The organism is Spirosoma endbachense (assembly GCF_010233585.1).
GTDB lineage: Bacteria > Bacteroidota > Bacteroidia > Cytophagales > Spirosomataceae > Spirosoma > Spirosoma endbachense.
In genome coordinates this window covers 3,971,715-4,029,385 of the sequence record NZ_CP045997.1, presented here as the reverse complement: position 1 = coordinate 4,029,385, position 57,671 = coordinate 3,971,715, and the positions used below count along the sequence as shown (strand labels likewise).

Annotated in this window: 42 protein-coding genes (1 of these 42 only partly in view); 29 read left to right on the top strand and 13 right to left on the bottom strand. The window is 46.7% G+C overall.

All coding sequences use genetic code 11. The features are described 5' to 3' along the window. The 5 genes from GJR95_RS16245 to GJR95_RS16225 form a co-directional block, all read right to left on the bottom strand. Positions 1 to 307: the 5' end (the start) of a heme ABC transporter ATP-binding protein gene (locus GJR95_RS16245; protein WP_162386874.1), read on the bottom strand. Its footprint begins 473 nt before the window's first position; only the first 307 of its 780 coding nucleotides appear in the window; it begins with the start codon at positions 305 to 307; its stop codon lies beyond the left edge, outside the window. Further along, positions 300 to 1,367: a FecCD family ABC transporter permease gene (locus tag GJR95_RS16240; RefSeq protein ID WP_162386873.1), complete on the bottom strand. Its 1,068-nt coding sequence runs from the start codon at positions 1,365 to 1,367 to the stop codon at positions 300 to 302. Before GJR95_RS16240 ends, GJR95_RS16245 begins: the two co-directional genes overlap by 8 nt. A 6-nt stretch (positions 1,368 to 1,373) precedes the next feature. Continuing rightward, on the bottom strand, positions 1,374 to 2,240 hold the full coding sequence (locus GJR95_RS16235; RefSeq protein WP_162386872.1) for a heme/hemin ABC transporter substrate-binding protein: 867 nt from the start codon (positions 2,238 to 2,240) through the stop codon (positions 1,374 to 1,376). A 74-nt stretch (positions 2,241 to 2,314) separates the two neighbouring features. Next, on the bottom strand, positions 2,315 to 4,657 hold the full coding sequence (locus tag GJR95_RS16230; RefSeq protein ID WP_162386871.1) for a TonB-dependent receptor: 2,343 nt from the start codon (positions 4,655 to 4,657) through the stop codon (positions 2,315 to 2,317). 97 nt (positions 4,658 to 4,754) lie between these two features. Beyond that, positions 4,755 to 5,300, bottom strand: coding sequence for a hypothetical protein (locus tag GJR95_RS16225; RefSeq protein WP_232541206.1), 546 nt, complete (start codon positions 5,298 to 5,300; stop codon positions 4,755 to 4,757). A gap of 768 nt (positions 5,301 to 6,068) precedes the next feature. Here GJR95_RS16225 and GJR95_RS16220 point away from each other — a divergent pair. The 3 genes from GJR95_RS16220 to GJR95_RS16210 all read left to right on the top strand — a co-directional run bounded on the left by GJR95_RS16220 (position 6,069) and on the right by GJR95_RS16210 (position 8,300). Next, a complete protein-coding gene (locus GJR95_RS16220) occupies positions 6,069 to 7,397 on the top strand; it encodes a vanadium-dependent haloperoxidase (protein ID WP_162386869.1) in 1,329 nt (442 codons plus the stop codon). A 94-nt stretch (positions 7,398 to 7,491) separates the two neighbouring features. Continuing rightward, on the top strand, positions 7,492 to 7,806 hold the full coding sequence (locus GJR95_RS16215; RefSeq protein WP_162386868.1) for a hypothetical protein: 315 nt from the start codon (positions 7,492 to 7,494) through the stop codon (positions 7,804 to 7,806). A 167-nt stretch (positions 7,807 to 7,973) separates the two neighbouring features. Beyond that, positions 7,974 to 8,300 (top strand): hypothetical protein, encoded by a 327-nt coding sequence (locus GJR95_RS16210; protein ID WP_162386867.1) that lies wholly within the window; start codon positions 7,974 to 7,976, stop codon positions 8,298 to 8,300. Between the two features lie 49 nt (positions 8,301 to 8,349). Here GJR95_RS16210 and GJR95_RS16205 read toward each other — a convergent pair whose 3' ends face one another. Together GJR95_RS16205 and GJR95_RS16200 are read right to left on the bottom strand one after the other, a co-directional pair. Further along, positions 8,350 to 9,093: a hypothetical protein gene (locus GJR95_RS16205; protein ID WP_162386866.1), complete on the bottom strand. Its 744-nt coding sequence runs from the start codon at positions 9,091 to 9,093 to the stop codon at positions 8,350 to 8,352. 7 nt (positions 9,094 to 9,100) lie between these two features. Beyond that, on the bottom strand, positions 9,101 to 9,574 hold the full coding sequence (locus tag GJR95_RS16200) for a hypothetical protein (protein WP_162386865.1): 474 nt from the start codon (positions 9,572 to 9,574) through the stop codon (positions 9,101 to 9,103). 386 nt (positions 9,575 to 9,960) lie between these two features. Between GJR95_RS16200 and GJR95_RS16190 the strand changes: the two genes are divergently transcribed. Continuing rightward, the gene (locus GJR95_RS16190; protein WP_162386863.1) at positions 9,961 to 10,161 is read left to right on the top strand and encodes a hypothetical protein; all 201 of its coding nucleotides are present in this window, start codon (positions 9,961 to 9,963) and stop codon (positions 10,159 to 10,161) included. Positions 10,162 to 11,239: 1,078 nt separating this feature from the next. Here the strand turns inward: GJR95_RS16190 and GJR95_RS16185 are convergent. Next, the gene (locus GJR95_RS16185) at positions 11,240 to 11,572 is read right to left on the bottom strand and encodes a hypothetical protein (RefSeq protein WP_162386862.1); all 333 of its coding nucleotides are present in this window, start codon (positions 11,570 to 11,572) and stop codon (positions 11,240 to 11,242) included. 366 nt (positions 11,573 to 11,938) lie between these two features. On the opposite strand from GJR95_RS16185, the gene GJR95_RS16180 reads away from it, so the two are divergent. The 12 genes from GJR95_RS16180 (at position 11,939) to GJR95_RS16125 (ending at position 32,763) form a co-directional block, all read left to right on the top strand. Further along, positions 11,939 to 12,415 (top strand): cupin domain-containing protein, encoded by a 477-nt coding sequence (locus tag GJR95_RS16180; RefSeq protein ID WP_162386861.1) that lies wholly within the window; start codon positions 11,939 to 11,941, stop codon positions 12,413 to 12,415. 222 nt (positions 12,416 to 12,637) lie between these two features. Beyond that, on the top strand, positions 12,638 to 12,835 hold the full coding sequence (locus tag GJR95_RS16175) for a hypothetical protein (protein WP_162386860.1): 198 nt from the start codon (positions 12,638 to 12,640) through the stop codon (positions 12,833 to 12,835). Positions 12,836 to 13,184: 349 nt separating this feature from the next. Then, positions 13,185 to 16,022: a PAS domain-containing sensor histidine kinase gene (locus GJR95_RS16170; RefSeq protein ID WP_162386859.1), complete on the top strand. Its 2,838-nt coding sequence runs from the start codon at positions 13,185 to 13,187 to the stop codon at positions 16,020 to 16,022. 383 nt (positions 16,023 to 16,405) lie between these two features. Further along, positions 16,406 to 16,744: a PadR family transcriptional regulator gene (locus GJR95_RS16165; protein ID WP_162386858.1), complete on the top strand. Its 339-nt coding sequence runs from the start codon at positions 16,406 to 16,408 to the stop codon at positions 16,742 to 16,744. Beyond that, positions 16,741 to 19,407, top strand: a complete 2,667-nt coding sequence (locus GJR95_RS16160) for an ABC transporter permease (protein ID WP_232541205.1) — start codon at positions 16,741 to 16,743, stop codon at positions 19,405 to 19,407. The genes GJR95_RS16165 and GJR95_RS16160 overlap by 4 nt, the downstream gene beginning before the upstream one ends. 23 nt (positions 19,408 to 19,430) lie before the next feature. After that, positions 19,431 to 22,103, top strand: a complete 2,673-nt coding sequence (locus tag GJR95_RS16155) for an ABC transporter permease (RefSeq protein ID WP_232541204.1) — start codon at positions 19,431 to 19,433, stop codon at positions 22,101 to 22,103. A 422-nt stretch (positions 22,104 to 22,525) separates the two neighbouring features. Continuing rightward, positions 22,526 to 23,455: a ketopantoate reductase family protein gene (locus GJR95_RS16150; protein WP_162386857.1), complete on the top strand. Its 930-nt coding sequence runs from the start codon at positions 22,526 to 22,528 to the stop codon at positions 23,453 to 23,455. Between the two features lie 28 nt (positions 23,456 to 23,483). Then, the gene (locus GJR95_RS16145) at positions 23,484 to 25,412 is read left to right on the top strand and encodes a CocE/NonD family hydrolase (RefSeq protein WP_162386856.1); all 1,929 of its coding nucleotides are present in this window, start codon (positions 23,484 to 23,486) and stop codon (positions 25,410 to 25,412) included. A 263-nt stretch (positions 25,413 to 25,675) separates the two neighbouring features. Then, positions 25,676 to 26,347, top strand: coding sequence for an RNA polymerase sigma factor (locus GJR95_RS16140; protein ID WP_232541203.1), 672 nt, complete (start codon positions 25,676 to 25,678; stop codon positions 26,345 to 26,347). Between the two features lie 50 nt (positions 26,348 to 26,397). After that, complete coding sequence (locus tag GJR95_RS16135; protein WP_162386855.1) at positions 26,398 to 27,498, top strand: FecR family protein; 1,101 nt, start codon at positions 26,398 to 26,400, stop codon at positions 27,496 to 27,498. 249 nt (positions 27,499 to 27,747) lie between these two features. Then, a complete protein-coding gene (locus GJR95_RS16130; protein ID WP_232541202.1) occupies positions 27,748 to 31,014 on the top strand; it encodes a SusC/RagA family TonB-linked outer membrane protein in 3,267 nt (1,088 codons plus the stop codon). Positions 31,015 to 31,035: 21 nt separating this feature from the next. Then, on the top strand, positions 31,036 to 32,763 hold the full coding sequence (locus tag GJR95_RS16125) for a RagB/SusD family nutrient uptake outer membrane protein (protein ID WP_162386853.1): 1,728 nt from the start codon (positions 31,036 to 31,038) through the stop codon (positions 32,761 to 32,763). A 178-nt stretch (positions 32,764 to 32,941) separates the two neighbouring features. Here the strand turns inward: GJR95_RS16125 and GJR95_RS16120 are convergent, their stop codons facing one another. After that, positions 32,942 to 33,208 carry a hypothetical protein gene (locus GJR95_RS16120; RefSeq protein ID WP_162386852.1) on the bottom strand — a complete coding sequence of 89 codons (267 nt, stop codon included), beginning with the start codon at positions 33,206 to 33,208 and terminating at the stop codon, positions 32,942 to 32,944. Between the two features lie 148 nt (positions 33,209 to 33,356). On the opposite strand from GJR95_RS16120, the gene GJR95_RS16115 reads away from it, so the two are divergent. Both GJR95_RS16115 and GJR95_RS16110 read left to right on the top strand, forming a co-directional pair. Further along, positions 33,357 to 33,695 (top strand): PadR family transcriptional regulator, encoded by a 339-nt coding sequence (locus GJR95_RS16115; RefSeq protein WP_162386851.1) that lies wholly within the window; start codon positions 33,357 to 33,359, stop codon positions 33,693 to 33,695. Between the two features lie 20 nt (positions 33,696 to 33,715). Next, positions 33,716 to 36,352, top strand: coding sequence for an ABC transporter permease (locus tag GJR95_RS16110; protein ID WP_162386850.1), 2,637 nt, complete (start codon positions 33,716 to 33,718; stop codon positions 36,350 to 36,352). Between the two features lie 308 nt (positions 36,353 to 36,660). Here GJR95_RS16110 and GJR95_RS16105 read toward each other — a convergent pair whose 3' ends face one another. Next, positions 36,661 to 39,465 (bottom strand): M14 family metallopeptidase, encoded by a 2,805-nt coding sequence (locus GJR95_RS16105; protein ID WP_162386849.1) that lies wholly within the window; start codon positions 39,463 to 39,465, stop codon positions 36,661 to 36,663. Between the two features lie 527 nt (positions 39,466 to 39,992). Here GJR95_RS16105 and GJR95_RS16100 point away from each other — a divergent pair. The 3 genes from GJR95_RS16100 to GJR95_RS16090 all read left to right on the top strand — a co-directional run bounded on the left by GJR95_RS16100 (position 39,993) and on the right by GJR95_RS16090 (position 46,488). Next, on the top strand, positions 39,993 to 40,331 hold the full coding sequence (locus tag GJR95_RS16100; protein ID WP_162386848.1) for a PadR family transcriptional regulator: 339 nt from the start codon (positions 39,993 to 39,995) through the stop codon (positions 40,329 to 40,331). 20 nt (positions 40,332 to 40,351) lie between these two features. Then, the gene (locus GJR95_RS16095; protein ID WP_162386847.1) at positions 40,352 to 43,033 is read left to right on the top strand and encodes an ABC transporter permease; all 2,682 of its coding nucleotides are present in this window, start codon (positions 40,352 to 40,354) and stop codon (positions 43,031 to 43,033) included. A 260-nt stretch (positions 43,034 to 43,293) separates the two neighbouring features. After that, complete coding sequence (locus GJR95_RS16090; RefSeq protein WP_162386846.1) at positions 43,294 to 46,488, top strand: ligand-binding sensor domain-containing protein; 3,195 nt, start codon at positions 43,294 to 43,296, stop codon at positions 46,486 to 46,488. Positions 46,489 to 46,646: 158 nt separating this feature from the next. Here GJR95_RS16090 and GJR95_RS16085 read toward each other — a convergent pair whose 3' ends face one another. The 3 genes from GJR95_RS16085 to GJR95_RS16075 form a co-directional block, all read right to left on the bottom strand. Further along, positions 46,647 to 47,186, bottom strand: coding sequence for a cupin domain-containing protein (locus GJR95_RS16085; RefSeq protein ID WP_162386845.1), 540 nt, complete (start codon positions 47,184 to 47,186; stop codon positions 46,647 to 46,649). Between the two features lie 101 nt (positions 47,187 to 47,287). Next, the gene (locus tag GJR95_RS16080; RefSeq protein ID WP_162386844.1) at positions 47,288 to 47,881 is read right to left on the bottom strand and encodes a DUF4347 domain-containing protein; all 594 of its coding nucleotides are present in this window, start codon (positions 47,879 to 47,881) and stop codon (positions 47,288 to 47,290) included. 167 nt (positions 47,882 to 48,048) lie between these two features. Next, entirely contained in the window at positions 48,049 to 48,468 is a 420-nt protein-coding gene (locus GJR95_RS16075) for a DUF3592 domain-containing protein (protein ID WP_162386843.1), read from the bottom strand. A gap of 519 nt (positions 48,469 to 48,987) precedes the next feature. Here GJR95_RS16075 and GJR95_RS16070 point away from each other — a divergent pair. From GJR95_RS16070 to GJR95_RS16035, 8 genes are all read left to right on the top strand, one after another. After that, positions 48,988 to 49,278: a nuclear transport factor 2-like protein gene (locus GJR95_RS16070; protein ID WP_162386842.1), complete on the top strand. Its 291-nt coding sequence runs from the start codon at positions 48,988 to 48,990 to the stop codon at positions 49,276 to 49,278. Between the two features lie 477 nt (positions 49,279 to 49,755). Continuing rightward, positions 49,756 to 51,594: a sensor histidine kinase gene (locus GJR95_RS16065; protein WP_162386841.1), complete on the top strand. Its 1,839-nt coding sequence runs from the start codon at positions 49,756 to 49,758 to the stop codon at positions 51,592 to 51,594. Beyond that, positions 51,575 to 52,213: a response regulator gene (locus GJR95_RS16060; RefSeq protein WP_162386840.1), complete on the top strand. Its 639-nt coding sequence runs from the start codon at positions 51,575 to 51,577 to the stop codon at positions 52,211 to 52,213. Before GJR95_RS16065 ends, GJR95_RS16060 begins: the two co-directional genes overlap by 20 nt. Positions 52,214 to 52,394: 181 nt before the next feature. Continuing rightward, the gene (locus tag GJR95_RS16055; RefSeq protein ID WP_162386839.1) at positions 52,395 to 52,595 is read left to right on the top strand and encodes a hypothetical protein; all 201 of its coding nucleotides are present in this window, start codon (positions 52,395 to 52,397) and stop codon (positions 52,593 to 52,595) included. Positions 52,596 to 52,715: 120 nt separating this feature from the next. Next, entirely contained in the window at positions 52,716 to 52,829 is a 114-nt protein-coding gene (locus GJR95_RS42800) for an IS3 family transposase (protein WP_162386838.1), read from the top strand. 207 nt (positions 52,830 to 53,036) lie between these two features. After that, a complete protein-coding gene (locus GJR95_RS16045) occupies positions 53,037 to 53,600 on the top strand; it encodes a dihydrofolate reductase family protein (protein WP_232541201.1) in 564 nt (187 codons plus the stop codon). 255 nt (positions 53,601 to 53,855) lie between these two features. Beyond that, a complete protein-coding gene (locus GJR95_RS16040) occupies positions 53,856 to 55,652 on the top strand; it encodes a membrane dipeptidase (RefSeq protein ID WP_162386837.1) in 1,797 nt (598 codons plus the stop codon). Positions 55,653 to 56,021: 369 nt separating this feature from the next. Next, positions 56,022 to 57,329: a kinetochore Spc7 family protein gene (locus tag GJR95_RS16035; RefSeq protein ID WP_162386836.1), complete on the top strand. Its 1,308-nt coding sequence runs from the start codon at positions 56,022 to 56,024 to the stop codon at positions 57,327 to 57,329. The last annotated feature ends 342 nt before the right edge of the window (positions 57,330 to 57,671 follow it).

Below are 57,671 nucleotides of genomic sequence, written 5' to 3'. Positions count from 1 at the left end.
AGGGATAGCGGCCCATCATCACAAGTTCGATAACGCTCAGGTCGAATGGCAATGACAGCAGCTGCGACAGAACTGCTTTCTGGCGAGCCAGAGTAGCCAGCGGTATGGATTCCAGCAATTGTGAGCCATACCAGACCTTACCCTGCTGTGGTGTCTCTGTACCCGTCAATAACTTTAGTAACGTACTTTTTCCAGCTCCATTCGGCCCCAGCACCATCGTAAATTCGCCGGGTCTAACTGTTAGTGAGATGTCCCTGACCAGGTATTGCGAACCAATTTGAAAGCTCAGGTTCTCGGCTCTAAGCATAAAATCCCCCTTTCTGAAAGGACCGGGCATTTCGAACGAGAAGCCAGATAAAGATCGGAGAACCGACGAAAGCAGTCACAACGCCAATCGGAAATTCGGCTGGTGCTACCAGCCGACGGGCAACGGTATCGGCCATTGTCAGTAAAGATCCCCCAAGTAATGCCGAAGCAATAACCAGAAACCGATTATCGGAAGTTTTCGAAAGCCGAAGCAGGTGAGGAACCACCAGGCCAACAAAAGCAATAACACCTACCATTGCCGTACCAATGGCCACCAACAATGTATTTAACAGCAATACCTGAATTTTGAGCCGATTGATAGAATAGCCTAAATGCCGGACTTCATCTTCCCCCAGGATCAATACGTTCAATGCCTTTGTAAACCGCAGGGAAAGCAGAATTCCTCCCAATGTAATCGGAAACACAACGGCAAACTGCGTCCAGTCGGCTCCCGAAAACGTACCCAGGTTCCAGAAAGTAATGGATCGGGCCTGTGGATCGCGGGCAATGTAGGACAGAAATCCTGTGCCGCCCGTTGCCAGCGCGTTGATCGCAATTCCCGCCAGAATCATCGTAGCCACATTTACTTTGCCGCTCAAAGACGCAATTTTATATACGATCAATGTCGCAACAAAGGCAAACGTAAAAGCTACGCAGGGCAGCAGAAACAGACCCAGGGCATCGGTAAAAGCCCAGTTGATGTTCTTTCCCAACACAAAAACCAGTGCAGCGCCCAATGCTGCACCGGAACAGGTTCCAACCAGCCCCGGCTCAACGATTGGATTTCGAAATAGAGCCTGCATGAGCACACCCGACACCGACAATCCGGCTCCTACCGTAGCACACAGCAATACTCTGGGCAACCGGATTTGCAAAAATAGCCCCTTCGAAACCGGATCGACAGTAGCCCCCGACCAACCCAGGCCATTCGAAACAATATGCCCGATGTCATCAAATGATAAATCGACAGCCCCGATCCGGAGGGCTGCCACGACCGTAAGCAGCAGGAGGATCGTTAAAAATCCATACCAGCTTCCTGGTTTTACGGATGATAGCTTCATGGGCGCTTATTGATGAATCAGCTTCATGAGCATCAATACGTTCTCGCCCGTGCGAGGTCCGAGGTAGATCAGATCATGTTCTTCTATACGGTAGATCTTTTTATTTTTTCCTGCGGGTGTGAGGGCAATACCCGGCAACGTAGCGAGTTTGTCGGCATTACTCATACGGTCATAGCCAAAATCAGTCACCAGAATAATATCGGGCTGGGCCTTGCTGATAATCTCCGGACTGAGGGGCTTCATCCCCTTCAGCGTATCCATGACATTTTTACCGCCAGCCAGATCGAGCATGTACGAAGCCGTTCCGGCCTTCCCGATCACAAGGTAGTTGTTGATCACTCGACCAAAGTGAATAATCGCCACTTTAGGCACCGTCTTATACTGCTTTACACTTTCAGCAGCTTTAGCCAGATCAGCATCCAGCTTTGTTTTGAGGCTATCGGCCTGCTTCTGAGCCCCAAATTGCGCGGCCAGTGTATCAATCAGGGCTTTGGTTTCGGGAATGCTATGGGCATCGGGGAATACTTTCATCGGAACGCCGACTTTCTCCAATTGCTGCATAACAGCCTCCGGCGCAACGTTCCCATCGTGATAAACAACTGTCGGTTTGAGGGCAATAATTCCTTCCGAGTTGAGCATTCGGTGATAGCCTACTTTCGTCAAGTCCTTTGTCGACGGTGGAAACGTACTCGATAAATCGACACCAACCAGCTGATCGCCAGCCCCCAGCGCATAGATCAGCTCTGTCAATTGCTTGGCAACACAGACAATTCGCTGCTTGCCCGATTCCTGGGCTTGTTCTTTCTGGCCTGAGTTACAGGCTATGACAACACTAACTAGGTTAAGTAAACCTACTATTCGCAAAATTTTCATATGGAAGTTTCAGGATTATAGGCTGCAATTCGTTGTCAGACGATACAAATCGCAGGCTATCAATCACGTTTGAGTTAAAAAGTGTATTTGAGAGCCGCGCCGGAATAGACGGTAATTTTCGGAGCCGGATTGAAGAACAGCGGGCGGTTATTGGCCGGATTGGGTAAGTTCAGGAAGATCAGCGACGAATAGGTGCTGCTTAGCATGTTATCCGAACCAACATACAAATCCAGGTTGACATGATTTCCTAGCGCACTCCGGTAGCCAACCTTGCCGTTAAGCAGCGTATATGCATCGGCGTAATGGTCATTTGCCAGCGTAATCGGCATTTTATCGACGTACATCATGGTCGCGTTCAGGTAAAAACCCGGACGAACTTCCAGATCGAAACCAGCATTCAGCAGGTTCGGCGCAATGCCCGATTCTTTCTTTCCGGTGAAGTTGATCGTTCTGGCATCTCCGTTATTGTCACTCTTATAGTCCTTGTAGTAAAAATCGCTGTAGGTATATGACACAAACGACCGAACCAGAGCCAATGCGCCTGTGGTTGGCCGGTACGCATATTGAAGGGCTACTTCAATGCCATTGTGCTGCACTTTACCGGCGTTGGTTGTCAGTGTGTAAGCAGGCTGGTTTCCGCTGGCCGGAAAATTTTGAGGTATGAGCTTATCCGTTACAGCCATTGTGAAATAGGCAATCTCGTAGGTAAGTGCCTGATTCAGCAGACGACCTTTGCTGCCGATTTCGTAACTGACTCCTAACTCGGGACGTAAGTTGTAATTAACGACACCCGTTTGCGCAATAACGACCTGGTTTGTGGCTGGGGCAGAATAGCCCTCACTGACACTGGCGTAGAACGAAATAGCATTAGTCAATTGATAGGATAGGGCACCGCGAGGAGTCAGCACGGGCTTAAATCGATTGTAGCCCGAAGCGTTTACATAGGCAGGCGTAGTGCTACTGGCACGCATGTCGGTGATACCGTACTCGACGTAATTAAGACCAGCCCCTGCCAAAAGTGTCAGTTTAGGGGCTACCTGAATACCTGCCTGCGCGAAAATGTTGTATTGCATGGCCTGTATTTCCAGATCGCTGCGAAGAGCCCCCAGAATGCCATTCGCCAATCCATAGCCCTTGGCAAAATTGAAGTTCTTCAGAAACTCGGCCCCAATACTGAGCGTTGGTCGAAGCCGACTGTATTCATCCGTGTACGAAAACACGGTACGACCGCCAAACTTGAACTTGTTCGTTTTATTTACACCAGCGGCAAACGGCTGGTCGATGACCTGCCCACCGACGAACAAGGTTGTTTTGTTCGAGAACCGATCCGTGAACTGATAATTGTGGCATAAACCAATGCGAGCACTCTCAGTTTTGATACTGGCATTATTGAGCAGGTAAGCGACTTCGGCCGTATCGGGATGAACCCGCAGGTTAACGCTATCGACCTGACCCGATAAGAGATCATACGAATTGGTATAGCCGACAAAGACAGACATAGACCGTTTCCTGCTCAAATAGGTATCGCTGGTGATCGTCAGGAAGTCTTTTTTAGAACCGCCATGGATGCGAAATCCATCGTATTTCTGATGACCATAATTTATGTTCAGACTGGTATTATCAGAGCCGGTTTTGATGGATGTATTGGTTCGAAACAGGCCATAAGAACCGACCATTACCTGTTGGCTGATGCTTGTTTTGCCACCTGGAGCCCGCTCGGTATACAGATTCACGACGCCACCCAAGGCATTTCCATACGAACTCGATGCTGGACCTTTAAGCACCTCAACCCGACTGAGTGTTGTGTAGTCAACATCATCCAGAAAAGTTGTGCCGTCGCCGTCCGTGAGTGGAATGTCGTTGAGATACGCCTTGTAGCCTACTCCATTGAAGTTGGTCTGGTTGCCGTAGCCTCGTATAACGATCCGATTTCCCGCGGCAACAGTTCGCATCTCTACTCGAACACCTGGAATGAGATTCACGAAGTTTTGCAGGTGAATACCATTGGTGCGCTGAATATCGCGACTCGTGACCAGCCCCACCGATCCGGCAGTGCGCTGAATAGTCTGCGGAGTTGCATAACCCGAAACGATGACCTCATTCAGGGCGGTATTCGACGACTCCAGTTCGACGGTTAGTGTTTGTGTACTCGCTTTGATACGTATCGTTTGCGTCTGATAACCAACGGCCGATACCTGAAGCTGATCACCTTCGGCGACACTGAGTTCGAACTGACCTTTTTCGTTTGCTGTAGTGCCCCGATTCGTCCCGCTAATCAGTAATGAGGCACCGAAAATGGGTTGGGCGTTTGTGGGATCTACAACCCGACCCGTTATCGACATCTGAGCATAGAGTGCCGGAGAGAAAAAAGCGCAAACGAGGAGTATAAAAAAGTATCGATTGTGAACTAATTGCATGTGAATGATGAAAAGATGGAACATAGAATCCTTAGGGAAAGGGCATTCCTTTCCTGAGTACTGGCTGGGGAGCCAGGCAATCGTAAAGAGGATGACTCTATAAATTGGGGGGAGGAGATGGGACTTCCAGATCAGGACGCGCCAAGCGCTGAGTGCAATAATAAAAGGACGATGATAAAGTGGATAAAGAAGGCAACTCGAGCTGATCGAACAGGGGCAAATAAGGCAGATCGAATTTACTTCGCCAGTTGATCTGTTTTCGATGGTTACCGGACCTTGTGCCGGGTATAAAATCAGACGATGCTGTGTTCTGATACAGCCAGGGGGCTTTCTGCTTCAGTTCCGTTTCGGCATCATCCCGAAATCCGTATATGTATACTGAATCAGAGCGAATCTCCCGGTAAAGTACATCGACCATATGGCCGTTCCATTCGAATTCAGGCTCATTGACCAGATCGGCCAATTGGTTCGACAGCTCCGGTTGCGGAATTGTAATCAGGATTAGTTTGTCGGGGGCGAAATAGGTCTGGTGTGAAAACGCCCATTTAGCCACTGATTCACGGGCATAATAATAACCATAAAGGCTCACCAGCGCCATTACTGCGATTGCAATCAATGTATGTATGATACGCCCAATAGACATGCTTTTTTACCCGGTTTACTTCTTTTTGAATCAGTCTTTCCTGTCAGATTATTCTTTAGATTGAGTTCACGTTTGAGCAGTAAATTCGATGTTGTTCGTTTATTGCCAGGTACTTATAGATTCAATTGATATGTATTTACACTTGACTTGTCAGATTCAGCAGGACGATAAATCTGGCATTAACAAACTAGGTGCTATATAGGTGATGTCAGGTTCTTCAACCTGACTCCTGGGATTTCTCAAACTGCACCCGGCATGAACGACGCGGTTTTGAAAATCGAAAAGGCGAACCGTCGCCACAGCCAACCATCCCGGCCATGGCGGTTTTAAGAAATCGCCACCACAGCCACTTCTTTACTGACTAAATCGCTAATCGATAAACTACTCGATGTCAGGTCGATTCTTGTCTAAACATCATGTATGTAAGTATACCGCGGCACTACTAGACAGGTTATTCGTTGAAAAGTAACCGCTTTGACAAAAAAAATATTTTAGTATATTATTTTGACTAAATTGGTTATATTAAAATGCTGGTTGTTTATGAGCTTATCCAACTCGATTAATTCTGGACTTCTAACCCAAACGTCTGTTTTATTTAGAAAAAACAGCCGCTCGCTAGGGCCGTCCGGCCGTTAACTCAAAGCTTGTCAATCAGCCACCAACCTTCGTGTATCTTCCTGATTAGCTGGACTCTCGTATTCATTTAGGTAAGCCTTCGTCCCTAAAAACCAGTCTATTTCTGAGTGAAATAGTAAACGCAACTTCCTCATGAATCAATCTACAACCCGCCGACCTAACCTATTGCCTATAATCTGGCTATTGGTTTGCTTTTTACTAACAGCTTTCTATCCAGATCCTCAGCAGCCAAAAGGTCCTGATGCGGCCTCTTATTCCTCTGAGGTGGTCAGTAACTGGTTAACCACACAGCTTAAAGTCACCCGAACAACGCCGGCTCCTCCACCATTCACGGTCAGGCGGTTTGCCTACATCGGTGTTGCGCTTTACGAATCGATCGTGCCGGGTTTATCGGCCTATCAGTCGCTGGCTCCCCAACTGAATGGTTTGCCTGCCTTACCCACTGTTAACCCGACAATGAGTTATTATTGGCCTGCCAGTGCCAATGCCGCCTTAGCCGCTATGACCCGCTATTTCTATCCAACTACATCTTCCGCGAATAAAGCCACTATAGACTCTCTGGAAGCCGCTAATACAGCCAGCTATCAGAAAGATAGACCACTCGATGAACTGACTCGTTCGGCAGAGTTTGGTAAAAAAATAGCGGCTGCGGTGTTTGACTGGTCGAAAACAGATGGGCATGATAACAACACTGCCTACACGCTACCGGTCGGTAAAGGGCTGTGGGTGTCTACTCCTCCGGCCTTTGTAGGAGCTGCTCTACCCAATTGGGGTAAATGCCGGCCGATGATTCGTAGTGCCAGTGAGGTGCCGCTGGAAGCACCGATCACCTATTCGGAAGAACACGCTTCGGAATACTATGCCCAGGTTAAAGAAGTCTACGATATTTCGCAGAATCTGACCCCTGAACAGAAAGCGATTGCCTTATTCTGGGCCGATGATCCCGATGGAAAAAGCTTCGGTGGCGGCCATTGGATGTCCATACTCAATCAGGTGCTGACTAGCCAGAAGCCAGGATTAGATGTTGCGGCCCAGGCTTTCGCCCAGATCGGAGTTGCAACCTCAATGGCTGGTATTACGATCTTCAAAGGAAAGTATCAGTACAATGGAATGCGGCCCGTTACCTACATCCGTACGGTGATGAATCAACCCAACTGGAACGCGTTGATTGTAACACCACCTCATCCTGAATACCCCTCGGGCCATGCCTTAATTTCATCGGCAGCGGCCCAGACCCTCACGCTTCTGTTTGGGTCTAATTATAAATTCACCGATAATTCCTATAATTCACTGGGATTCAGCCCTCGTACGTATAACTCGTTTGATGAAGCGGCTATCGAGGCCGGTAACTCACGGGTTTATGGCGGAATTCATTACCGAAAATCCTGTGATGTAAGCCGGGTCCAGGGCAAGCTTATTGCCCAGAACGTGGCTCAAAAACTAAAATTTAAGCGGTCATAACGAATCCGACTTCTGTAGCCAAAACTTTGCCGAATTGCCAGCAGTTCGATCGTTTTGGTGAACATGCTATAATCGAATTTGGTAGATTGCAGCCATGAATCAAATTCAGGAGTATCAGAACCAACTCCCCCGCCACGGTATCGATTTTTTGTCCGAATCGGACTGTAATAACATTCTTGCAGAATACGCAACTCTTTGCGATACCTATGTTGCCTGCCCTTACAAACCCGAAGTGCTGCTAACAGAAGCTAGGGGTAAGGCTGGACAGACTAATGTCCATATTGTTGGAGTTGGTAAGGTTTCCTATGGGCATACGCCATTTGAAGCCAAATTAAACGCGATTATTGGTTTTCTGGATCGTGGGTATTTCAAGATAGATCGTGACCTACGGGTTATAAGGCTGCTGTAGGCCGGAAGGAAACCATACTGAGCTGAAATTTGACGGTAGCCAGGCATCTTATAAACTTACCCAGATGATATATGGGTAGCCATGCAGCTTTTCATCCGCTCCTACGTCATTAGAGCAAGACACTTCTGGTAGAAACTATACCGGGAATGTATAAAAAAACGATGACGATGAATGCACGCTACAAAGCTGAGAAAGAGCCAATCGAACTCTTGCTGGGAATGGGTGGTGCTGTCCAATATCTGGAACATGCCCTCAAAGACGATGTAAACTATTCGGTTTGGGTAAAAACCAAAACGGGCAACAGGCAAATTACCATCCCCATCGAAGCGGTCCGTTTGATTCAATCCAAAAAGCCCGCAGATGCGGTTATTGAATCCATCAAAAGGCAACTGGCTGGCGAATCATCTGCTGTTCCGATTCCGATCAAAGAATCCGGCGGGCGAACGGTCAATATTAGACGCTGGTTTCTACGCATGTTGGGTATTCGTCGGTAAACCAAAGCCCGGCTTCGACCAATTGGTCGCCGTTAATTGACGGGAAATATTACCCTTTCATTTTGTATAGTATACCAAATCGGATTAGCTCAGCATTGCATTCATTGCGTCCGCCTACCCAGCGGCTACGGTAGTTGCTTAGTCCATAAGCATACCCGGCGTAGGCTCCTATTTTGCCATAAACTACGGCCAGCTGGACCCTGGGTCTGAGATCTGTTTTTATGCCAGTTCGATCCAGAGAAGTACTGTACGTTTTACCATTGACTCCTGTCGCTTCGCCCTTTTCTCTGGAACTTAGCAGGTAGCCAATGTCTAGACCACCGATCAGGTCAATTGAAAATTGATTGCATTTGATTCGATAACCTAAAAACGGGAACGCATTTATGAATTTGTTTGATAAGTAGGTTTGCCCTGAGGCCACGTCTTGAAATGTGCCTGTGTTATCATAGCCATTAACACGGTCAATTGTCGTCTTACTTCTCAGATTTTCATAGCCCACGCTAATGCCCGTCATAAAATTGCCTCTGGATACGTGCTGAATCTGATAGGATAATCCGTATGAAAGCCCATTTTTAGCGCCAAAGGGATTATTGGTATACCCCGTAGAACCATTGGAGGCCAGGTTAATTTGAGAGCTTTTTTCAGCTGAGACTCCGTGAAACGAAAATAAACCCGAGTTTAAGGCCAGGATCGATTCGGTCGATTGCCCAAAGGAAAGGTTGGTTATCTGAATTGTTATAAGGAGCAGCACCAGCTTTTTCATCTCAAATAATTTAGGTTCCAATCGCAGCATGCTTATTTCAGAGCAAAGGCATTAATTTAAACGACTTATCAAGCGCATACCGCATCGTATCGACTAGCTTCTGATCGCCAGTCGTCATGTTAACTATGGTTTTGGAATAGTAATAAACTTTTGGGTCACGCCATCTGGTGGTGATTTGCAGCGTAGTGAGCGAGTCGAGTTTGGCGTAGTAGTTAACCGAGTCCTGATAGGCTCTCACGTTTGCCTGATTGGTAGCGGTCTTCTGAAGAGTTAAAAAACGGGATATTTTTTTGCCATAGTTTTGCTGGATAAGTGTATCCAGTCGACCGGCGCCGACCATCTCAAAATCAATAGTCGTTAACTGATTGATCGTCAGTTCCTTGTTTTGCTTCGAAGCAACCTTTTCCAGATAGGTACGAATGCCGTCGTCAATCTTTTCGCAAACCTTCTTTTTAGATGGCGCACAGGCAAACAGAAAAAAATAACAAACAATAAGTGAAAGGTACTTCATGTAATGAAAGTAGACTATTTAGTAGTCTAGTGATTTATAGGATTTGTTTTCTACTTAAAATCGCCGTTCGTTGGCATACAAAAAGTATTCTGAACTATACCACAGCACTCTAGCTACCCCAGAAATGGCCAAAAGATAAGGCTTATTCAACGGATTGCCTTCCCTGGGATACGGATTTAATCCTTCGCTCATCACTACTGCTGGTTTCATCTTCTGGACCAGAGACGGCCGGTTGATTAGTAGCGATGGCTTCCTCATTTATTAATAAGAACAAATTCTCAAAAGATAGTTATAGGATCATTAGGAGAATAAATTGAATAAAATAAAAAGAAGTACATTAGCTTGATAACTGCTCCTCAGTTATTAACTTATTATGATCTACTACCATGGATAATCAATCTGCTGGAACCCTGCTCCAAAAGGAGCCTGACCTAACCCCAATGGCACTCACCGAGCGGCATCTGGATGAGTGGCTTCAACTTCAGGACTATTTACGGGAAACACATGCGCCGACCGACCAACTGGTCTACTGTCGCAGGCAAGTTACGCGTTTACAACTTGATCTTTACCAACTCAGGAACAGTTAGCACCGGAGCGAATAGGTTTTTTAGCCTGGTGTTTCGGTTAAATCCGTGCCACGGTTACTAATGATACACAACAAATCGTGGCATGGATTTAACCGAAACGCCTTTTGGCTTTTTATGATCTAACGATTCGTGAAAAGGAGATTTTACGATTGCATACCAGCGACATTACAGCCAATACCTGGTAACCATTCGTAGCATTACAAACAGCACCGCAACTAAGATGAAAATAAACAGGAGGATATAAATGGCCCAGTAAAACTGACGATCATTATGATTCGGGTTCATAATACGGCGGGAAGAGTATCAATAAAAACGGAAGAAGGAGTAAAAACCGCGCTCAGCCAGCAGACTATTGTTTTAGCTTGACCGAAGTCATCTGAATTGATTACCTGCTACGTGTTGGAAAAAAAGAGAATAAGCCCTGCTCAGCCATTGGCCAGAGCAGGAGCCCTGTATTCCTATCTATTGTCCTGTTAAACATAAACAGGTTAACCAGAAGAGGTGAAGCTGGATTTAAACCCTTAGTCTGCCAATGCGAAATTGATTTCCCGGTATGTGGTGTGCGTAAAACCAGACCAGCAGTTACAATTCAGTGTTGGCAGTAAACTTCACGTTAGGCAATGAACGACAGCCAAAGAGCTAAATTGATAATTCTACATCGAATTTGCCGGATTGATTCGGCCCGAAGCCAGTATTTTTCATTGAAAATTAATGAGTTGTGTTGCTGCCTGAGTTACTTTTACTGGTGTCGTTACAAAGAAATGATGTAGAACATCGAACGCCCGGTTCATCTTGAAACTGGGCGTTTTTTTATTGTCTTAACTGTATTGCCATCCAATCGATCGTGTTGCACATGGAGTGGTCATGTCAATCCTGGACGAATTAACTTTATAAATCTGTTGCTAACTTACTGGTACGTTTCAGCTCTTTTGTAGTACTATAAGCGGTTTAAAGTTTAAGTAAACTGACAGCACCTAGCTGTCAGCGGTGTGGATAGATGCAGAACGCCCGGCTCATGTTGAAGCCGGGCGTTTTTGTTTAGCACTATTCTTCAGTCAGTTAGCGATTTGACTGAAGTTTAGTTTTGGATTGGATTCTCGGCAGGTGGTGTTGACGCTGGCGTCACGTCGATCTTCGATACCGAAACGATAAGCGTTGCCAGCGCTTCTTTAGATAGCTCATCAATCATGACAACCCAATCGGTGGCCAGTACGCGATGGGTTTTATGACCAATCGGATTACGAACGGCTGCCTGACCTGACTTGCGTTGAGCGATGGTAATATTGATCGCATCGCCTTCTTTAAAGGTGGGTACAAAGCCGAAATACCCATCCGCGATAACACCGCTTTGTTTGCCCTCTGAGGCAGATTCATAAAAGATTACTTTCAATTTTTCCGAGTCTTTGCTCATTCTGGCTGGTAGTTAATCACGGTTACTTAACTAGCTAACGGATCAGGCCGGTAAATGTTGAGAAATCGTAGGGGTAGAGAAATAGGAGAGGGGCGAGAATACTGATAAACCGGCAACAGACCGCAAACCAGTTCATCCGGCAAAAAACGCAATTAGAATTCCTATACCGTTAGTTCACTTAGGTCACCGTTGAGTTCGCTTTGCTTCTTACCCAACTTTGTTTCAGTACAAGGCTTTGAGCCGTGCCACGGTTACTGATAATGCGCAAACAAACCACGGTCCGCCGTTGCGACCGGCTGCGGTGGCACGGCTCAAAGCCCTGTACTTAACTAATTACCAACACAAAGTATCTTTTTAACTGAACAAATGCTAACTGAACAACCCTCTTTTATCCAGGTGAATGACCTGCGTGCCTACAATGGTGGCTTTTTTCGGGTGCTTATCTCACCAGAGCAGACCGGCGGTAGTTTTTCAATCATTGACATTACGTTGCCAAAAGGAGCTGAACCGCCCCGTCATCTACACACCCGAGAAGATGAAACGTTTTACATTCTCGATGGCACCATTCGGTTCGAGATTGGTGATCAGGTAATCATTGGCGAGGTTGGCCAGGCGGTCTTTGCGCCCCGTAACATTGAACACCTGTTTACTCTACAGACCGAACAGGCGCGTATGCTGACTCTGATCACGCCTGGCGATTTTGCAAACTATTTTGTGGAGTTCAGTCAACCAATTGAGCAGGCCCCCACAACCCTGGAGGCTCCTAAGGGACCACCTCCGGCCGATGCGCTGGCTTTATTGGTATCGCGCTTAACAGAGCGATACGGGGCACGGTTTGCGTAAACAGATCTTGGCCGCCTATTGATAGAATTGGGTCACCCAGGCGGTGAAAAAGCCAGGCTTCAAACGAGGCCTGGCTTTTTCATAGAGAATTTATTGCCAGTCTTTCCGGCCGAATTAGTATACTTTTGCCGTTACAAAAGAAGTGATGTAGACGAGCAAACGCCCGACTCAATTTGAGAGTGGGCGTTTTTTGTTACCTTTATTGCTACCCTAATCAGATCGATGACACATTTTATTGAGTTTATTACTATTCAGGATATTGCCGTAGTTATTAATGTAGCAGCAATCACCGCTATTATCCCCTATAGATCGGGTTCTCAGATTTTTTTATCCGACGATTCCTACCGGGTTAAGCAAACGCCCGAGCAGGTAAAAGAGGGAATAAATATTGTAACGGGTACGGCAGTCCATCATTTTTAGCCCAATTTCGAGTGAGAACGGGTTTATACTGGGTTTCATTCTCTTCATCCGATTCGGAATGAACCCATTTTCCTGTCGCTGAATCTAGGGACATGCTCTACCTATGGGGCTACGTACGACTACTTTAATCTCTTTTCCTGGAAAGGAGATGGGGAAATGATGGTTTTACAGGCCGTTGTTTTCGCTCTCCAGTGATAGCCACCTAATGATTCGGCGACACGGAAACGAAGTGCAGTTCATTGTTTACCATCACCGACTGACTCAGTTAGGTCGCTATTCAGTAGGTTATACCAGCGGTTTGTTTTGCTTTTTATCACATTAAAAAGATATTACCAACAAGTAGAACCTAGTGAAGAAACAGACTACCTCATCACGAGGCAGGAAGCAAGCGCTTCGGCCGGTAGAAAGACACCTTGCTACCGCCTTTAGCAGGGCTGCGGTGGGTCTGGTAATTACCCGGCTTACTGGTACAGTAATCCACGTTAATAACGCCTTTGGGCAACTGACGGGCTACTCGCCCGATGAATTGATTACGAATCCGTTTGGGCTGGTGATGCATCCCGATGAATTAAATCTCCTTGAAAACCAGCTCGATAAGATAGTAACAGGAGAGCAGGATTCACTAGATGCCCAGGTTCGCTGCATTCATAAAAATGGCCAACCGATCTGGCTTAAGCTCCACACAACCCTACTCAATGACGAAAGTGGACAAACTCAAAGCCTGTTTTCGATCATTGAAGAAATTACCAGGGAGGTAGTTATGCATAATGACCAGCAGAAATTGCTGGCACTTGTCGATAATGGTCTCAGTTTTATGGCCATCGCCGATTTAGAGGGCAGACTCACCTATATTAATGAGGCAGGCCGAGTACTGGTGGGTCTGGATAAAGAAGATCTGCAGGCCGTAAAATTCGTTGAAGATTTCTATTCGCCGGAAAACTATCGCCTGATTCAGGAGGTAGCCCTTCCAATCCTACTGAGTCAGGGTCATTGGACAGGAAGGGTAGAACTAAAGCATTTTAAAACTGGCGAGCCAATTCCCTGTCAGGCAAGTGGTATCCGGATCGATGATCCTCATTCCGGAAAACCCCTGGGAAGAGGCTTTACCATGCGGGACTTACGGCCCGAACTGGCTGCCCAGGAAATGGAACGAAAACTGCTTACTCTGGTCGATAACAGCATTGAGTTGATGTCTATTCTGGAACTGGATGGCAAAAACTCCTATATCAATAAGGCTGGAATAGCCATGCTGGGCTTCGAGAATGTTCAACAGGTTCAGCAAACCCCGATCGCTCAACTTCATGCTCCTGAACATTTTGACTTAGTTGAAAAAGAGGTGCTGCCCTCCGTGATGAATACCGGAAGCTGGTCGGGAGAGATGCTGGTGCGCCACCTGAAAACGGGAGAGATCTTCCCTGTTTTTAATAACACGATTCGCATCGATGATCCTTATAGTGGACAGCCCATGGCGGTGGGCGCTGTTATGCGGGATAGGCGACCGGAAATGCTGGCCCAACGGACACTGGAAGAAAGTGAGCTGTTCTCCCGGAATGTGTTTCACCATTCTCCGGTGGCCAAGGTAGTTTTTGTGGGGCAGGATATGATCATCCGCACGGTTAATGAAAAGATGCTGGCTTTGCTGGGACGAGATGCGACCATCATTGGAAAAACCTTTCGGGAGGCTATCCCCGAATTAATTGAAACGCCCCTCGCACAACCGCTTGAACAGGTGTTTACATCGGGAGAAACGTATTACCTGCCTGAAGTGAAAATACAGGTAATGCGCTCAGATAAAGCAGATTGGGCGTATTACGACTGTATCTACAAAGCCTTACATAATACAGCCGGAGCTGTATACGGTGTTATCGTCACGGCCTCCGATGTAACGGGGCAGGTAGTAGCGCGCCAGAAAGTGGAAGAAGCTGAAACAGCCCTTCAGGGGGCAATTGAGCTAGCCCAGTTAGGCACCTGGGAAATCAATCTGTTTACGGGCCAGATCGACTATTCTCCCCGACTTAGGGGCTGGTACGGTCTGGATGCTGCTGGGCCCATCACCCAGGAGCAATCGGTTGCGGCCATCCGGAAAATAGACTTGCCCCTGATCCAGGAATCGATTGCTCGGGCGATTGCGCGGGGCTCAACGGGTATCTATGATATCGAATATACCGTGGAAGCTGCGTACACAGGCCAGGAACGTATCCTTCGGGCTCAGGGCAAAGCCTACTTCGATGAGGAGGGTGTGGCCTACCGAATTAGTGGTACTGTGCAGGATGTGACCACGCAACGGCATCTACAGCTTGCTCTGGAGCAGCAGGTGCAACAGCGTACGGAAGAATTGGAAGCTATCAATGAAGAGCTGGCGGCCAATAACGAAGAACTTATGGCTGCCAGTGAAGAAGTGATGCTGGCCAATCAACGACTTGAAGAAGCGAATCTTCTCCTCACCCGGTCCAATCAGAACCTGGAACAGTTTGCTTATATTGCTTCCCACGACCTACAGGAGCCTTTGCGCAAGGTTCAGCAGTTTGGTGATCTGTTGATCAATCGGTATGGTGAATCCCTTGGGGAAGGCCGGTCTCATCTGGAGCGGATGCAGTTGGCGGCCCGTCGCATGTCCCGACTCATCAAAGACCTGCTGGCTTTTTCCCGTATTTCGACAAGCCCAGCCCCCACTGATTCGGTGGCGCTGAACGAGGTTATTGCTGTTGTATTGGATAACCTGGCCATAGCCATTGGGGAAACGAACGCGGAGCTTGTTGTGGACGAATTGCCAATGGTGCATGGTGATGCAATGCAACTGGAGCAATTGTTTCAGAACCTATTGAGTAATGCACTCAAGTTTAGTCGTCCTGATGGATCGGGAACTAATCAGCCTCCCCAGATTCTGGTACGGGCACACCGGGTACGGGCCACGGATCTGGAAGGGTTACCAAAGCCCGCCAGACCAACTGTCTTTTACCAGTGTATTGATGTGATTGATAATGGAATCGGGTTTGATGAAAAATACCTGGACCGCATCTTTCAGGTATTCCAGCGACTACATGGCAAGGATGAGTTTGCTGGAACGGGAATTGGCCTGGCGATTTGTCAAAAAGTGGTAACCAATCATGGCGGATTGATTACGGCCAGGAGCCTGCCCGGCCAGGGTGCTACCTTTAGTGTCTATTTACCCGTCTTAAGTCAATGACACTACTTACTTTCTTACAACTTATAGCTTAAACCAACGAGGCATTGCGCAGCCTGGGTAGGAAGTGGCTTCTCTATAATTGGATCTTTACGAGCCATGCTGGAAGCGTCTAACAGTTAAGGAGAGCGTTTATTGACGCGAATTCGGGACGATGCTGATCGCAATTTGACAACTCTCCTGATCAAATCAGTGCTCTACATCTAGCTGTCCTGAATCGTACAGGAAATGTCCGTTAATGGACAATAATCGGCTTGCCCCTCCCGACAAAAGACCTCGCTGCATGCTCTAAATGGCTTTTTACTAAGTTGGCGACCTATTTGCTATGCAAAAGAGTATCATACATCTGGCAACTAAGCACAAGCCAAAATTTATACCGCTTAGGCATGAAAGGCACGCAGTTAGGAGAATTTGAGGAGGTGGTACTCCTGACCATCGCCCTGCTCTACGATGACGCTTACAGTGTGGCAGTCGTTGAGGAACTCGGGCAGCGACTGGAGCGTCCCATGAGCTTAGGGGCTGTTCATCGCACCATGCAACGGCTCGAAGAAAAAGGACTGGTAAACTCCCGTTTCGGTGAGTCTACTGCCGAACGGGGAGGTCGGCGTAAACGACTGTTTACGGTAACCGCTGCCGGTGAGCAGGTGTTGCAGGAAGCGCGAAGAATCCGAAACGACCTATGGGCCGATATTCCCAAAGCAGCGTTTGGAGGAGGTGTAGCATGAATCGGAAACCCACAGCCCCCCGCTGGGCTCAGCAGTTGCTGAAGCGAATTACGGCTCCGCATCTACGGGAAGAAATTCAGGGCGATATGGATGAGCTGTTCCAGATGCGAGGTCAGCGATATGGCTACGCCAAAGCGCGACTGTTGTACGTAGTGGATTTACTGTTGCTGTTGCATCCCCGGCTCTGGCGACGACAAGCCGCTCCCCAAGTCAAAGCCCGTTACTCGAAATTCACTGATGTTCCTAAATCCTTTCTCCATCCTGACATGATCCGTTCGTATTTAACCATCGCCTTTCGTAATCTGGTCAAAAACAAGTCCTATTCGGCCATCAACATTGGCGGATTGGCGGTAGGCATGGCGGTGGCGATGCTGATTGGCCTCTGGATCACTGATGAAGTATCGGCCAATAAGCACCACAAAAACTACGAGACCCTTTACCAGGTCAAAATGAGCCAGACGTTTGATGGTACCAGAGGTACGCAGGATGCTTTACCGTTTCCCGTGGGTGAAGAACTAAGGTCTAAATACCCGGATTTTAAAGCGGTAGCGATGTATGACAGGGGAGAGGGCAATCGATCGTTGATCGTTGGCAATCAGAAATTCCTAAAACAGGGGCTTTTCATTGGCGAAGATGCCATTGATATGTTTTCGCTGACCATCCTGAATGGGAATAAAAACCCATTGAAGGAGCCGTATTCGATTGTGCTTTCGGATGAAACAGCTCATGCTCTTTTCGGTGATCAGGACCCTATTGGCAAAATCCTCAAAATGGATAATTCAGTGGATTTAAAAGTAACCGCAGTGGTTGCCAAACAACCCCAAAATGCTACACTGCAATTTGATTATTTACTGCCGTGGCATTTGCAGGAGAAAATCTATGATTGGGTAGGTAAAAAACTGAAAACGAACTGGCAAAATAACGGTTGGGGCGTTTTTGTGCAGCTTAAAGAGGGCGTAGATCCAGCACAAACCAATGCAAAAATAAAGGATGTGATCTTAAGCCACACATCAAATGATGCCAATGCGATTTCTCGCGTAAAGCCCGAATTGTTCCTGCATCCCATGGCAAAATGGCGGCTGTATTCGGAGTTTACCGAGGGGAAAAACACAGGTGGTTTTATTAAATATGTGCGTCTGTTTGGCATTTTTGGCTTATTTATTCTGGTGATTGCCTGTATCAATTTTATGAACCTCAGTACAGCCCGTTCCGAAAAACGGGCTAAAGAAGTGGGCGTTCGAAAAGCCGTTGGCTCGGGTCGTGAGCAACTCATCGGGCAGTTTTTGAGCGAGTCAACCCTGATTGCCTTTATGGCACTTGTGCTGGCTTTGGGTATCGTCTTGCTGGCGATGCCTTATTTCAATACGCTTACCGAAAAAACGATGTCCATCGACTTTGGGAATCCTGTTTTTTGGTGTGTTATCGTAGTTTTTACAGCCTTTACGGGATTGCTGGCTGGTAGTTATCCCGCCCTTTATCTGTCGTCGTTCAATCCGGTCAAGATCCTCAAAGGGGGCGTTCATGTCGGGAAAAATGCGTCATTGCCCCGAAAGATTCTGGTCGTCGTACAATTCACCTTTTCTACGGTGCTCATGATTAGTACCATCATCATTTATCAGCAGATCCAGCACGGCAAAAATCGCCCGATTGGTTTTACCAACAAAGGGCTCATTTCAGTGAATTCCTCTAACGATTTAGTTGACCATTTTGAAGCCCTTCGGACCGAGTTACTAGCTACCGGTGCAGTATCCTCAATTTGCAAATCCAATTCACCACCAACCCAATGGTGGAGTTCCAATGGTGGCTGGGAGTGGAAGGGATCGACACCCGACGATAAATCCTCCATTTTCACGACCATTGCCACCAATTTCGATTACATCAAAACGATGGGGATCAAACTCAAGGAAGGGCGGGATTTTTCGCGGGACTTTACGACTGATTCCACAGGGGTACTCTTAAATGAAGCGGCCGTAAAACGTATGGGGTTGAAACATCCCATAGGTGAGATACTACATTGGGCCGGGAAAGATCGGACAGTTGTTGGTGTAATCCCCGACATCGTTGTGGAATGGTCACCCTATCGCGCCGTCGCACCAATGACTATTCTTTTTGAAAAGAACTGGGTCGGTTTTATTTGCGTGCGAATCAATCCGGCGGTGGCGTCTTCGGTAGCTATCAGCAAAATTGCCCCGATTTTTGATAAATACAATCCGGGTTATCCCTTCGATTATAAGTTTGCCGATACGGAGTACACCAAAAAATTCAACTACGAAGAACTCATCGGCAACCTGTCGGCCATTGTTTCGTTGCTGGCCATCTTCATTTCCTGTTTGGGCTTATTTGGGCTGGCCTCCTTTATGGCCGAACAACGAACCAAAGAAATTGGGATCCGTAAAGTGCTGGGAGCCAGTGTCGCCAATGTGTGGGGATTGCTATCCAGAGATTTCGTTCAGTTAGTGATTGTTTCCTGTTTGATCGCTTCGCCGATTGCCTGGTATGCCATGAACCAATGGCTGGAAAGCTATACGTACAAAATAGACATTCAGGTTGGGGTCTTCCTGTCAGTACTTGTACTGGCTCTGATGATTACCTTATTGACCGTTAGCTACCAGGCAATCAAAGCTGGCCTGTTGAACCCAGTCAAGAGTCTGAAAAGTGAATAAATCGGATTGGTAATCCACTGGCTATGAGTCAAAACCAAAGAATCTGCCCGGACCAGCCCCCCCGCTGGGCTCAGCAGTTGCTGAAGCGAATCACGGCTCCGCATCTACGGGAAGAAATTCAGGGCGATATGGATGAGCTGTTCCAGATGCGAGGTCAGCGATATGGCTACGCCAAAGCGCGACTGTTGTACGTAGTGGATTTACTGTTGCTGTTGCATCCCCGGCTCTGGCGACGACAAGCCGCTCCCCAAGTCAAAGCCCGTTACTCGAAATTCACTGATGTTCCTAAATCCTTTCTCCATCCTGACATGATCCGTTCGTATTTAACCATCGCCTTTCGTAATCTGGTCAAAAACAAGTCCTATTCGGCCATCAACATTGGCGGATTGGCGGTAGGCATGGCGGTGGCGATGCTGATTGGCCTCTGGATCACTGATGAAGTATCGGCCAACAAACATTACAAAAACTACGAGACCCTTTACCAGGTCAAAATGAACCAAACCTTCGATGGTCGTAGAGGGACACAGGATGCGATACCCTTTCCATTGGGCGACGAATTAAAAGCAAAGTACCCCGACTTTAAAGCAACGGCCATGTGCGATTGGGGATCTAACCGTTCATTGGTAGTAGGCAATCAGAAATTCCTGAAAGATGGACATTACATTGGTCAGGATGCTATTGATATGTTTTCGTTACAGGTATTGAATGGGGATAAAAATCCATTGAAAGAGCCCTATTCGATTGTACTTACAGACGAAACGGCCCAGGCTCTTTTTGGCGATAAGGACCCCATCGGCAAAACCGTGCGAATGGATAATACGGTCGATTTAAAAGTAACTGCCGTCGTAGCCAAACAACCCGAAAATGCTGGATTACAGTTTGATTATCTGGTGCCATGGCATTTGCAGGCTGCCCAACGGGCCGACTATATAAAAAGGGCTGAAGCCAACTGGGCCGACAATTCATACCAGGTATTTGTCCAGCTCAAAGATGGCATAACACCCGAAAAAACGAATGCCAAAATCAAGGACATTGTATTGAGCCATCTAAATGACGAGGTTACCCAAAAGAGTACGAAGCCCGAAGTATTTATTTATCCCATGTCAAAATGGCGGTTATATTCTGAATTTTCCGAGGGGAAAAATACGGGTGGCTTTATCAAATACGTGCGTCTGTTTGGCATTTTTGGTTTGTTTATTTTGGTGATCGCCTGCATTAATTTTATGAACCTCAGCACGGCCCGCTCCGAAAAACGAGCCAAAGAAGTGGGGGTTCGAAAAGCCATCGGATCAGGCCGGGAGCAGCTTATTGGTCAGTTTTTGAGCGAATCACTTTTGATTGCCCTGATGGCTTTGGTATTGGCCTTAGGCCTGGTATTTATTGTGCTGCCCTACTTCAATACGCTTACCGAAAAGCAACTGGTTCTTCAGATTGGCAATCCGGTTTTCTGGGGAATCCTGCTGATTTTCACTCTATTCACGGGCCTGTTGGCAGGCAGTTATCCCGCCCTTTATCTGTCGTCGTTCAATCCGGTCAAGATCCTCAAAGGGGGCGTTCATGTCGGAAAAAATGCGTCGTTGCCCCGAAAAATTCTGGTCGTTATCCAGTTCACCTTTTCGATTGTGCTGATGATTGGGACCATTATCATTTATCAGCAGATCCAGCACGGCAAAAATCGACCCGTTGGCTTTAATAATAAAGGACTCATATCCGTAAATTCCTCTCACGATTTAATTAAACATTTCGAACCACTTAGGGCCGAATTGCTGGCTTCAGGAATGGTATCATCTATTTGTAAAACCAATTCGCCCCCGACTCAAATCTGGAGTAGCAATAATGGATGGGAATGGAAAGGCTCAACGCCCAACGATAAATCCGTAGGGTTCAAAACGATTGCCACGAGTTACGACTACACTAAAACAATAGGCATTAAACTTAAGGAAGGACGAGATTTTTCCAGAGATTTTAGTACCGATTCAATAGGGGTACTTCTGAATGAAGCGGCCGTTAAACGAATGGGGCTGAAACATCCCGTAGGCGAGCTCGTCAAATGGAATGGTAGTGATCGAATAGTCGTTGGCGTTCTGCCCGATATCATGATGGAATCGCCCTATCGGGCTGTCTCACCATTGACCGTTATTTTTGAAAAAGATTGGGTAGGTACGATTTCTGTACGGATAAACCCAAACGTAGCCTCTTCGGAAGCGATCAAACGAATAACCCCGATTTTTGATAAATACAATCCGGGTTTTCCCTTCGATTATAAATTTGCCGATACGGAGTACACTAAAAAATTCAACTACGAAGAACTCATTGGCAACCTGTCGGCCATTGTTTCGTTGCTGGCCATCTTCATTTCCTGTTTGGGCTTATTTGGGCTGGCCTCCTTCATGGCCGAACAACGCACCAAAGAAATTGGGATCCGTAAAGTGCTGGGGGCCAGCGTAACCAATCTTTGGGGATTACTATCCAGAGATTTCGTTCAGTTAGTGATTGTTTCCTGTTTGATCGCTTCGCCGATTGCCTGGTATGCCATGAACCAATGGCTGGAAAGCTATACCTATAAAATAACGATTGGGATTGGCGTATTTTTAGTCGTGCTGATTCTGGCGTTAGCAATCACGTTACTGACAATCAGTTATCAGGCCATTAAAGCCGCTTTATTGAACCCTGTCAAGAGTCTGAAAAGTGAATAAATCTAAGTGAGCTTTTGGTACAAGTGCTCGGCCAAGTTAGACCTATAAGCCGGGCCGCCATAGCAGTTTTTAAAACCTTATAGGTTTATTGACAAACGTATGGGCGGGCTTCAATCAGGCCCCGACTTTCATGCTCCTGGTGAGATCAACTTAAATCTGGTATGCTCTAAATTATTAAAACTGTATCTGTTTTCCTCCCAAAGCCTTGCGCATCTTTGTCCATTCGTTGAGGGACATCCCATGCTTTATAGTACAGATACACTGCCTTTCGCTGAGGAATGAGATCGCGAACTGGAATGTGGATGACTTGACTCGAATTATAGCTCATTATATCCCCGGATTTCCTTTAGTTCGCCAATTATTGAGCAATTGGGTATCCATTCGTCGGGATTGATTATAGTATCTGATCTATTTCAACCTATATGAGTGACATCATCTATATCGTTGGTTCGGGTGCCATCGGTAAGGCACTGGCCGTTTGCCTTCATCACGCCCAAAAAAAAGTGGTACTTATCCAGGGTCGTGTGGACGATGGAACGGCATTTATACAAAAATTAACACTCCAGCTCAGTGATGGCTCGCAGCTTAAAGCAGAGATTGAATGTGGTTCTCTGAGCAACTATCCCACGTTAACAGGCATCATCCTGCTCACCAACAAGTCGTTTGGGAATGTAGGCCTGGCGGTTAAGCTGATCGATAAAATTGGTAGTTCTCCCGTTGTTCTGTTGCAGAACGGGCTGGGCGTTGAACGGCCGTTTATAGAGGCAGGTTTCCCTCACCTTTACCGATGTGTGCTCTTTACGACCAGTCAGCTTCTAACAGAATCCAGCATTCGCTACAAGCCTGTAACCATATCTCCCGTTGGCCCGATTAAGGGTAATGAGCCAGATCTGAACGCACTCGTCGAAAAAATAAATAGTCCGTTATTTCCCTTTAGAGCCGAGCCAAACATCCAGCCGGTAATCTGGGAAAAGGCAATTGTCAATAGCGTTTTCAATTCCATTTGCCCCTTGCTGGACATTGACAACGGCGTGTTTCACCGGGAAGCCGACGTGCTTGCTCTGGCAAAACGAATCATCAAGGAATGTGTTCAGGTTGCAGCAGCAGCCGGTGTAGAACTATCTGCAGCAGCCGTCGAAGATAAATTGCTCACCATTAGCAAGTTATCTGACGGTCAGTTCATTTCAACATTGGTCGACATCAATCATAAACGGGAAACGGAGATTGAAACCCTGAATTTTGAAATTGTCCGCATCGCTGAACAGCTTACTCCAGAAACACCAGTCGGCGAAACCCGACTCCTTGGAGAACTAACGAGGCTTAAAGCCAGACTCAGTGCACAAATAGGGTAGTTCGAGACCCTGATCGCTTCTAATTACTATGCTTAAAATCGTTTGTATCGTAGGGATCCTGCTGAGTGTCCTTTTTCCGTCGACTCTCTCTGCTCAATCAGGCCAGTTCGTTCGCAATTCGTACCGGAAGCTGGAATACAAAATTCCTATGCGCGATGGGGTTAGGCTACATACTGCCGTTTACATTCCGAAGGATGCTTCTCCAACCCAAAAATATCCGTTTCTCTTATTTCGTACCTGTTATGGCGTGGCTCCCTATGGGGCCGATGCGTACCCTGAACAGGTAGGGCCTTCAGTTCAGCTAATGCGCGAGAAGTATATTTTCGTTTATCAGGATGTACGTGGGCGTTGGGCTTCGGAAGGCAATTTTACGAATATGACACCGGTCACGAGTGATCGAAAGCCATCCGTCGCGGCTCATACTGCCCCAAAAGGCAAGGTGCCTGTTGGTCAATTGACTCCGGCCATTGATGAAAGTTCGGATACCTACGATACCATTGACTGGCTCCTGAAGACTATTCCGACCAACAATGGCCGGGTTGGGCAATGGGGAATCAGTTATCCTGGCTTTTACACGATTGCCGGAGCCGTAGCAGCTCACCCGGCCCTAAAAGCCGCTTCACCTCAGGCACCTGTTTCTGACCTTTTCTTTGAAGATTTTCATCACAATGGAGCCTTTGTACAAATGGCGCTGTTTGCCTACCCACTATTTGGTGTACAGCGTCCACAACCGACAACTAAAGCCTGGTTTGCCGATCAGTTCATCGATGCTGGCACGCAGGATAGCTTTCGGTGGCATTATGAGTTGGGGCCATTAACCAATGCCAATCAATACTACAAAACTAATTTCTTCTGGAAAGAAACCGTTGAGCACCCAAACTACGACGAATTCTGGCAGAAACGCAGCATTATTCCGCACCTCAAAAACATCAAACCAGCCCTGATGACCGTGGGCGGCTGGTTCGATGCCGAGGATTTATATGGCCCGCTTACTATTTACAAAACTGTTGAGAAAAATAATCCGGGCGTTTATAATACCCTGGTGATGGGCCCATTCGGTCACCGCGAGTGGTCGAATGAGACAGGCCATAGCCTACATGGGGATATTTATTTTGGGGATAGTATCGCCACGTTTTACCAGCGGAATATCGAAGCCAGATTCTTTGATCATTTTCTGAAAGGGCCCGGCGATGGCAAAACGGGCTTACCTGAAGCCTATTTATTCGACACGGGTAAAAAAGAATGGCGAACCTTTGACCAGTGGCCTGCCGCTGCGGTGCAAATCAGGCCGGTTTACTTGACTACTGAGCATAAACTGGCTGCGCAGGGCGGTAGCGGGAATAAGTACGAAGAGTTCGTCAGTGACCCGTTGAACCCGGTTCCATTTTCAGAAGAGAAAACAACAGTAGATGATTTTACACCCCTGAACAAGTACATGTCGGCCGACCAGCGATTCGCCAGCCAGCGCGCAGACGTACTGACTTATCAGACGGAGGTGTTGACCGAAGATCTGACACTGGGTGGTTTAATTAAAGCAAAGTTAAAGGTTAGCACGTCGGGCACTGATGCCGATTGGGTAGTTAAGCTAATCGATGTGTATCCGCCCAATGAGCCAGGTCACCCATATCTGGCCAACCCCAAAAAAACACTTGGAAATTATCAGCAAATGGTCCGATCGGAGGTTATGCGTGGCCGATTTCGGCATTCGTTTGAAAAGCCGGAACCCTTTAAAGCTGGGGAAATAACCGACGTCAATCTCCAGCTACAGGATATACTGCACACCTTCAAAAAAGGGCATCGATTAATGATTCAGGTGCAGAGTAGCTGGTTTCCACTAATTGATCGAAACCCGCAGAAGTACGTCGAGAATATTTACAAGGCGAAGAGCGACGATTTTAGTAAAGCCATTCACCGGGTATATGATAACTCAGTCATTGAATTGCCCGTACTGAAATAAATAGTTATACCTGATTCAACGTTTTCGCTCAGAGGGTGCCATTGTTTGAAACCGTGCACCCTTCAAAAAACCGGCTATAAAAAATTTGCACTTTATTCTCACGAAAGATCGATTGAGATCGGGTTTTAGTGAGAATAAAACGATGCTATAGTTTTTCTCTGTCTGCTATAATACCACTACATTTGTTGCCCTTTTAGATGCGCTGTTTTGGGATAGCTTATTGAATTGGTTTTAGTCGAAATACACCTTAAGCAGCTATTCGTTTGACCGTATCATTCTGCGGAACAACAGGTTCGCCGAATACGATCGAAAAACGTAGCGATGACTTAAGCGAAGGCAAACGAGGAACTCAACAAGTGGATGAAAAACAACTTTGGCAGGCCTTTCAGACTGGAGACGAGGAGGCCTACACGCAACTTTACCAATTGCACGTTCGAGCCATGTATCGCTATGGAATAAGTCTGGTAGCCGCTTCTGAAGCATTTGTTCTGGACTGCGTACATGATGTCTTCACTGAAATCTGGGTCAAGCGAACACGGCTTTCTACCCCTGACAACGTTCGCTATTATTTGTTAAAGGCACTTAAAACCCGAATTCTACATTTACTCGTTCGTAAAGAACGACCTTATCAATCGTTGGCGGAAGCTGATTTCGAAGACCTTTGGGCAGAACCAAATGAGATTGAACGACTGGAAGAAGTGGCTCAGGCCAATACGCAGCAGGAACGATTGAAACGACTCATTGCTCAGCTTCCTCCTCGCCAGCAGGAAGCCATTAAATTACGCTTTATTGAGAATATGGATTATAGCCAGATTGGCGAAGTGATGGATGTAAATAAGCAGTCGGCGCAAAACCTGGTTTTTCGCGCTGTTGAAAAACTCCGTGGGTGGATCGTTTTAGGGTTCTTTACTTTTTTCAATATTTTTTTAGGTTAAAGTGAGTATGTTTTGCCAAAGTCGTCATCTACTGCCAAAACCTGTAGATTGTGCAACCGGCTTACGATCGCTTTTCTCCCGCTGACTTTCTGACCGACGATGACTTTGTCAATCATCAACTGGCTCCGACAACCCAATCAACGGCATTTTGGGAGCAGTGGCTCCAACTGAATCTACAGCGGCACGGAGAGTGGAAGCAGGCAGTTGACCTATTAGAGGCCATTCGGCTGGGTCTGAATGAGTATGCCCAGACTCATTTGTCCGAAGATGCGATTCATCATCTCCTGCTGCGAATTAAACAAACCAATGCGCAGCAGAGCCTGGCAAAGAAAACAGTTCGTAAGTCAGCCTGGATGCCCTGGGTAGCCGCGGCATCGGTGTTGTTAGTCATTGGGCTAGGAGTCTGGCAGCCCTGGCAAACAAATCGGCTGGAGCCAACTTACGAGCGGCAAATTGCCGTTCTGAAGCAAACGCCGACAGAAAAGGTAAATCAGCAGGATAAGCCCCAGTCTTTTCGATTGTCAGATGGATCAACGGTCTGGCTATCGCCCGGTAGCAAATTCAGCTATGCCGCTGAATTTAACCAGCATACCCGATCCGTCTACCTGCTGGGCGAAGCAACATTTACCGTAACGAAGAATGCCAATATTCCATTCCTGGTTTACGCCAATGGGTTGGTTACCAAGGTTATAGGGACAAAATTTGTTGTTCGCGCTTTTGCGGATGAACCCGACGTTCGGGTCAATGTTCAATCGGGGCAGGTATCCGTTTACCGGGACCAACCGGCCACAAAAACACTTAATCGGAAGGGCGTTTTATTGCACCCGAATCAACAGGTCGTCTTTTCCCGACTAACCGAGCAATTTATTAAGAGCCTGGCCGATTCGCCCCAGGTATTACCCGCCATTCAGCCACAGATCACTCGTTTCACCTACGACGATGCGCCTTTGACAAAGGTGTTTCAGGATATCGAGCAGGCTTACGGGATCACTATTCGCTACAATCAGGAAGCCTTGGCGAATTGCCAGTTAAATGCATCGCTGGTCGCTGAACCGTTCGAAGGGAAGTTGGCTGTTATCTGCAAAACCTTTGGGGCTACGTATGAAATCATTGATGGGCAGGTGATCATCAATGGTGGGCGTTGTCAATAAACCTCTCCGTGTCGCTTCTCTTTACTTACCTTCTTAACCTTAACGATGAACAGCCATGAAAACCTAATCACGATCTTTTCTTAGTAATCGAAAAAGCCAATGGTGGTGCGAGCACCATTGGCCAAACGGTTTACCCTACTGAGATGCCGCCCCTAAAGAGGGGGGATAGGGATTATTTTGTCCGATTCTACAAAACCGAACCAACCAGTCAAAAATATGAAAAAAGTAAACCCTTACTTACTAAGGTGTATGAAAATCACGTTCATACAAATTCTGCTGGCCTTATTTTTTGTGGGTATTTCCTTGGCTAATGATGCATCAGCACAGGAATTGCTTAACCGCCGGTTAAGCCTGAATATCCAGAAAGAAAACATGAAGACTGTTCTGCGCAGCATTGAAAAAGCGGCTAATGTTCGGTTTTCGTATAGCCCTCAAATTGTGCCGTCAAGACGGCTTGTTTCGCTGAGGGTACAGAATAGTACCCTGAAGGATGTGCTGGAAAAACTGCTTCCTCCGTTGCAGGTCAGTTTCAGCGTATCGGGTGATCAGATCATTTTAGCCCGCACTCCCGAGTCGCCGGTTGGGTTGCAGGAAGAAGAATTTATTGAGGCCATTATTGCGCCCGAAGATCGAACTATTTCGGGGAAAGTGACCGATGAAAAAGGGGAAGTGTTACCCGGTGTCAGTGTGCTGGTAAAAGGAACGTCGCGCGGATCAGCGACCGATGCATCGGGTACCTATAAATTGACCATTCCCGATGGCCCACAGACCCTTGTGTTTAGTTTTGTTGGTTTCGCGACGCAGGAGGCATCGGTTGGCAATCAGACCACGCTGAATATTCAGTTGAAGACCGACGTGAAATCAATCAACGAAGTTGTTGTAGTTGGCTATGGCTCGCTGAGCCGCAAGGAAGTTACCAGTGCCATTACGCACCTATCCTCGCAGGATCTGCTCCGGGTTGGCAGCAACAGCCCATTGATGGCCATTCAGGGGAAAGTCGCCGGTTTGTCGGTAACCAACACCGCTGCCGGAGACCCCAATTCAACGCCCAGTATCCAGTTACGGGGCGTATCGTCGCGTAGTGCAGGCTTAGGCCCGCTGTTTGTCATCAATGGTATACCGGGTGGTAATCTGGATAACATCAACCAAAATGAAATTGAGTCCATCGATGTGCTGAAAGGTGGGGCGGCTTCGGCTATTTACGGAACGCGGGGAAGTAATGGAGTGATTGTCATTACGACTAAAAAAGGCTCCAATGAATCCCGCATTTTTTATGATAGTTATGGGTCGTTTGATTTCATCACCAACAAACTGTCGGTGCTTTCCAAAGACGAGTTTCTGGCCAATAAACGGGGGGTAGACCTGGGCGGGAACACCAACTGGTTAAAGTCCGTCAGCCGTGATCCCGCTTTTTCCCAGAAACATACATTACAGTTTTCCGGGGGCAATGGGAAAACCAATTATTTTACCTCTCTTGACTATCGAAATGCTACGGGAATCGACCTGCGCTCATCGAAGCAGGAATATGGCGGTCGGGTGAACATTAATCATACATCCGAGAATAACCTGTATGCCATTACCTTCAGCGCAGCACCCCGGTACACAAAAACCAACCTGGCCGATTACAGTGGATTCAATTATGCCCTAACGCTTAATCCTACGCAACCACTGTACGACAATACGGGCAAATACGCTTATATCACGTCTGGCTTTTTTGCCAACAACCCCGTAGAGAATGCCCGAATGGCCCAGTCTCAACAGGACGTAAAATACCTGGATCTTAATGGTTCATTTAAGCTGAACCTGCTCGATAATCTGAGCACAATGGTCACCCTGGGTGAAGTGAGTTCGTCGTTTCGAAACGAAAAATTCAGTCCTTCAACCCTGACAACCGTAATTAATGGAACGGGACGCAATACGGCTTCCCAATCGCTGGATGAAAATGATCAGAAAAGCTTTGAATGGACGGGTAATTATGCACTTGACCGTCAAAAACATTCCATTAAGCTGCTCGCCGGGTATTCGTATCAGTTCTTTACGTCTTCGGGCTTTAATGCCTCCAACGAGAATTTTCCGTCGGATGTGCTGACTTACAATAATTTAGGAACAGGACTCTGGAATCTGCAACAGGGCGTCAACAATGTCGGCTCGTATCGGAATAGCTCCAAACTAGCGGCTTTTTTCGGCCGACTGAATTATGATTTCGATCAGAAATACTACCTGTCGGCCAGCCTTCGACGGGAGGGCTCGTCTAAATTCGGGTTTGACAATAAGTGGGGCTATTTCCCGGCGGCATCGGTGGGCTGGCGGATTACGCAGGAGAAATTTGGGCAGGGCATTTCCTGGTTAAACGAACTGAAACTTCGGGCTGATTACGGGGAAACGGGTAATCAGGACTTTGGTAATTACCTGTCACTGGATACGTATAGCGGGTATGGCTATTATAACTACAATGGCACCTCCTATCAGGTTTGGGGCCCAAGCCAGAACACGAATTACGATCTGCGGTGGGAAAAGGCAATCAATTTCAATGTCGGCCTGGATTTCGACCTGTTCAAAAACAGTCGGCTGACGGGTAGCCTGAACTATTATGTCCGGACCAATAAAGATCTGCTTGGTTCGTATAATGTCCCGAATCCACCCAATGTTCAGGGAACAACTTTTGCCAACGTCGGTACAATGCAGAATTCAGGACTGGAAATCCAGCTGAACGCTGCCGTCGTTACGCAGAAAGATTTCAGCTATAATCTGACGTTTGCCGGAGCAACCAACAGCAATAAATTTGTTTCGTTTTCCAATGAAGCCTATAAAGGCCAGACCTACATTGATGTAGTAGGTATGCCAGCGCCGGGCAGTCCGGGTAATATTCAGCGTTTACAGGAAAACACCCGCATTGGTAGTTTTTATGCCCTAAAATCGGCTGGCGTCGATGATACAGGAGCCTTGCTGGTTTACAACAAGAAAGGTGATGTCATCGTCGCCAATAAAGCCACCAATGACGACAAACGGTTTGTCGGAAATGGTCTTCCCAAGTTTACGGCTGGTCTGACGAATAATTTCAAGTACAGAAAATGGGATTTGAGTGTTTTTCTGCGCGGTACGTTTGGCTATCAGCTCTTTAACACCTACGCATTTTATTTAGGTACGCCTGCTACCCAGCAAAATGCCAATACGCTCACTTCAGCCTACAATGGGAGTAAATATTCAAAACTCACGAATGCCGCTACCTACTCTGCGCTGTCTGATTACTTTCTGGAGCCGGGGAGCTTCGTTAAAATCGACAACATAACGCTGAGTTATACCCAGCCACTGGCCGTAAAATTCCTGCGTTCCGTTCGAGTTTATGCGACCACCAGAAACCTGAAGACGTTTACCAAATTTACCGGAGGTGACCCTGATTTAATCCAGGTAAATGGCCTGTATCCGGGGGTGAATACTAACAGCGACAATAATGGTACTCTGAATTATTACCCCTCCACCACACAGTTACTGCTGGGTCTTCAGCTTACGTTCTAATCCTTATTACCGATATATCCCATGAAACGGAATCGATTTCTCAAGAATATAATCTGGGCTTCGCTCTCGGTTTTTCTCCTGCTGACAGGCGGTTGTACGAACCTGAATGAAGTGTTGTATGACAGAATTACGTCCGGAAATTTTCTCCAGACAAAAGCCGACGTAACCCGTGATTTTCTGCGTGCTTTTGAACACAGTTACTGGAGCATTCAGGGTGGGGCAACGTTTATGCTTCAGGAAAACAGTACGGATGAACTGATGACACCCAACCGGCAGGGCGACTGGTTCGATGGGGGGCAATACCAGCGTGTTCATTACCACACGTGGACTCCCAATGATGGGTACACCAATGATGCCTGGAATGCCCTTTACCAGGGTGTTAATCTGGCTACGAATTCCCTGGAGGATTTGCAGGCCATTACGGACCCTGGCAAGTTTAGCATGACTCAGGCCGAACTGGATGATATGATTGCTGAGCTTCGAACGCTGAGGGCCTGGCTCAATCTCAGACTGCTGGATTTTTATCGTAACATCATCCTGGTAAAAAAAGTAAAAGGTGAATCCCAGGGAGGTCCCCAGGTTTCCCCTCAGGAAGCATTTACCTTTATTGAACAGGAACTGAAAGAGTCAATTCCCAAACTGCCTGCACGGGCAAGCTTAGGAGCCAACGCCATTGGTCGATGGACCCAGGCAGGAGCTGCGGCCCTGCTGGTCCGGTTATACCTGAATGCCAAGGTATATACCGGTACCGACCGGTTTGCCGATTGCGCGACGGTATGCCAGGATATCATTTCGGGTAAATACGGCAACTATGCATTGGAAAGCCGCTGGGACGCTCCGTTTGATTATACCAATTCCACTTCTTCAGAGACGGTTTTTGGCTTTCCGGGTAGTTTTGCGCTGACCCACTGGCAGTATGATGGCGGCATGTATTTCTGGATGTTACCAACCCAGGCCACGTTTTATTTTGGATTCACCGATTTTGGTACGGCTAATCCCAAATATGCTTTGCAGCCGGGCCGGGATGTTGATAGTACGGAGTATTCGTTCACCATGGGTAAACCGTTTATCAAATTTCAAAAATACGCGGATGATTTCCGGTTGAAAAAATACAAAAACTTAGGCAGCAGCAAACGGGAGGGTATGTTCTTATATGGCTATTTGCCCTACACAAATACTAGCGGGAAGGCCGATACAGCAAGAAGCAACAAAGGCCCTTACGCGCTATACTTACGGGATCAGGTGGGTATGTTCTTGGATGCGAAACCAGGCAAAAAAATAACGGATAAAGAATCGGACATGAACCATGCGGATCATAACTCAGGGATATTCCCAGTAAAATATCCGTATTATCCGAGTAGCGACCTCAATAAAATTTCGTCGGCCTATGCAGAAATCAGGCTGGCTGAGATTTATTATTCGCTTGCAGAATGCAAATACCGGGCTGGTGACAAAGCTGCTGCCGCTGTACTCCTCAATACGGTTCGGGCACGAAATTATCCTACAGGTTCGTCAAGTTTGTATAAACCCGACGGCAGTCAGCTAACGGATCAGGAAATGCTGGATGAATGGGGACGAGAATTTCTGGTAGAAGGCCGCAGACGCACTGACCTGATTCGGTGGGGTGTGTTCAATAAAGGCACGTGGTGGGATAAACAACCCGATGCAGATGATCACACGGCTATTTTCCCAATTGGTCAGAATGTATTAAATGTCTCCACGCAGCTCAAACAAAACCCTGGTTACTGAGTAAGCAACTAGCCTCGTAATTTTAGTTCGAACCTAGTACTCTTCCCATTTTTATTTTATACGGACTAGTCATGAATGGGGTTGATGACTACCCTATAAGCCGGGCCGCTGGTGTGATTTTTGACACCGCATCGGCGGCCCGGCTTATAGGGTTAAATTGGCCGAGCACTAGTATGAATTAGGTTTCTGAAAAGACGACTGAATAAGCCCGGATCTGCAAAGGTTCGGGCTTATTTAATTGTATCAATTTCGTAGACGATGCGAAGGAACACAATAACTTTTTAGCTCCATGGGTGGGAGCAAGGCCCTGAAAGCATGCCGTTACCCGAAACAAGAATCCGGTTGTATTACCCACATGGATGCACAAACCGATCAGATTTCGCTGACAGAACAGCAACGGCCTGAGAAGTAAAAAACGAATTCGGAAGCGGATGGTACTGTCCATAATGGTACAGGTTTTGTCCGTTTCTGGACGAGTTAGCGGTTGGATTTTTAGGTCAAATGGGCTTTAAATGGATCTGACAGGCATCTGTTGTTAGTTGGCATTAGATTTGTTTTGCTTTATTATAACAAACCAATAAAAATCTAATTCCATGAAAAGAACCTTTCTGGGAGAGTTTGAAGAGGTTGTTCTACTGGTGTTGGCCGCTTGTGGGGGAGAAGCCTATGGAGTCATTATCTGGGAACAACTTCAGCAGCAGACCGGTCGGAGCATTACTATCAGCGCCGTTCATGCAACACTATACCGACTCGAAGAAAAAGGGTATTTATCCTCCCAGTTGGGCGGTGCCACCGCCGAGCGGGGTGGAAGGCGAAAACGATTTTTTGCCCTAACGGCCTTGGGCAGCAAAGCCCTGCTGGAGATCCAGGCGATGCGTCAGCAGTTGTGGCAGGCCATTCCGGATGGCAAACTTCAACTCATTGGTGGCTAAACGAAATAAGACATTAACCAATGGCTACCAATAGAGAACAGACCGAACCGCCCCGTTGGGCCGATCGACTCCTGGAAGGGTTCGTTTCGCCCTATCTGCTGGAAGATCTACAGGGTGACTTGCAGGAGATTTTTTACAAGCGTGTCGCTCAGGTAGGGATTTCGCAAGCCCGACGTGAGTATGGCTGGGCCGTTCTGCATTACCTGAACCCTTTCTTTGCTAAACCCCACCACCGCACCGGCAACCCGGCCCCATATCCTCAATTTGCATCACTCCATCCCACTATGATCCGCAACTACCTCAAAATCGCCTTTCGCAACCTGGCTAAGAACCGGGTTTATTCGTTCATTAACATTTTTGGACTGGCCTCCGGCATGACCGTGTCTATGCTCATTGGGCTCTGGATCTATGACGAACTCTCGTACAACAAGCAGTTTAAAAACTACGACCGACTGGCCAAACTCTGGCAGTTCGTGAAGTTCGACGTAGAGAAATCGTCCTACGACGTGATGCCGATTCCACTGGCGCAGGAGCTACGGAGCAAATACCCGGATTTCGAATCGGTTGGTTTGTCAGTAACACGCGAAGTTGTGCTGGCTGCTGGCGAGAAAAAACTGATGAAATTAGGCAATTACGTCGAGCCTGATTTTATCAATATGCTGTCGCTGAACATCCTGTCAGGCACACGATTTGGGAGCAATGATGTCAATTCGATTCTCCTGTCTGAATCACTTGCCAATGCGATGTTCGGAGCCGAAAATCCGATCAATAAGCTGATCAAACTGGACAATAAACAAACGGTAAAAGTAGCTGGCGTTTACGAAGATTTTCCGGCCAACAATACGTTCAACGACGTAACGTTTCTGGTTCCCTGGAAATTCTTTGCGGCCAACGATGAAGGTGCCAAACGCGACCGGAATGAATGGGATTCCAATTCGTATCAGATTTGCGTTCAACTCAAACCAGGTGCCGATTTCGATGCTGTCTCGGCCAAGATCAAGGATATCCGAATGAAGCGGGATGATCCACCGGGCTACAAACCCGAATTTTTCCTGCACCCGATGACGAAATGGCATTTGTATTCTGATTTTAAAGACGGAGTCAATACGGGCGGAATCATAACGTTTGTCTGGCTATTTGGTAGCATTGGCGTTATTGTGCTGTTGCTGGCCTGCATCAATTTCATGAATCTGAGCACAGCACGAAGCGAGAAGCGCGCCAAAGAAGTTGGCATTCGCAAAGCGATAGGGTCGTTACGGAGTCAACTGATAGCGCAGTTTTTCAGCGAATCGCTGCTCATGGCGGTGTTGGCGTTTAGCCTATCCATTCTGTTCGTACAGCTTACGCTGCCGTTTTTCAATCAGATGGCTGAGAAAAAGATGATCATCTTGTGGACCAATCCGCTGTTCTGGCTCGCTGGACTGAGTTTCAGCCTGCTAACGGGGTTGATTGCGGGTAGTTATCCGGCAGTGTACTTATCCTCCTTCCAGCCCATCAAAGTATTGAAGGGCCTCATGCGAACCAGCCGCTCAGCTACGATTCCTCGGCGAGTACTGGTCGGTTTTCAGTTTACGGTTTCCGTTACACTCATCATCGGTACCATCATCGTATTTCGGCAGATTGAACACGCCAAAGATCGCCCGATGGGTTATAGCCGCAGTGGGTTGATTGAAATCGGGATGAACGTACCTGAACTGTTCGGGCACTACATTGCCCTCCGTAATGATTTGCTCAATACAGGAGCCGTGGCCGGTATGTCAGAATCGTCGGGTATGATAACAACTCAGTCAGGAGGCACAACCAATATTTCGTGGAAGGGGAAAAAGACCGATAGTAAACCACTGGTGATGTCGAATTATGTAACGCATGACTATGGCAAAACGATCGGCTGGCAGGTGAAAGAAGGCCGGGATTTCTCCCGGGATTTTACGACAGATAGTTCATCAATAATTTTAAATGAAGCGGCCATTAGATTAATGGGCTTTAAACGTCCAATTGGCGAAATTGTCCGGCAAAGTGGAAAGGAATATACAGTGGTTGGTGTCGTCAAAGACATGGTGAAAGAAAATCCGTTTGAGCCCGTCAACCCGTCTTTTTTTGTGGTTAACTACCGGAATGTCAATACAATTAACCTACGCTTAGCCCCGCAATTATCGGCCCATGACGCGCTGGCAAAAATAGAGCAGGTGTTTAAAAGCTACAGCCCCGATGCACCTTTCGACTACAAATTTGTCGACGACCAGTTCGCCCGGAAATTCGGCAACGAAGAACGTATCGGTCGACTGGCGGGTGGTTTTGCCATGCTGGCTATTCTGATTAGTTGCCTCGGACTGTTTGGCTTAGCGTCCTTTATGGCTGAGCAACGAACCAAGGAAATTGGCATTCGGAAAGTGCTCGGCGCATCGGTGTTCAATGTTTGGGGGTTGCTGTCGAAAGAATTTGTGCTATTGATTCTGGTGGCTTTCTGTCTGGCGGCACCTATTTCGTATTACGTACTGTCGGACTGGCTCCAGAATTATAAATACCGTACCGAACTGTCGTGGTGGATTTTTGTCGTGGCAGGGTTAGGGGCACTGGCCGTTACATTGCTGACGGTGAGTTATCAGGCTATTAAAGCAGCGTTGCTGAATCCGGTCAAGAGCCTGCGAAGTGAATAGAGGTTTCACAAGTTTACTTCATCAAAAGCACCGCAGATCATAGGGTGCTTTTGATGAAGTAAACTTGTGAATAAAAGTGCCATTTCAAACGCAACCCTTTAACAAAGGTAGAGCCAATAGGCTACTTTCGTAAAGCTATAGGTTGAGACTTTTGCCTACGGCCAGACAAGATTCTTTCGCCATTTTGGTAGGATCACAAGACTTCCAGGCAAGAGAAATGGCCAACGTATTCCGGATACGTTAGGGACTAACTGAATTAGTCCTCAATGGGTATTAATCTGCTTGTTGGCGCGCCTGTACGCTCCTGATTAATCACCTGATGGGCCAGTAGCTGGAACCGATCCCAGTGTGTAAAGTTGATTGAAAAGTAGTTTGAATGTACCGTGTGCCTGCCCCCGAAACGTTATTTCCGGACCAAATGCAAATAATCTACCAGCACCGATTGGGGCCACAAATGCGGCTACCCCGTCCTGCAAATAAGACTGCCCCCAAGCCCAGCCACTCCGCAGGGATTTATCGGTTGCAAACCACGCCAATGGAGTGACGATTCCTTTGGCAATGGCTTCCGGAGCTACTTTAAAAACTGGACTATGTTCAAAATATACATCCGTTAATGTTGGCATACCCCAGGTAGCGTGTTGCGTCGAATCTAACGTAACCCGTAATACGCTGCCAGGCACATAAAATTTTTCGGCGGGTAATGCTTTTTCCTGTCCCGCTGACGTCATTTCAACCAGTGCATTTTTAATGGGCAGCTTCAGATGATAAGCCAGATTCGTGCTGGTGCCAATCGTCACGATCGTACCACCAGCTTCCAGAAAGGCTTTCAGTTGCGGAATGGACTTCTCCGCCGTAATCCGCCCCAACCAGGGTCGATACTCAACGGGTATTTCTTCGGCCTGCGGCTCTCGTCTGGCACCCCCTTCGGTCGATCGGCCAGCGGGGGGTATTGCCTGGGTCACAAAAATGATAGCATCGAACTTCTTCTTAAGATCACCGGCATCGATATCGCCCGGATAAATAACCTTCATCGGAAAATGGTACTGTTCCATCAGCCAGCGTACCCAACCCGAAGGCATCGATCCACCATAGGTATCCCACAAGGCAATGCGCATAGGTGCCATTTTGATAAGCTGACTGGCCGGACGTTTGGTCAGCCCCGATACCTCCAGCCCAAAATCAGTAACCACTTTGGCCAATAAACTCTTGGCTTTGGGCGAAGCTGGAACAAAAAACGATCCTGCCGTCTCCTGGTTATCGGAGCCATTGGGCAAGCGATAGACCTCAATACCGGCGGCCAGTAAATCATTGACCGCTATGAATGAATGGTTTGCCTGTGCAGTCAGCACATAACCAGCACTGGCATTGCCCGACAATCGACCCTCAGCCGATTGCAATTCACCATAGGGCAACTTTTTAAAAGGGCCGTCGAATCCAACCAGAATACGGTCGAACTTCACATTCATCAGGTAAGCCGGTGTCCAGCCCGCTACATCGTAGGGCCGTACCGGAGGACCACCCGGATACTGAAAATCGTTGGGATAGTCCTGTGGTTCAAACATGTCGAGTACGTGTGGACGAAAGGCCTGATCCGTTTTAACGATATAGGAACGGGCCGGGTATTTTTTGCCCGCAACGGTAAAGTCTGCCGTTGCCTGCTGAATCTGAATACCGCTTCTAACCAGCGCGTTGACGAACCTGACGGCCGTTGCGAAATCTACCTGATCGGCCGGAATAATAAATCCACGCGGGTCGCGCAAGGCTGGCGCTTTCATGATTGTATCATAGTATTTGACGGGCAATCCGCCACCGCGTGGTAGTAATCCAAATTGATCGGGAGTCGTGCTTGCGGAAGAGCCTGCTGTCGTTTTTTTCTGATCAGTCTGGTAGGCCTGAGTGATCGCATTGATCCGTTTCGGGTAGAGGGTCCAGAAATCCTGGCTACCCCGTTCAATGGAGTTTTTTCCCATCCGGTAAATGTTGTAGAGCAACAGATCGCGCTGGCGGGCTGCATAATCCAGCACGGCATAATTCAGCGATACCGAGTAGTCGATCGATTGTTTAAAATGCCACTTCTGAGGGGTAACCGGAAAGGGCGTATTGCCATTGGGTAGCAACCGTTCGGGAACAAGTGGTATTGTCTCGGGGGTTGGATTGCCAATAATTTCGGTTAAAAGCCCAATCATATTATGGAAAAGATTGATCGAACGCAGCCCACCATTAAACCAGTTTGAGTAGGGTGTGCCGGTTAGTCGCGTATAACCTGGTTTGTTTTCGGTATTCAACCGATTAATCATAGCCGAACCCAGGGCATCCATACCCGTTACAATCGACGGATCGAGCACAAAATTGAACGGATCACGTAGGGGTGGTCCCGCTAGTACCGAGCCCGCTGGTCCGCGCTGGTGATGATTGTAGATGATTTGCGGAAACCACTCAATAAATAGTTGCTGGCTCATATGCTGGGTTTCCTTCATATTGACCATGAAGAAATCCCGGTTATTATCGTGCCCGATGTATTTCTGGTAAAGTCTTGGTAAGTGATCCTGAGTGCGTTTTTGGGGCACTGGTTCGCGCATGTACCAGTTGCCAACAAGTTCATGTCCATCGGGATTGGCATGGGTAAGCAGAACGATAACCTGATCCAGAATACGAAGCGTTTCGGGGTCCTGGCGACTCACCAACTGCCAGGCCGTTTCAATCAGTTGCATGGTTCCAACGGTTTCGGTCGAGTGCAGTCCGCCATCGATCCAGACAACCGCCTTTCCTTCGCTGGCCAGGGCATGAGCCAGCTCATCGGTCAGTGTTTCGGCCCGAGCCAGCTTCTGGGAAATTTCCTTGTAGTGAGCCAGCTTTTTCTGATTCTCGGGAGACGTTACGATCAGCATGTATTGATGCCGACCTTCAGCCGTTAACCCAATGTCGACCAATTTCGTCCGATCAGAGGTTGCCAGTTTTTTAAAATAGGCTTCGGTTTGCGTATAATTTGAGAGCTGATAATCGTCACCAATCGCAAAACCAAAATGCTCTTTGGGTGATGGTACCGTTTGGGTGTATCCTTCCAGTCGGTGAATCAGGAGAACGAGAATGAACAACAGTAGCTGTCTGGTCATTGGAAGTAGCTATTTGGAGGCAGGGGGCAATTCGCAAATATATCTTTATTTTATGAAGTCGATTTTGTTCGATATAAAATATTATAGTATACATTAAAACAGGACAATAATTCTGACTTATTTTAAAAATTGGCTCTCCGCCCGACACTCGAAACAATTCTTATAAATACTGTCCCTGTTGCAGAAAGCCCAAATACCATCCCCGATTTGCAGCCATTACACAAAACCACATAGCTATCTGTTGAGGAGTTCCTGGCCTGCACCGTAGGTAATATTGAAAATACACTAAAAACCTACTAATACATACTTAAGCTTAAGTGCGAGTTGTCGCTCAATGGGTTTCAGTAGCCTTTTCTTGCCTACCATTTTGTTGTCCACTGGTGTCCGCTAGCTGTCCGTTACTGGACAGACGCTACTTATGTTTTCAAGACAAATACTGCCTCATTCATCCTAATCGCTATACTACGCAAATTGGCATTGGATTTGTTTTGCTTTATTATAACTAACTACCTAGCATAACCAATCCAATGAAAAGAACCTTTCTGGGAGAGTTTGAAGAGGTTGTTCTACTGGTGTTGGCCGCTTGTGGGGATGAGGCCTATGGAGTCATTATCTGGGAGCAACTTCAGCAGCAGACCGGTCGGAGCATTACTATCAGCGCCGTTCATGCAACACTATACCGACTCGAAGAAAAGGGCTACTTATCCTCCCAGTTGGGCGGTGCCACCGCCGAGCGGGGTGGAAGGCGAAAACGATTTTTTGCCCTAACGGCCTTGGGCAGCAAAGCCCTGCTGGAGATCCAGGCGATGCGTCAGCAGTTGTGGCAGGCCATTCCGGATGGCAAACTTCAACTCATTGGTGGCTAAACGAAATAAGACATTAACCAATGGCTACCAATAGAGAACAGACCGAACCGCCCCGTTGGGCCGATCGACTCCTGGAAGGGTTCGTTTCGCCCTATCTGCTGGAAGATCTACAGGGTGACTTGCAGGAGATTTTTTACAAGCGTGTCGCTCAGGTAGGGATTTCGCAAGCCCGGCGTGAGTATGGCTGGGCCGTTCTGCATTACCTGAACCCTTTCTTTGCTAAACCCCACCACCGCACCGGCAACCCGGCCCCATATCCTCAATTTGCATCACTCGATCCCACTATGATCCGCAACTACCTCAAAATCGCCTTCCGGAATTTATGGCAAAACAAAGCCTTTACGTTCATCAATCTTTTTGGATTAACGATCGGCACGAGTTGCAGTCTATACATGCTTCTCTTCGTATACAATCAGTATGGATATGATCAGCAACATGCAGGGGCCAAACAATTGTATCGAGTTAGTACGGAAGTAATTGAACCTGGCGGAGATCCATTTCAATTGGCTCCTTCGTCTCCGCCTATTGCCAAAGCGCTACAGGATGATTTTGGGGAGATAATGGCCGTAACCAGACTTTTTAAAGATCCCGGTAAGGAACGGTTCCTGCTTAAGAAAGGCAATGAAGCATTCTATGAAACCAAAGGCTATTATGCAGATTCGTCCTTTTTTCAGCTCTTCACCTACCAGTTTTTAGAAGGTTCCTCCCAGCATGCCCTGGATGAACCCTATACGGTTGTTTTATCAGCAGAAACCGCCGGTAAGCTATTCGGCAGTCATCCAGCTATTAATCAGTCGTTATTAATTAATAATGAATTATATCGAGTGACGGGAGTATACAATGAGACGTATGGAAAATCGCATATCCGGGCCCATTTTCTGATGTCCTTTCGGGCCGGGGGCATGGTAGAATTTCTCCGGACCAGTAATCAATGGGTAGGGCAGAATTTGGTTTATACTTATATCCGGTTGAACCCAAAAGCCGATCCGCATCAGCTAGAGGCCAAATTGCCTGCTTTCCTCCTCCACCATGGTCAGGAGCAATTGGCACAGGTTTCGATCAAAAAATCATTACATCTTCAGCCTGTAACCGACATTCATTTACACTCTCAGCTGGATTCGGAACTTGAAAAAAATGCCAATCCCCAATTTATCCGGCTCATGCTCCTGATTGCCGGACTGATTCAATTCATGGCCTGCATTAATTTCATGAACATGAACACAGCTCGTTCAACAGGACGTGCCAGGGAAGTAGGTGTTCGGAAAGTAATGGGAGCCAGTCGTTCCTCTTTAGCCGGGCGTTTTATCGGTGAATCAATGCTGTTAGTAACTATGGCTGCGGTACTATCAATACCAATCGTATGGCTGTTGCTACCTATTTTAAATGGCTTACTGCAAGCCGAATTGCCTGTTATGTTCACCCATATAGGTCCTACTGCCGTGATTTTGGTGATCTTGATACTAGTCACAGGTTTGCTGTCGAGTTTCTATCCGGCGTTTTATTTAAGTGCATATCAGGCCGTGAACGTCCTGAAAGGAAATCTACGCAACGGATATACGTCTATCTCCCTTCGGAAAGGTTTGGTCATTACACAGTTCGTTGGTTCAATCACGCTATTGATCGCTATTATTGTTATTACACAGCAATTGAATTTTATCAAAACTCGAAATTTAGGATTTGACCAGCAACAGAAAATCGTTTTTACATTTACGACACCTGAAGCACAAGCTCAGCGGTTTGCCTTTACTACAAGCTTACGAACCAAGCTGGCCATAACCCAAATTGGCAGTGCAGCTAACTACCCCGGCCGTTGGGTTGGCGAAAATATGCCTATGTTTTACCAGCCGCCTGGAAAAAAAGCGAAAATGGGTACTGGTGTTTGGGTTAATCGGATAGATGAAACGTTTTTAACAACGCTTCATATTCCGCTTCTGGCGGGTCGCTACCTGACCCAGGTTGATACGAATCGTCAGGTGCTGGTCAATGAAACAACGCTCCGTAAGCTTACAATTCCACTCAAAAAGGCCGTTGGGTCACGTATCTTTCTAGATTATCAGAACCTGCGGGAGGACTACACGATAATCGGGGTAATAAAAGATTTTCACTACCGGTCACTAAAAGAACCTCTTCGACCTCTAATGGTACTGACTGCTAAGCCAAAGCAGCTCAACTATGTAGTCGCGGACATTCATACGGATGCCCTGCCTGAATTGATGAATCGTCTGGCAGCTACGTGGCAAAAACTTATCCCGGCTATACCCTTTGAATTTTCTTTTTTAGATGCTGACATACAGCAGCAATACGAAGCAGAAAATGCCTTGCTCCATATCATAAACGGATCAGCGTTACTTGCCTTATTGATTGCCTGCCTTGGCTTATTTGGCCTGGCGACATTTACTGCCGAGCAGCGCACTAAAGAAATTGGTGTTCGCAAAGTGCTCGGAGCATCAGTTAGCAGTATTGTTGGCCTGCTGTCAAAAGACTTTCTCAAATTAGTCTTGCTGGCCATTGCCATTGCCTCGCCCCTTGCCTGGTATGCCATGAATCGCTGGTTACAAAGCTTTGCCTACAAGATCGACCTGGAATGGTGGGTATTTGCTTTGGCTGGCCTGCTAGCTATTGGAATTGCCCTAGTTACGGTGAGTTTTCATAGCATCAAAGCCGCCCTGATGAACCCCGTCAAGAGCCTGCGAAGTGAATAAAGGTTTCGCAAGATTACTTCCAGCAAAAGCACCGTATGAACTGCGGTGCTTTTGCTTTGGTATGGAATTTTAACTTAAGCATCTGGCCAGTAGCCAATACCTGTTTAACGTGTACATTACTCTACTAAAACAGAACAACATTATCCTGGTCGAGGCCGGGGCGGAAGCAACAGGAAGTAGGAATAGTCGAATCGATTGTTTGTATCTATGTTTAATCTATTTTTAATCCCTTATCAAACGAGGCATTCATTAATTACCTGATGTATCGTAACCGTACTTTTTGCCTTGGTCTGCTTATTTTTATCAATTTACCCTTCATCCTGATAGGCCAGCAAAATCCGCATCAGCCGGAAGCAATCACTCCCAATAATTTTTTCTTTACGCATTTAACTGCCAAAAATGGATTATCCTATAACCTGATCAATTGTCTTCATCAGGATCGGGAAGGCTATATCTGGGTCGGTACATTTAATGGGTTGAATCGATTTGATGGACAGCGATTCGTCTCCTTTAAATACAACCGGAACAATCCTCATGCGATTGCCCATAATACCATTATTGATATTTGTGAGGACAAGTCGGGCGATCTCTGGATTGCAACCGTTAATGGTGTCAGTCATTACGTGAAGGCAACCAACTCCTTTGTGAATTATTTGCCGGAGCCTAATTCGGCCGAAACCTTTCGAAATAATACGGTCAATAATATTCTTTGCGATCGGAATGGTACCATCTGGGCAACTTCGCTGGGTGGTGTATTCGAATTTGATCCCAATCGGAAGCAGTTTAAAGCTTATAAACACAATCCGGCCAGTTTGGCCAGTTTGAGTTCCAATGCGATTTATCGAAATGCCCTGGTGGAAGATCCGCGACGAACGCAGTTATGGATTGGTTCGAGCAACGGGCTCAATTGTTTTGATACTCAAACCAAGACCTTTACGAATTACCAGAATAACCCCGATCATGCTCCGATCTTCACGGATCGACCAGCCTATCCACTCGCGTTTGACCAGAAAGGGAACCTCCTGGTGGGCGATTATCAAGCAGGGCGTGTGAACACATTTAATCCCGATACAAAGGCAATTGGCTGGCTTAACAATCCAGAATCAGCAGCAAATGCTCCCCGTTTACCGGCACTTTCGGCCATCTACGTTGACCGGCAGAACAATGTCTGGCTAAGTGCCTGGGAAAATAAAGTCTATCATTTTCAATCTGGTAAACAACAATGGATCGAATTAACCCATAGTGATTCCAATCCCGCCAGTATCGCTTCCAACTTTTTTTGGGATGCCATCCAGGCCCGTGATGGTACCCTTTACCTGGGGGGACTTTATGGGTTATCGAGTTGCAGGCCAGCCGAATCCAGCTTTATCATTTTTAATCCATCGGATAATTTGCCTGTATTAAAAGGGAAGGCTAGAATTACGGCGCTGGTAGAAGATAATAAGGAGACTGTATGGATTGCTACGGACTGGAACGGACTAATTGCCTACAACCAGGCCAAGCAAACCTACATTCAGTACCCAGCTACAGCGAGCCCGAATGACCTCCCGGTTGAAATTGGTGGGGCCTTTCATCTGACCGTTATTGAGGACGAACTATGGATTTGCTCGGCCAAAGGTGTTTTTGTTTTTAACCCCAAGTCACGCCAATATCGATCGTTTATTGAACTGCCTTCAGGCAAAAAGAACCCTCAAAACGTGGCTTTATGGAGCTTTCAGGATAAACGCCGAACGATCTGGTTCAACCAATCGGCCCGATTCCTGGTTCACTACAACCCCCAGACAAAAGGCTATAAATGCTATAATCTGGATAGCCTGTCTGGGTCATCAGAAACTACCAATGTGACAGCCGTTGGTGAAGATGCTGCGGGCAATGTCTGGTTTGGCACCTACATGGGACGACTCTATCAATACCAGGCAGAAACCGACCGATTTACCGTACATGTACCTAATCCTCAGCAAAAGCCCAGAGTGCTACAGCAACCCATCAATGACCTATGGGGTGATCCAAAAGGCAATATCTGGATGGCCACGGAAGGGGGAGGATTGATCCGGTTCGACCCCACTCGAAATCAATTCAAAGCCTGGATGGAAAATGATGGGCTTCTCATGGACGTCTGCAACCGGCTGTTGGCTGATCAACGGGGGAGGCTCTGGGTGGGCACGTATGAAGGATTTACGATCTTTGATCCGATTCATGAGCAGGTTGTCAATACCCGTATCGATTACGGGCAGCGGGAAAATAACTTTTTCTCGAATGCCCAGTGTCGACTCCGGAACGGTATGATTTTGTACGCAAATGCGGATAAACTGATCCTGATCGATCCGGCTCAGCTTACAACCCGGCAAACAAAACCAGAACTACTGGTTAGCAGTATTGCGATATTTGAAAAATCGAAACCCCTTTACAACCATTCCCCACCGATTGAATTGAGTTATAAGGAAAATTTTTTCACGTTAACCTTTTCCTCCCTGGTGGGCCCGCAGGAAGGTCTGATCGAATATGCCTATCGATTAACAAGTTATGACCCGGATTGGGTATTGAGTGGGGCGCGGACGTTTGCTACGTATACGGGCGTGAAAGGCGGGCGCTATCTTTTTGAGGTAAAAGCCCGACAGAAAGATGGTGCCTGGAGTTCACCTATACGGTTACCCATCTACATCCATCCACCGTTTTGGGAAACCTGGTGGTTTCAGGCAATGGCCCTCAGTGTTGTCATCGGCTTGGTCGTGCTGGGTGTCAAGCGTCGGGAAAAAAATCTGGTTCAGCAAGAGGTGGAAAAAAGCGCGTTTCGCGAGCAGCTGGCAGCTTCCGAAATGAAAGCCCTTCGCTCGCAGATGAATCCTCATTTTTTATATAACTCATTGAACGCTATCCGGCTGTTTGTCCTACAAAATGACAGCGACAACGCTGATAAATACCTGGTCAAATTTGCCCGCTTGATGCGGCTCATTCTCGATAACTCCCGGCAGGAGTGGGTCAATGTTGCGAATGAGCTGGAGCAGTTGCAGCTTTATCTGGAGCTGGAGCAACTTCGTTTCAATTACAAATTCATGTTTTTAATCTCGGTTGATCCGAACCTGGCCCAGGATAAAACAATGATTCCGCCGATGATCATCCAGCCTTATATCGAAAATGCTATTCTTCACGGGCTCGCTCATAAAAAAGGCCCTGGTATCATCACTGTTACGATCCAGTCTCAGGCTGGTTATTTAGAATGTGTGGTAGACGATGATGGAGTTGGCCGCCAGCGAGCAGGTGAACTGAAGAGTAAGACGGTTTCGTCCCACAAGAGCGTAGGGCTTCGGGTAACTGAAGATCGTCTGCACCTCCTTGGGCAGCGAAGTGGCCAGCAAACCCAGGTAAGGGTCATCGATAAAAAGAATGAAATGAACGAGCCCCTGGGAACCCGGGTTATCATTGCCTTACCCCTGAAGATAGAGCACTCTGAATAATTTGGTCGTGCTGAAAGGGTTAGCCATAGCCGAGCCGATATTGTATCGATCTGGTGCTGTCAAAAGCAGTACAGTAATCAGGCGCAGACTTAGGTACAGAAGACCCAGTAGCAACCACTTACAGTTTTTTTGTTTTCCGAACGTGATTAGCGTTCTACTCAGTCCGGTGATAAGGGGGGACCGACGGGTATAATCCCAAATTTACGCATACTGGCTTCGCGTTGTTCAATCGTAGGATTCTTCATTTGACTCCCTTCTAAAAACTGTTCCTCCATCTGGCCCGCCGGTTGATGATGCAACAACAGCCGGGCGGGGCCTTCACTGATCTTGACAAAAGCATGAGGAATGCCCCGAGGCCCAAACAAGGAATCCCCAGCTTTTAAATAGAGAATTTCGTCGCCCAACTGAAACTTAAATTCGCCGTCCATGACATAAAACCACTCATCTAAATTTGGGTGCATATGGAGGATCGGCCCCTTTTTCTCAAAACGAGTGGTCTCGAAAACACTGATGGCACCATTGGTGTCTTTCCCTGACACTTTTAAATCAAAACGGGCACCGATATAATTAAGACTTTTGCCAAAGCGGTCTTTACCAGCTTCCACTTTGAAGCCCTTCACCAGTGCCAGGGGTGGAAAACCGTATTGGGAAAGAACAGGAATTCCTAGTGGAAGTTGAAGAAATAAACGACGTTGCATCGGCTAGCGTGTTTAGTTGAGAACTCAGTTTAAATAAAGTCAACTTTATGCATCAAAAGGATACGTTTTGAGTAATGGTATATTAGGTTATAGCAGAATCGCTAATCGGCAACCATAGGGTTCAAGGCCTGGGTTTCGATTGTGCCATTTGGGTAGACCGTCACCGTGTTCGACATCGCGGTCGAATACAGAGACCATTTGTTGCTACCAACCACATGATCGTCAATCGAAGCGATTACTTTGGCATTCACCGCCGAGGCCAGATACCGCATGAATTTGACGCCATTCCCCTCCGTATTCCCTGAATAGCGGCCTCGCTTGATGGTCGTTCCGGGCTGGATCATATTGGTATGAAGCGCGGTTTCACTGGCGATGGCACAGGAATGCAATTCAACGCGGGCTGCCGAATCAAAACATCCGCGCAGCGTCCACCATTCGTAAATGTTGTCCACATTATAAACCTTTCCTAGAAAGAAGGCTCCGCTGTCGCCATGAGCCACGATGCGCAGAATATGGATCTTATTGGCGCCAATCTGCTGTTTGATCCAGCGAACCACATCACCTGCGGGCATGCCAAAGGGGATGAGATTTTTGTAGGTGGTCATATAGTTGACCTTTCGGCCATCATCCAGATTGTGGAGCTTGGCGAAATTCTTGTCGATCCCGTCAAAGAGATGGATACTTACCGATTCCATACATCGTAGTAGTTGGTTGAACTTACAAAAAGCTACTTTATCTCGATAAGAGACCTCACAGCTTTAGCGATACGAATAAAAGCAATCCTGAACGGTGGCCGTCCAGTGTTTAGCAAGTGGTGCTTCCTGTTGAGCAGGAGGTGTCAACTAGTGAGCTATGCAGATAGTTACAGTAAAAATTGCCTTGCGAAATAGCCGAAGAGATAGTAGCCTCCCCCAATAATGAGTAGTACGGTGGCAATTGCCAGTAAACTGACGGCCCATCCAAAAGCGCCAAAATAGGTAAGCACCATTGGATTTTCAGGGTCATCCAGTTTATAAACGAGTGTTGCTTTCTCGCCTACTGCCCAATCGGGTGGTGCGCTGGCAATCTTATATGGATAATGGATCACCTGACCAGTAATCGTAGTAAATCGAAAAATAGGCCTGTAGGTGGATTTGCCTTTTTTGCCACTTTCCTGAACAAGCTTTTCAACCGTAGCCAGCGTACGGGTGCCTGCCTTAATAAAATTAATTGAGGTAGAAAACAAATACAATGAACCTAAAAGCAGCAAAACGCCAATCAGGAACGTGATAAAGTAGCCCATTTACAGGATGATTATAGTTTGCCAGGTGGCTTCTGGTTGATAGGGTAAAGAAAATAGAATTTACGTCTGATTCGCCATAGCCTTAAATGGTTCCTGCTGTTTTGTCATTACGCAGAAAGCAATTTACTAGCTGTACGTGTTTTAGCCTGTCATGAACTGATTAAACGGTCGGGTTTATAGCCCTTGAATGCTACTCGTCAATAATAAGGAACTAGTCATTTTTGGGAAAGCTTTATCGATTCTGCTAACTCTTAGTGTTAGAAACTAGCTCAGGAAATAGATACTTCCACTTGCGAAGAGAACTACGCTTTTTAGGCAGCTATAGGCTCGTTGACACTGTCTTTAATTTGAGAGAAGATGGTCAAACCTGACAGATATTTTTGTTTTATCGCACTACTCTGGGAGGTTTAGATTTTGAATAAAAGCAACTAAATATGGACAATAAAGCAGCACAAGTATTGGAAGATAGTCTTCTAAAGGTTTGGAGTAAACGTGACCAGGAGCAGCAGTTGAAGGAAATTGTTACGGATTTATGCAGCCGACATTGTTTTTTATGAAGCGGATAATGGCCCCGCTATAACAGGTCATCAGGCGATTGATTCACTCATACAGAAACTACAGGGGCAATGGCCATCTGAATTTGTCTTTATCCTAACAAAGGCAGTAGTAGCCAACCACGGCGTTAGCCATGCCGCCTGGACACTTGGACCCGCCAATGCGAAACCTGCTGCCAGTGGAATGGATATTGCCCTTATTGAGAATGGGCTCATTAAAGAATTGTACCTCTATTTGGATGAGCCTACTCGTTGAACCGGTTTAGTTCTGACTTAATAGGGCGTATGTTGCATTGAAATAACCTTTCCGGATCCTGAAGTTATTTCAAGGATATGTATTATGTTGTCTGGGTGTCCTGAACCCTTTATAGGCAGCCAGTGAAAGGTAGTTTTTTTACTCTACTTCTCATAGGCTGCCTTTAAAGGGTTTAGGACAAAGGAACGATTAATAATAAACCGTGTCCTATGCATTGTGGAACTTTTTAATAATCAGAAAGGTGTGGATAGTTAGCTGAAAGCCTCTGTTAGCTGCGTACAAAATGACTTGATGAACGTTTGGTTAGTTGACAGATTTGTTTGCCCATCGAACAATCGTAGATACTCTGAAACAAAGCCTTTGACCGTCACAAAATTGGCATGCCCCAAAGCCGCATCCTATCCCCCAACCGGGGGATTTTTTGTGTCCGTAAACTATTTTTTCTTTGCTTGTGCTTTCGGTTTTACTATTACGATCATGCTGGTACGTACATGCCTGTGCTTTCTGTTTTTATGGGGTAGCCATACCACTATGGCACAGCATAACCCAAGTGTATTGCGGATTGATGACCGTTTTGAAAAAAATACACTCTTTGGGCATGCCGCGTATTTTAGTGATACCTCTCAAACCGTAACAATTGAGGCTCTTTTATCCGACACGGCTAATCAGTATGATTTTCAGTTGATTGATAAACAGATACTAAATATAGGATTTGCTCCCTGGGCCCATTGGGTCCGATGCCAAATCCGAAATGAAGCGAACCATGAACAGGTGTTAGTATTTGGCGTGGACTTTGTCTATATCGACGACCTTGCCTTCTTCCTTGTGGATGAGCAGCGAAACGTACGCTACAGGAAAGAACACATTAGCCGTAGAACCCCGATTGTTGATCGGCCAATGGCTCACCGAATGTTTGCCTTTCCAGTGGTCATAAAGCCGAACCAAACTCTAACCCTTTATTGCAGAGCAATCCGTGAGAAGAGTGTATTGATGTTACCCATTACGCTCTACAACCAGCCTGAATTTATAAAATACGGGTTTTCATTCGATCTGCTAATCTCGCTGGGCTCAGGCATTTTGCTCATTGCGTTTTTAACCAGCTTATCATTGTTTCTGGCAACCAAAAAAAGTCTGTTATGCTACTATGCGATTTATACCGTAAGCTACGGAATTGCTTTTATGGGCATGGTAGGTATCTGGGATCATTATTTACCCAATATCCCTCTATTGGGAGAGAACACGCATTTGGTTATGTTTGGTATAGCTGGATTTGCACAAGTAAACTTTACGATTGAGTTTTTGCTCCTTCGGAGTCTATTGAAGCGGAAATGGATTATTGGTATAAAAATTATTTCCTTACTCTCACTCTCAGCAGCCATTTATGTATTGATCCTGCCGTTCAGTTTTACAAACTCATCCATTATAGCTATCGTTGGCCTAGTTATAGAGGTTCTCATATTAGGCCTTGTTGTTTTTGGACTAGCTCGTCGAAAATATGAAGCCCTGATCTATTTAATTAGCTTTTTACCCCTGCTGATAAGCATTAGCTGGTTTGCCATTACGGTGTTGTTTTCGGTCGATATAAGTTGGGTATTTTATAAGTTTGGTTATGCTATTCCATTTGTTCAGATCATCGTGTTAGGCATTGGTATTGGCTTTAAGTTAATTCGAGAGAAAGAAGAGTCGTTAACGGCGGTTAGTACGATACACCAGCAGTATGCCGAACAACTCCTCAACGCCCAGGAAACCGAACGCCGACGTATTGCCAAAGATCTGCACGATGACATCGGCACCTCGCTAATTGCCCTGCGTGGTAAACTTCCCACCAACAGCTCCGATGCACACAATTTCCTCGATCAGATTATTACCGACGTACGAGCGGTGTCGCACAATCTAATGCCCGATGAATTGATGACGCTTGGGCTGGCTGGTGCGGTAGGAGAAGCCGCACGTCGGTTAGAAGATTCATCAGGAATTAAGTTTTTGTTTATAAGTGCAGGTGAAACCGTCCCGCTTTCTCAACTAGCGGAGTTGACTTTATACCGTGCTATCTTGGAATTAATGAACAACGTAGTGCGCCATAGCCAGGCTACTGAGTCGGTTGTTCAGTTAGTATATCATCCTGATCTGTTGAATGTTACCATCGAAGATAATGGTAGGGGATTCCCCACTAAAAACACGGACTCTATGAATGGAATTGGGCTGAAAAGTGTAGCTTCACGTACCGAATGGTTACGAGGACTGATGGCTGTTGATACATCGGTAGCAGGCACCACCATTCGGCTTGAAATACCATATGACGCACACCTTCCCTGAATCAATCCGCGTTCTCTTAGCTGATGATCATGCTCTTTTCAGCGATGGTCTAGCCTTACAGCTCACCCAGGCAGATCCCTCAGTAACGGTCGTAGCGCAGGTATTCCGGGGTAGTGATGTACTGCCTGCCGTCCATGAACATAGCCCGGACATCGTGTTGCTGGACATCAACCTACCTGTCCCCAATGGCCTTGAATGTGCCAGGCAATTATCAGCCACCTTCCCCTCGGTTAAAACGATAATGCTAACGATGTACGGTTATCGACGGTTCATTAATGAGTGTTATGAAGCTGGCGCTGCTGCCTATCTGCTTAAACATGTTCGCGTACCAGCGATGCTCGATACCATCCGGCGCGTACTGGCCGGAGAACGTATCTTCCCGAGCCCCCCCACTACCGATCTTCATGCTGACGATAGCTTTGTCGTACGTTTCAAACTTACACCCACTGAAATCAAGATTATCAAATTGCTTCGACTGGGGCTCAGCAATCCACAAATCAGCCATAAGTTGTTCGTTGGTGTAGAAACCGTGAAATCACATCGCAAGAACATTTACCGTAAGCTAGGTATAACGCACCTTTCAGAACTGATCAATTTTGCCCAGGAGCATGGATTGTAGCTATATAATATGGCTTAGTGTGCCCCCATAGTTAGAACTACTTGCTAAATTGGATAACGGGCTAACTTTAGACCTGATATGAAAGGCAAAAACAAACGAAAATTTACTGCCGACTTTAAGCTCAAAGTTGTCCTTGAATTGCTCAAAGAAAAAGACACGTTAGCTATTATCAGCAAGCGTCATGAACTACATGGCACCGGCCAACCGGCCCAACCAGATTCGTGATTGGGTAAAGCAATTTATGGTGGCTGCACCGGCGCTATTTTTACCAACTCAAAAGGCAGTTTCGACAACTACTGTGCCTGATGTTGCCCTGCTATATGAACTGATTTGGTACTCACAGATGGAGCTGACTTTCATTGAAAAAAACCGGGTCGCCTGAGCGGTTACCCCAATGAGTCTTGTTTAAGACTGTTTACCACTCGATCCAACTGCTATAGATAGCCTTCGGCAACAATGTTAGTGGTTGGGTCTGCATTGGTCAGCCTACTACTACCAGCCTGTGTTGGATGAGCAATACCTGCTGACCTTTCAATATGGTTACCGAAAAATGCAACTTGTTCGGCTTCAGGCAGGCTGCCAGGTAAACCATAAACGTGTACGTAGGCTGATGTAAACTGTTGATATAGAGGGTATTTATCCTGAAAAAATACAGATCAGGTGAATGCCGAGTCAGAGTTTATTTCAGGGTGTTCATTATACAATTAAGTTTTGTCGCAGCCCCCGCAACTATGTAAAGCGAATAAAAGCAGAATGGCCAGATTAGGTAAAAGAAAGATATTCTTTCATTAGTACGAAGAGAAGTATTATCAATGACACATCTATGAAAGCAGAAGCCTTTACAATGACCATCCATATGGTCTCCAGTCTTGACGGCATTATCGCCAAAAAAGACAATAGCGTTTCATGGTTTGATACAGCGGACTATTATGAGAAAGGAGTTGAAGTTACGGAGCAAGCCACCCAGGAATTTCTCAAAACAATTGACTGCTATATAATGGGTTCTCGGACATACGAACACGCTTTGGAACTGTCAAAATCGTATGGATGGGCTTACGGAGATATACCAACAATAGTAGTGACTCATCGAAGCCTACCGATTGAGCGAAAAAACATTGAATTGTATGCCGGCGATCTAAACAAGCTAATAATCGAACGATTAAAGCCAAACTATAAAAATATCTGGCTTGTAGGTGGTGCCATACTGGCCAAAGATTTCCTTCGGTTAAACTTAGCGGATGAAATAAGGCTGTCCATTATGCCTATTATTTTAGGTGAAGGGACATTGTTTTTCAACCAAATTGGACAAGAACAAACATTGCACCTAAAAGAGGTGACAGCCTATAAAAGCGGAATGGTAGAATTATGGTATGAGATAAGAAAATAAGTATCAAGCTGATTTTACTGTGTTCTGCCATCCCCGACATAATGAGAGCTGGCAAGTTATAAAGTTAACGAATGGTAGGGGGCGAAATCGTGACGGAAGTGAAGCTCGAAAAGCAATACTTTTCAAAAGAAGCCAATTTCCCCGTAGAAAAGGGGAAATCCCCCCTTGTGCTTACCCATTTCCATAAGGTAATTTAGGCTTGCTGGTTCCGTTGTGCTTAGCCGGTACTATATCAAACCCTAACGACCTTCCTATATGCCTTATTTTGATCTGCATTGCCATCCGTTTCTACGGCCCACCTGGATAAAAGGGTTTCAACCGGATCAAGTATTTACGGTAAAAATCAATCCGGGGAACGTAAACTTTGTTCAACAAGTGGTGATTAATGCCTTTGGCAAACCATTAGAAACGATTCTGGATTCTCAATCCTGCCTAACTCATATTAACAGGGCCGATCCAGGTGGCGCCAAAGTGGTAGTAGCGACGCTCTTTGCCATGGAGAACTCCTATGCGAACCTGAAGTTTTGCGGTTTTAATCGCGTACTACGGTTTATTGAGGGCATGAATATTGGCCAGTTGCAAGAAATTGGCGATACCAACCGACCGGATGCCATTAGTTATCATACGCTCTTGCAGCGTGAATTGGCTGTTGTCGAGGACTTTGGCAATCGAAATTTTGGCCCATTTCGGTGTCAGATCGTTAATAGCTTTGATGATATTGATCCTGGCCCGGATGTCATTAACATCCTGGTAAACATGGAAGGGGGGCATAATTTTTATGGCCGCGTCAATGTCCTCGACCAGGAAACGCTACTCCATCGGGCTGAGGTAACCCAGGCCCTTGCCGATTGGAAGCAGGCGGCTTTTCGTAGTGAAGTTCCCCGATTACTGTATATCACAGTCACTCATCACACAACTAACTGTTTAACAAATCATGCCTTTGGCGTACCGGGCCGGTTCGCTGGTGACGGTACTAACCCGAACGCAGGTGGATTCAATCCCCACGGTAACCGAATTACTGACGAAGGACTTAACTTCATCCGAACAGCGCTTCGACAGACCGATGAGGAAGATCGAATCTTAATCGACCTCAAGCACATGAGTATTCAAGCGCGTCGCCAGTGGTACCGATTCCGGGAAAAGCTTATAAACGAGGAAGGGTTTACACCTATACCCCTGGTTGCCTCACACATGGGGGTAACAGGGCTATCCTGGCTCGATCCAACGGTTGCTACCTGTAACAACTTTTTACCGGATCCTGAATGCTTTGAGGTTTTTCATGATGACTCCTTAGCCTTGCTCGGCTTCCGGCTCAAAGAGGATGGCCCGGAAGATTTACGGCTGAAATTTAATCCCTGGTCGATCAATCTCTATAACGAGGAGATCGAGTTGATTGTCGAATCAGGCGGGTTAATTGGCCTTTCCTTTGATGACCGTATTTTGGGCAACAGCCCCTTTACCGAATCAACCGAGCGGTTTAGCAGGCATGAAATCAACGTAACTTCCAGCGACCCTCTCGATCATTTTCCGCTGCCCTCCATTGCCGACATTGACTTCAACCATCCAGTTAATGGAAATCCAGCCATCAATCGGGTAGATTTTCCACATACCAATCGATCGACCAATGGCATCTTTGCGCCGAATTATCCTGACGATGCCATCTTTGGTAATCTATCCTTTGGCTTCCTGGAGCAACAAAAGGGATTGTTGTCGCTTTGCCAAAACATCATTCACATCGTTCGAGTGGGTGGTCCCAATGCCTGGAACTGCATTTGCATCGGCTCTGATTACGACGGAATCATGGATGCCATTGACGCTGTCCCCAACGCCAGTGCTGTCGCCAGCATGCGAAGTAACTTTACGAGTTTCATCGGGAGAATGGTCGGCGCCTTGAATCAACACATAACGAATGAAGGCATAGAAGAACCTTTGTTGACCCTTCCTGGTGATTTTTACGAACGATTCCTGTTTGAGAACGCCCATAACTTTCTGAAAACACACTTTACGCGGCAGATCATCCTACCTAACCCACCGCAAGAACCGAATATCTAACCAGTTCTTGCCCTGCCGCAGTAGAGCCTAAGTAAACCCGTCTATCCGCTTTAATCCCGTAGCAAAACCCAAAGGGAGTTCCCTTTTAGGATAGCTCTGGGATTGTAGGCAAATGGAGACGAAATCAACTAAAGACTTCTAAGCTATTTGATCCTTAGTAATCAATAAACCATGAATTGCCTTCCAGGGAAGTCAGACTGCTATGAGACAGGCCGAATTTCCGTAAAGCCCCAAAATCCACCCTTAATCCGCGCTGCAATGATTCTTATTTCATGGAAAATCCGTTTAGTCCCTTCCTGCCTACGAAGCAACCGTGCTGCTTGTGCAGGGCTCATTTTTAGTATGGTATGGATGCTCCCCTTGCATTCAATGGCTCAAACTGACTCATTGCCTCGGGTCATTAATGCGTATAAAGTTACCCGGCCCGAATCGGATAGTGCAGCCCCAGACACTACCAAGGATTTAAAACTTGAGGATGAACTAACGGTTGAGGTGGAGAACCTACCGACATTACTTAAAATGGGAAAAGCTCAAAAAAAGAGCATTGTCTTATTCCTCGATGACAGACCCCTCAAAGATGTTAAAATTTATCCCCTGGGCGACTCATCGAATCGGAAGCTTCGATTTCAACTCGCTATATCGGAGGATGCTGAAGCGAGGCAGGTTTGGACCTATATTCTGGGTAAGCCCAGCTGGACCCCCCGTAAAACAACAGTTAGCGTTGGTTTAGTTGACAGTTTCGCCCTACCTTCCAATGCCGCTATCAATTTTAACGTGATTCCCCACGGCTGGTTCACCATTTGGTCTTTTCTATTTATTCTACTGGTTGTTGGCTTTTTCTTAATTGGAGATAAGAGTGAACTGTTACGGGATTCCGTGCCTCAACCGGGTGGAGGTCAACGCAGGCCGTTTAGTCTGGCCCGTACTCAAATTGCCTTCTGGTTCTTCATTATCCTGGCCTCTTACCTGTTTATTGGTATGATTACTGGTAATTTTAGTTCCTCAATCACTGGTTCAGTACTTGTGTTATTAGGCATTAGTTCCGCGACGGCAGTTGGTTCGGCCGTCATTGACGCGAATAAAAACAATTCCACAGAAACCCAGAAGCAATTGGTTTCCGCCAAGGACACCCTGAATGAAATTGGACAGCTTGATTTGGCCATTCAGAGCTTAAAAAATGACGATACTGGATTAACGGAGAACATCCAAACCATTAATAGCCAGTTACCAACGCTTAAAGCGGACCTGGAGACCCTAAAGCGAGAAGCGGAACAGGATTCAACGAACGCCGTAAAGTCTCAATCCGTAAAAGCAAAACAGGACGAGATAGACAGCAATGAAAAGGATTTACTGGAGAAACAAACCAGTTTAGTAGCCAAGCAAGCGGAGTTAGCCATTAAACAGACTGAAAAAGAGGAAAAAGTATCTTTATTGCGTAAGTTAACCAACCAGTCAGAAAACTTCCTGATTGACATCTTAAGTGATATTAACGGAGTAAGCTTTCACCGGTTTCAAATGGCTGCCTGGACCCTTATTTTAGGGATTATATTTATCGTCCAGGTTTACAAAGTGTTGGCGATGCCAGTATTCAACGAAACCTTATTGACACTTTTGGGGATCAGTGCAGGGACTTACCTAAGTTTAAAGATACCGGAGACCGCTACTCCGAAACCGTAAATTATCAGTGATTGTACTCGCAAAAAGGAGACTTCCGTTATTTGCTGACTAAAAATTCACTCGCCTACAGACATTCAGGGTCAACCTCTTCACTGAGGGGTAATTTTACGGATAGAAGCCAACCTGACAAAGCGGATAATTTACGACCCTGCGAGCGCAGGTGCGATATGGAGCCATCGCTACCTTCAACTACCAACTGCATCAGTTGGCAATACAACTAGTACTCTTCCAATTTAATCCTTACATCAACTTGGATTACAAGCCGGATTCACCTGCTCATACCACCGCTTGAGTTTGGTTTCCGCTGTAACTGCGGTAAAACTCCAATGCACCTTCACAGCA

Coding starts and splice junctions, on each gene's coding strand:
- GJR95_RS16240 (WP_162386873.1), bottom strand. CDS start 1,367: ATGAAGCTATCATCCGTAAAACCAGGAAGCTGGTATGGATTTTTAACG.
- GJR95_RS16235 (WP_162386872.1), bottom strand. CDS start 2,240: ATGAAAATTTTGCGAATAGTAGGTTTACTTAACCTAGTTAGTGTTGTC.
- GJR95_RS16230 (WP_162386871.1), bottom strand. CDS start 4,657: ATGCAATTAGTTCACAATCGATACTTTTTTATACTCCTCGTTTGCGCT.
- GJR95_RS16225 (WP_232541206.1), bottom strand. CDS start 5,300: ATGTCTATTGGGCGTATCATACATACATTGATTGCAATCGCAGTAATG.
- GJR95_RS16220 (WP_162386869.1), top strand. CDS start 6,069: ATGAATCAATCTACAACCCGCCGACCTAACCTATTGCCTATAATCTGG.
- GJR95_RS16215 (WP_162386868.1), top strand. CDS start 7,492: ATGAATCAAATTCAGGAGTATCAGAACCAACTCCCCCGCCACGGTATC.
- GJR95_RS16210 (WP_162386867.1), top strand. CDS start 7,974: ATGAATGCACGCTACAAAGCTGAGAAAGAGCCAATCGAACTCTTGCTG.
- GJR95_RS16205 (WP_162386866.1), bottom strand. CDS start 9,093: ATGCTGCGATTGGAACCTAAATTATTTGAGATGAAAAAGCTGGTGCTG.
- GJR95_RS16200 (WP_162386865.1), bottom strand. CDS start 9,574: ATGAAGTACCTTTCACTTATTGTTTGTTATTTTTTTCTGTTTGCCTGT.
- GJR95_RS16190 (WP_162386863.1), top strand. CDS start 9,961: ATGGATAATCAATCTGCTGGAACCCTGCTCCAAAAGGAGCCTGACCTA.
- GJR95_RS16185 (WP_162386862.1), bottom strand. CDS start 11,572: ATGAGCAAAGACTCGGAAAAATTGAAAGTAATCTTTTATGAATCTGCC.
- GJR95_RS16180 (WP_162386861.1), top strand. CDS start 11,939: ATGCTAACTGAACAACCCTCTTTTATCCAGGTGAATGACCTGCGTGCC.
- GJR95_RS16175 (WP_162386860.1), top strand. CDS start 12,638: ATGACACATTTTATTGAGTTTATTACTATTCAGGATATTGCCGTAGTT.
- GJR95_RS16165 (WP_162386858.1), top strand. CDS start 16,406: ATGAAAGGCACGCAGTTAGGAGAATTTGAGGAGGTGGTACTCCTGACC.
- GJR95_RS16160 (WP_232541205.1), top strand. CDS start 16,741: ATGAATCGGAAACCCACAGCCCCCCGCTGGGCTCAGCAGTTGCTGAAG.
- GJR95_RS16155 (WP_232541204.1), top strand. CDS start 19,431: ATGAGTCAAAACCAAAGAATCTGCCCGGACCAGCCCCCCCGCTGGGCT.
- GJR95_RS16150 (WP_162386857.1), top strand. CDS start 22,526: ATGAGTGACATCATCTATATCGTTGGTTCGGGTGCCATCGGTAAGGCA.
- GJR95_RS16145 (WP_162386856.1), top strand. CDS start 23,484: ATGCTTAAAATCGTTTGTATCGTAGGGATCCTGCTGAGTGTCCTTTTT.
- GJR95_RS16130 (WP_232541202.1), top strand. CDS start 27,748: ATGAAAATCACGTTCATACAAATTCTGCTGGCCTTATTTTTTGTGGGT.
- GJR95_RS16125 (WP_162386853.1), top strand. CDS start 31,036: ATGAAACGGAATCGATTTCTCAAGAATATAATCTGGGCTTCGCTCTCG.
- GJR95_RS16120 (WP_162386852.1), bottom strand. CDS start 33,208: ATGGACAGTACCATCCGCTTCCGAATTCGTTTTTTACTTCTCAGGCCG.
- GJR95_RS16115 (WP_162386851.1), top strand. CDS start 33,357: ATGAAAAGAACCTTTCTGGGAGAGTTTGAAGAGGTTGTTCTACTGGTG.
- GJR95_RS16110 (WP_162386850.1), top strand. CDS start 33,716: ATGGCTACCAATAGAGAACAGACCGAACCGCCCCGTTGGGCCGATCGA.
- GJR95_RS16105 (WP_162386849.1), bottom strand. CDS start 39,465: ATGACCAGACAGCTACTGTTGTTCATTCTCGTTCTCCTGATTCACCGA.
- GJR95_RS16100 (WP_162386848.1), top strand. CDS start 39,993: ATGAAAAGAACCTTTCTGGGAGAGTTTGAAGAGGTTGTTCTACTGGTG.
- GJR95_RS16095 (WP_162386847.1), top strand. CDS start 40,352: ATGGCTACCAATAGAGAACAGACCGAACCGCCCCGTTGGGCCGATCGA.
- GJR95_RS16090 (WP_162386846.1), top strand. CDS start 43,294: ATGTATCGTAACCGTACTTTTTGCCTTGGTCTGCTTATTTTTATCAAT.
- GJR95_RS16085 (WP_162386845.1), bottom strand. CDS start 47,186: ATGCAACGTCGTTTATTTCTTCAACTTCCACTAGGAATTCCTGTTCTT.
- GJR95_RS16080 (WP_162386844.1), bottom strand. CDS start 47,881: ATGGAATCGGTAAGTATCCATCTCTTTGACGGGATCGACAAGAATTTC.
- GJR95_RS16075 (WP_162386843.1), bottom strand. CDS start 48,468: ATGGGCTACTTTATCACGTTCCTGATTGGCGTTTTGCTGCTTTTAGGT.
- GJR95_RS16065 (WP_162386841.1), top strand. CDS start 49,756: ATGCTGGTACGTACATGCCTGTGCTTTCTGTTTTTATGGGGTAGCCAT.
- GJR95_RS16060 (WP_162386840.1), top strand. CDS start 51,575: ATGACGCACACCTTCCCTGAATCAATCCGCGTTCTCTTAGCTGATGAT.
- GJR95_RS16055 (WP_162386839.1), top strand. CDS start 52,395: ATGAACTACATGGCACCGGCCAACCGGCCCAACCAGATTCGTGATTGG.
- GJR95_RS16045 (WP_232541201.1), top strand. CDS start 53,037: ATGAAAGCAGAAGCCTTTACAATGACCATCCATATGGTCTCCAGTCTT.
- GJR95_RS16040 (WP_162386837.1), top strand. CDS start 53,856: ATGCCTTATTTTGATCTGCATTGCCATCCGTTTCTACGGCCCACCTGG.
- GJR95_RS16035 (WP_162386836.1), top strand. CDS start 56,022: ATGGCTCAAACTGACTCATTGCCTCGGGTCATTAATGCGTATAAAGTT.